Origin of the sequence: Nibrella saemangeumensis, from assembly GCF_039541915.1 — a bacterium.
Classification (GTDB): Bacteria; Bacteroidota; Bacteroidia; order Cytophagales; family Spirosomataceae; genus Nibrella; species Nibrella saemangeumensis.
In genome coordinates, this window is the sequence record NZ_BAABHD010000084.1 from 1 (window position 1) to 57,671 (window position 57,671).

Genomic DNA, 57,671 nt, shown 5'->3' on the forward strand with positions numbered 1-57,671 from the left:
GAATCAGTCAAGTCGGAGGGGTACATCTTTGGTCGGATTAACCCTCAAGATAGGCTGATTTCCGCTTTTTCTAACCCCAGCGCTCCATTTTTAAACACGTTCTAAGTTATTCAACAGTTAAAACTATGTGTTCCATATCTGGCATATCTGGAGCAGTTTCTGTCATCTTATAATTATTTTTTAAGTCTGAATAAGTTGAACCAAGTCTAATATTTCTGTTGGTTTTAAACCTCTAGCCTAAAATTAGAATTCGATTGATTTTGCTCTGAATGTCGTCTTGTATAGTTGGAGTCAGTGTAAGCAAATGTGTTTTATTCTGATCAAATATTGATAGTCATCATAAGAATTTTCATAGTCGTCTTTGTCAGCCACTTTTTTAATTTGGTTTTTGGGGACGATATCCAACACATTTTTGACAGTCATCCCTTTTTAAATACACCAACACTATTCTCTGTCAGTAAAAGTCCGCTTTGTCTGCTGGCTTATTCGCACAAGAAATTGTCAGTATTGTGAGAAAGAGTAAAGTCGGTGTTTTCATTGTTTTGATGATGTTACTTGTCGTCATAGCATTGGGCATAATGTTGGGGGCTTGGCTCAGGTGGGGACGTCCGATGTTCGTCACGCCCCGCTTGCGCCAAGCACGTGTTGTACGCCCATCACACTGGCTTTTGATTGGTGGGCTGTCTTTTGCTGGTTTTAAATGGTAAACAGTTCCACCAGGCGCGTTTGAAGCTCAAAAAATGCTATTTACGTCCTTTGTCGGCATGCTATTCACTGTATCCTTTTCGAAAATGAATGCATTGGCTATCTAGCAGTCTGACTTTTCTGTGCCGATTTTGTGTCCATTTAAGCACACTTTGTTTACGCCATCTAACCCATCTAGTCCACAACAGCCATTCAGCCTGCTCGCATCTGGATGATAAATGCAGCTAAGCAGATCAGAGATGTTTATAATCAGTTTTCCTTCCGAGCCGGTAAAGTACTCGCCATCACTAAGAACATAATATCCTTTCGGAATGAACTCATCACCCTCTGTCTCCTTCAGCAACGAGCTTTCGGGTAGTTCTTGAATGATGTTCGAAACAGGGGTATTACATATTCTGCAAAAAAGCTGCATTTAGTTGGTTTGTATGGCGTACAACTCGCTAATAGATGAAGGTTTTGAACTTATTGTCAAATATATATTTCTGGGTGAATAATCCAAATTTTACCCTGTTATAATTAATAAGCTATTGATTATGAGGGGTGTATAAAAAATGGATTTTGCAAACGCCCCCTCAGCCATACAAAATGCGAACTTCATATTTTGTATGGCTTTGTTGCATAGCTCTCAAAGAGCTGATTTTGAGGGCAAGCTAACTTAGAATTCGACTAATCTAGCACATTTTTTGTGTTCCGTATATCGTGAAACGGCTACTTATGGCATATTTACAGGCTCTTCGGATGCGATTTTACCCACCACTTGGGAGCCATGCAACAAAACCGTTTTGTATTGGCAGCCACTCTCAACAATACAAAATGCGAAGTATAGCTTACAGGGTGTCTAAAGGGCTTTTTACCTTTTTTATGCTTTGGTCACTCACTTGTGTGTAGCGCAGGGTTGTTTTGATGTCATTATGACCTAAAAGCTCTTGAATGAACTTAATATCACTTCCATTCTCAAGCAGGTGGGTGGCGTAACTGTGCCGCAGTGCATGAATCCCGACGGCCTTATTTATTCTGGCTTTCTTTAGAGCCTGCTTAAAGACTAACTGAGCGCTTCTCTTATTGTATTGCTCCCCGTACTGTCCCTCAAACAGGTATTTCTTTGGGCGATAGATTTTATAGTATTCCCGCAGTTGGTCAAGAATAATCTCCGGTAAGTTCACATATCGATCCTTCTTGCCTTTTGCCCGATCTATAGATACCTGCTTGTTCCGGCTGTCAATGTCCGTGATTTTCAGATTTACAATTTCACTGACCCGCAATCCCATAGCAAAGCTTGAGCATTGCATTATGCTTGGTAGTTACGGCGAACGGTTATTTTGGATGAACTCCACCCGTTACCTGCCAATCTCCATCAATCGAATACTCCGCCAGCGTACTTCCATGGGGCGTTCGACTTTGGTGCCGTGGACCTGCAGGGCGATAAAGCCGCTGGCGTCGACGGTATCGCGGATGCTGGCGGTGGGTACGCCGTTGACGGAGACACTCAGCATCGAGCCGTTGGCTTCGATGCGGTATTTGTTCCAACCGTATTTGTTGAAAGCTTTCTGACCGGCGGGGTTTTTGGTTAGGTCGGCCAGCCAGCCGCGCCGGGCTTCGTCGTAGATGCCCCCGCTCCAGGCGCGGGCCGAGGGGTCAATCTCAATCTGGTAACCGTGTACGCGGCCGTTTTTGAAGTCGGGGCGGCTGTGGCTGCGAATTTGGATGCCGGAGTTCATGGCGGTGTCCACTTTTACATCCAGCTCCAGTATAAAATCGCTGTAGTCTTTGTTGGTGCAGAGAAAGGTGTTTTGGGAGCCGGGTTTTGAGACGCCCACAATTTCGCCGTTCTCGATGCGGTAGTCGTTCAGCACTTTTTCGCCCCGGATGGTCCAGCCAGTAAAGTCCTTGCCGTTGAAGATCTTCTGCCACTTTTCTTTCTGGGCTGTGACAAAGGCCGTCAGCAGGCAGAGGGCGGTGAGGAGGGTAAGGGTGAGTTTCATTCAATTGTGGGGTAGCGGTTTTGTGGGTAAAAGTATAGAGCAGGTCACATTTACCTGTTTGGCTTTTTGGTAATGCCGATTTTGTCGGGAGGACAAATTGGCGCTTGTCCAGCGCTCCTTCCCCTTGCCAAATCCCCCGCAAATCGATAGGTTTGTTAACTGACTTTTCCTGACTCTATGCGATACCTAATACTCTTCCTGATTATTCTGATGTACAGCGGGCCGGCCCAATCCCCTCGCCCCCTCTCTGCTGAACACAAAAAGGCGCTGGCGTCTTTTCAACTGATGGAGGGCTTCCGGATTGAGATGGTGGCGGCTGAGCCGCTGGTGGCTGACCCGGTGGCGATGGAGGTGGACGAAAGCGGCCGGATGTACGTCATCGAGATGCCGGGCTACCCGCTCGACCTGGGCAAAAGCGGCAAAGTGAAGCTCCTGAAAGATACCAACGGCGACGGCTACCCGGATAAAAGCGTGGTCTTTGCCGACCAGCTTACCCTGCCCACGGGCGTGATGCGCTGGCAGAAAGGGATTATCGTCACCGATGCGCCCGATGTCTGGTACCTGGAAGATACCAACGGCGACGATAAGGCCGATGTTCGCAAAAAACTGCTCACCGGCTTTGCCCTGTCGAATCCGCAACATAACCTCAATACCCCCGTTTTCGGGCTTGATAACTGGATTTACCTGGCGCACGAAGGCGAAGTAACGCCCTTTGTGTATAAGAAAGAGTTTGGCGACAAAGGCTCCGAAATCCGCTTCCCCGACAATCCCAACGCGCCGGTGCTGGCCCGCAACGCCCACGGCCGCAACGTCCGCTTCCGGCCAGATACCTACGAACTGGAAGAACTCGCCGGCAAAACGCAGTACGGTCAGACATTTGACTCCTGGGGCCATCAACTCGGTACGTCCAATGCCGACCACCTGTTTCATGAGGTGCTGGCGGCCCGCTACATAGCCCGCAACCCGAACCTGCTGGTGCCCGATGCCACCCAGCACATCCCCGATCACGGCAATGCCGCCGAGGTGTACCCCATCACCGAAAACCCCAACGACCAGTTGCTCACCGACCGGGGGGTGATTACCTCCTCGTGCGGAGTAACCTGGTATAACGGCGGGGCCTTTGGCGACCGGTTCAACAACGTCACCTTCGTGGGCGAACCCTCGCATAACCTCGTTCATGCCGATGTAATCACCGACAAGGGAGCCAGTTTTGTGGCCGGCCGGCTGCTGGAGAAGAAGGAGTTTCTGGCGTCGAAAGACAGCTGGTTCCGGCCGGTCAGCTTTTACGTCGGGCCGGAGGGCGCGTTGTACGTCATCGACTACTACCGCCAGAGCATCGAGCATCCCGAGTGGATGTCGGAGGAGATGATTAAATCGGGCACCATGTACAACGGCAAAGACAAAGGCCGTATTTACCGCATTGTACCCGACAAGGGCCTGCCGATGAATTGGCTGGGCAAACTCAAACTCGACCGGATGTCGGGCGACGAGTTGGTGGAGCTGCTGCAAAGCCCGAACGGCTGGTACCGGCGCACGGCCCAGCGGCTGCTCTACCAGCGGCAGGACAAGGCCGTGGTGAAGCCCCTAAAACGACTAACGGAACTCGCCAACCGTCCCGAAGCGAAAGTCCACGCGCTCTGGCTGCTCGACGGGCTGAAGGTTGCGGATACGGAGGTAATTCAGCGCTGCCTGCGGGATAAAGAGCCGGGCGTGCGGGAAAATGCCATTCGGGTGGCGGAACGGCGGCCGTCGCTACGGCGGCCGTCGCTACGGATGCCGTCGTTGGCGACGGATAAGAAGCTGGCGGATGCATTGTTGGCTTTGCAGTCGGACCCGTCGGCCAAGGTGCGGTATCAGTTGCTGTGTACGCTGGGTGACCTGAACGTTGCGGGTACGGACGAGGCTCGGGTGGCTATTCTGAAGCGGGATATTGACGATAAATGGGCGGCCCTGGCGGCACTGACCTCGGCGGCCGGGCGAGAGTGGGAGTTGTACCAGTTGGCGCTGCGGGAGTTTGGCAACGCACCGTCGCCCGAAAAGAAGGAGTTCTTTGCCTACCTCGGCGCGACCATGGCCAATAAAAAAACGGACAGCGAAGTACCCAAACTGCTGGCCAGTCTGACCGAATCGGGGGCTGGCCGGCAGGCGTGGGTACAGTCGGCGGTATTGTCGGGCGTGGCCCGGCTGTGGCAGTCGAAAGGCGTAACCGTACCGCTGGCCGATGCCGACCGGCAGGCGTTGCTGCCCGATTTCAGCCGGTCAACGTCTCCGGAACTGCTGTCAGCTAAAATGGAATTGCTGCGGCTGGTTGGTTTGCCGAAAACGGAGGCTGTACGGGCACAGGTGGAGAAAGCCGCTACGCTGGCGGTGGATGCCGGTCAGTCGGAAGGCGTTCGGTCGGCGGCTGTGCGGTTGCTGGCCCTGTACAACCCACAGGCGTATCAGAAGCTGCTGGAGCGGCTGGTGATTGAACCCAATCCGGAAGGTATCCGGAAGGCCGCTTTTGAATCCATTAGCCAGGTTTCCGGGCCGCAGGCGTGTGCCCTGGCTCTGCGCGACTGGAACAAATTGAGCCCGGACCTCAAACAAACGGCGGTTGGTGTATTCCTGCGCAATGCCGGTCAGATTCACAACCTGCTGGATGCCATTGACCAGCAGAAAGTCGCCCGCACCGACCTTACCTGGCCGCAGATGGTGCGGCTGATGAACTACTACGATGCCGACATCCGCGCTCACGCCCGCAAGGTGCTGGCCGTCGCCGAAGACCGCAAAGCCGTGGTGCAGCGGTACATGACCGCCCTGGACCAGAAAGGCGATGCCGGTCGGGGCAAAGTGGTGTTTCAGCAGGTATGCAGCGCCTGTCACCAGATGGGTGGGCAGAACGGACAGGAGTTCGGACCGGATCTGGCGTCGCTCCGGAACCGCAACCCGCACAGCATCCTAACCGAGATTCTGCACCCCAACAACTCCATCGCCGACGGCTACGACTATTGCACCGTTACGCTAAAGAATGGGAAGCAGACGGCCGGTATTATCGCCAATGAATCGGCCACGGCCGTGACGCTACGAATGGCCGGTGGCAGCGAGTCGGTCATTGCTCGGTCGGATATTGCTACCATCGACAAGGCGCAGACTTCCGCTATGCCGGTAGGGCTGGAAGCCAGCATCGGCGTCGCACAGATGGCCGATTTGCTGGCGTATATCCGGCAGCAGTAGGAGAGGTGCTTATTTGTTATTAGCCTGAAACGCCCCGGCCAGTGCCTGAATCGTTGGGGAGTTATTGGATGTTTTGTAGCAGATAGCGGCTTGTATCGCTACGTCGGTGAAGGGCGTACCGTCGGGTTTAATTAGCTCTTTGCAGACGACGCCCTTGATATTGGAAGCGTCGTAGAAGGTAGGCACCATCGCCACGCCGATACCCAGGCTGACCAGACCGCTGAGCAGTTCGATGGAGGATACTTCCTGCACAATAGCGGCTTCGTGGCTGAATCCGGCCTGCTTACAGATGCGTTCGATATCGTCGTAAACGGTGTGGATGGTGCGCTTAATGTCGACCCACTTTTCGTTCTTCAACTGCTCCACCTGTAAAGCCTCTTCCTGCGCCAGCGGATGGTTCTCCGACAGCATCACTTTCAGATAGCCGGTCTTTAGCGGCACGGCCCGGAGCTGGTCGTATTTCAGGGGCAGCAGGGTTACGCCTAGGTCAATCTCATCGTCGAAAACCGCATCCTGAACCGCAATATGGGTAGGTAGTTCAATCAGCTTAATCTCCAGGTCCGGGAAGAGCCGGGCGCTGATTTCGACCATCTCCAGAATCCGCTCCCGAATCATCATCCGGTAAACGCCCATGTTGATGACACGCTGCTGTAAGCCGGTTCGGCGGGCAGTTTCAATGGCTTTTTCGGCCAGTTGCAAAATACGTTTTGCTTCGACCAGTAAACCCGAACCGGCTTCGGTCAGCTCTACCCTGCGGAGTTGCGTCCGTTTGGCCCGCACAAAGAGTTCAACGCCAATTTCGGCCTCCAATAGCTGAATCTGCTGGCTCAGGGCCGGCTGTGACACAAACAGTTTCTCGGCCGCCCGGCCAAAATGCAATTCCTCCGCAACGCCGACAAAATACCGTAACTGCCGTAGCTCCATCTCAGGACGGGAGAGAAGGCTCTCCAATAAGTTATTCTTATTACAATATTATAAATCACGATTAGATTTTGCTAACAGGATTTTAGATTTTTGCCAGATGTCCTGCCTGCTATGAACCGTATTGTTCTATTAATCGCGATGCTCATGACTGTCGGCCAGCCAGCTTTTGCGCAAAAGCCGGAAAAACCAGAAGCGCCCCAACTCGAATTTGTTTGCGAACTCAGGGTGAAAATCGATAAGGCGTATGTCGTCGGCGAAACCCCGCACGGCCTGCGCCGGATTATCCCCATTGTAGGGGGCACGTTTGCCGGGCCGAAGCTGAAAGGCAATATCCTGAACGGCGGTGCCGACTGGCAGATTGTCCGCAAAGATGGCGTGGCCGAACTGGAAGCGCATTACCAGATGAAAACCGACGATGGCGTCATCATCTATATCAAAAATACCGGTCTGCGCGTTGCTACGCCCGAAGTAGCCGCCCGCATCGGTCGGGGTGAGCCGGTGAGTTCAAGCGAGTATTACTTCCGGGCGGCTCCGAAATTTGAAGCGCCGGCCGGCAAATACGAATGGATGAACAACGCCATTTTTATCTGCACGGCAGAACGTAATCCCGATAGTGTCATCATCAACGTCTGGAAAGTGCTCTAAACGTTTAATGAATTCCCCTATGGTAGATAAATCGACGTTTCTGGAGGTTGACCAGCAGGAAGAGATTCTGTTCATTAAACTCAACCGGCCGGAAAAGCGCAATGCCATCAATGATGCGCTCATTCTGGCGTTGGAAGCGGTATTTTCAACCATACCGGCGGGCGTCAAATGCGCTATTCTGCACGGCGAAGGGCCTCATTTCAGCGCCGGGTTGGACCTTTCGGAGCTACGAGAAAGAAGCGTTGTGGAGGGCCTGCACCATTCGCGCATGTGGCATCGGGCGCTGGACCGCATTCAGTTCGGTACCGTACCGGTGGTGGCCGTGTTGCAGGGAGCCTGTGTAGGCGGAGGGCTGGAAATTGCGGCAGCCTGCCATATCCGCGTGGCCGAGCAGACTACATTTTATGCGTTACCGGAAGGGCAACGCGGCATCTTCGTGGGTGGTGGCGCATCGGTCCGATTACCTAAGCTGATTGGTATGGCGCGGATGGCCGACATGATGTTTACCGGCCGGGTTATTCAGGCCGAAGAAGGTGTACCCATGGGCTTTTCGCAATATCTGGTGGAGGAAGGAGCCGGGCTGGCGAAAGGTATTGAACTGGCCAAACGCATTGCGCAGAACGCCGAGATGACCAATTACGCCCTGATGCACGTCCTGCCCCGCATTGCCGATTTAGGGCAGTCGGAAGGTTTGTTGCTGGAATCGATGATGGCAGCCATTGCGCAATCGTCACCCGAAGCGAAGCAGCGGCTGAGTGATTTTTTAGAGGGCAGGGCGAAAAAAGTGGGGGAGTAGCATCGAAATCCAGCCCACTGCTTTAGCTGTGGGTACTGGCAAACGAACCATAATCCGTTAACCGTTTCAACGGTTTTGAATAGCGTAAACCGTTAAAACGGTTCCGATTTGAATGATAGAAACTGCCTGTCCCACAGCTAAAGCAGTGGGCTGAATAAACGAAACCCGGAAATAACCTGAACAGATGCCTGCTTCCTTCAAACAAACAGCCTTTGGCCCGACCAGAACCCGGAAGGAAGTTTGCCCCGACGGGTCTATTCACCTGCGCCTGGAGCAGCCGTTGGCACCATATCCGGAAAAACTGACGGAAAAGCTGTTGTACTGGGCCGAACAGCAGCCCGATAAAACCTTCCTGGCCCGGCGAAACAGACAGGGTGACTGGGTAACGCTATCCTACCGGCAGACGCTGGACCAGGTCCGTTCTATCGCCCAGTATCTGCTGAATCTGGGGCTGACGGCTGAGGAGACCATCGTCATCTTATCCGAGAACAGCCTGGAACACGCCTTGCTAGCCTTAGCCGCCGTGCATATCGGTATTCCGTATTCTCCAATTTCACCGCCGTACTCGCTGGTGTCAAAGGATTTAGGCCGACTGAAGCACTGCCTGCAACTAATGACGCCCAAAGTCATTTTTGCGCAGAACGGCAGGGTGTACGCCAGAGCGTTGCAGTTAGCCCACTCGCTTTTCCCATCGGCTACCATTATCACGGCCGAAGAAGGTACTGCCGTTGGTTTTTCGGAATTGCTGACCGTGCCGCCGACGAGTGCCGTTGAGGAAGCATTTGCAACCGTGAAACCGGCCAGTGTGGCGAAGGTGTTGTTTACCTCCGGCTCAACCGGCCTGCCCAAGGGCGTGATAAATACGCATCAGATGTGGTGCGCCAACTTGCAGCAGATTACGCAGGTATTTCCGTTCATGGCCGCCGAGCCACCCGTGTTCATCGACTGGTTACCCTGGAATCATACCTTCGGCGGTAATCATAATTTCGGGCTTACACTCTACCATGGCGGTACGTTATACATCGACGACGGCAAACCGACTCCGCAGCACATCGAAACAACCGTACGGAATCTGCGCGAGATTTCCCCAACGGCCTACTTCAACGTGCCAAAAGGTTTTGAGATGCTGATTCCGTATGTCGAGCGGGAGCCGGAACTGCGCCAAACCTTCTTCAAAAAGCTGAGCATTCTTTTTTATGCCGGGGCCAGTCTGGCGCAGCCGGTGTGGAATCGCTGGGAGGAGTTGGCCGTCGAAACCATCGGGGAGCGGATACCCATTATCACCGGTTTGGGCTGTACGGAAGCAGGACCATCGGCGATGTTCGCCAACTGGGGCGGCAGTTTCTCCGGACTGCTGGGCGTACCCGTAGCGGGTATGGACGTAAAACTGGTGCCGAACGGCGATAAACTGGAGGCCCGGTACAAAGCCCCTAATGTAACACCCGGCTACTGGCGCAATGAGGAGGCTACCGGCAATGCCTTTGACGAAGACGGCTATTACAAAACCGGTGATGCAGTGAAATTCCTGGACGACGAAAACCCGGACAAAGGACTGATCTTCGACGGGCGCATTGCCGAAGATTTCAAATTGTCGACCGGAACCTGGGTGAACGTGGGTGTCATGAAGGCTAAAGTCATAGCCGCCGGCTCACCCGTGGTGCAGGATGTGGTCATTGCGGGTCTGGACCGTGAATACGTGGGAGTGATTCTGTTCCTGAACGCCGATGCCTGCCGGAAGCTTTGCAATCTGTCAGCGGACGTTTCAATCCAAGACGCTTTTCAGCACTCTACAGTAAAAGCGTACATCGACCAGCTTCTCATAACGATAAACCAGACCGCCACCGGCAGTGCCACGCGGGTAGAGCGGGCTGTCATTGCCCTCGACCCGCCGTCTATCGACCTGGGCGAAATTACCGACAAAGGTTCGCTGAACCAACGCGCCATCCTGCGGCACCGGGCCAGCCTGGTAGACCAACTCTACCAGCCCGAGCCAACCAGTCAACCAATTAACCATTGAACCAATTAACCATTGAACCAATTAACCCCAGCATACCCTAATGAAAACTCCTCCCTTCAGAGCCGACCATGTCGGTAGTTTATTGAGAACACCCGAGGTAAAAGAAAACCGTCTGAAATGGCGGAAGGGTGAGATTTCCGCCGAAGAGCTGCGGGCCATTGAGGACAACGCCATTGCCGAAACGGTCAAAAAACTGGAATCGACCGGGATGCGCAGCATTACCGATGGTGAGTTCCGCCGGGATTACTTTCACCTTGATTTTCTGAAAGAACTGGAAGGTGTTACCGTAACCGGCGGCATCGATGCAAACCCCCACGCCAAAGTGGCGGAGGACGGTTTTAAGCCCCCGGTACTGAGCGTTACCGGCAAGCTGAAGCACGTGAAGGATATTCAGGTAGACGATTTTAATTACCTCAAATCGGTCACCGCGCAAACGCCGAAAGTGTCGATACCCTCGCCGACGATGATTCACTTCCGGGGTGGTCGCAAATCGATTGATATTCATTCATACCCGGATATGGATGAGTTTTTCCATGATCTGTCCGAGGCTTATAAGGAGGAGATTGACCATCTCTATCAGGCTGGTCTGCGTTACCTGCAACTGGACGATACCAACCTGGCGTACCTCTGCGACCCCAAAATGCGGGCGGCCGCCGTGGAGCGGGGCGAAGACCCGAACGAACTCCCAAGAACCTACGCAGCCCTTATCAACTCAGTTATTGATGACCGTCCCGAGGACCTGACCGTGGGTATCCACCTGTGCCGGGGCAACTACCGCAGCACCTGGTTTGCCGAAGGTGGTTATGAGCCAGTCGCCGAAGTGCTGTTCAACACCATCAATGTGGATGCCTATTTTCTGGAGTACGATGATGAGCGGTCGGGCGATTTTGCCCCGTTGCGTTTCGTGCCCGATAACAAGATGGTTGTGCTGGGTATCATCTCCTCGAAAGTGCGGGACATGGAAGACATGGATGATTTGCGCCGGCGCATCGACGAAGCGGCTCAGTACATGCCGCTGGAGAATATGTGCGTCAGTCCGCAGTGCGGGTTCTCGTCTACCCACCACGGCAACGACCTGACCTACGACGACCAGTGGAAAAAGATCGAACTGGTGGTGGATACGGCTACTAAAGTATGGGGGCAGCCGTGAAAGAATTATTGAATGATAGAGTGATTGAATGAAGGTTATCCGACTTCAACTGATTTATTTGAAGCCTGTTTTCTCATTCAATCACTCTATCATTCAACTTCAATCATTCAATCATTTCCCTTTCAATGATCAAGTACCTACTACTCAGCCTCTGTCTCGCCGGCAGTGCCTTCGCCCAGGGGACTGTCGCCCGGACTGATTCGGGAAGTATAGACGGAGCCCATTACCGTATTCTTTTCCCTGAGAACTGGAAAGGAAAGCTGGTGATGTATGCCCACGGCTATGAGTTTATGGGGGCCAAACCCCGCCAGAGCCAGAACCCTCAGTTTCTGAACAATATGAAGCCCTTCCTGGAACGGGGCTTTGCCGTAGCCGCTTCGGACTACCGGCACCAGGGCTTTGCGATTCCGCAGGGGGTGGATGATACAGAGGCACTGCGCCAGTATTTTCTCAAAACGTACGGTAAGCCGGATACCACGTTCATGGTTGGACATTCAATGGGTGGGGGTGTGGCGCTGGCCACTCTCGAAAACTTCGGCCAGCATTATCTGGGCGGATTGCCGCTTTGTCCGTTTTCAAGCCGCCCGTACCTGCAAACCCGCAAGGAGTTTGATATGTACTCGACCTTCAATGGGCTGTTCCCCGGCATTGCTACCCCGCTGGCTGAGCTATTCGATGTGTCGAAACCGTATCAAGCCCAGCCTATGCAGGCGATGATGCCGAAAGCCATGGCTATCCGGAAAGCGATAGTGGCTAAAGATTCAGCGCTGGCGGTGGCGTTTGCCCGGCGGTTCGATTTACAACTGGATGACCTGCCGATGTCGTTATTTTTCAATGAAAACGTGTTGCGGGACATCGCGCAGAAGGCAAACGGGAATCCGTATGATAATACCAATACTGTCTATAGTGGCTTTCCGAATGATCTGGACGTGAACCGCAAAGCCGAACGACTGGCGGCTACCGTCAACCCAACAGGTCTGTTCGGAAAGTACGACCGCACCGGTAACATCAATAAACCCGTCGTATTGATGCATACCTTGTATGACCAGTTGATACCGCCAACGTATGGCGTAACGAATTTTGAAAACATGGTGCATCAGCAAGGGAAAGACCAGTTCTTTACGGTCAAGTACACCAACGGTAGGGGACATTGCAATTTTACGCCCCAGCAGACCGGTAAGGCGTTTGATGAACTGCGTCGCTGGGTGAAAACAGGCGTAAAGGCGAAAGCCGGATTTGTGGAGTAAGCAATTATGATTGATATAGAAAAAATCACCGCCATCGACGTCCACACGCATGCCGAGGCATCGTGCTGGCAGCCGCATGACGACTTTCGTCCGGAACTGGATGAGGCTTTTGCCAAATACTTCAAATCCGACAAGCGCCCGACCATTCAGGAAACGGCGGACTACTACCGGGAGCGGAACATGGCGTTTGTGATGTTTACCGTCGACTCGGAGTTCAACGTGGGTAAGCGCCGGATTCCGAATGAGGAGGTGGCCGAAGGGGCGCAGAAAAACGCCGATGTCATGATTGCCTTCGCCAGCATCGACCCGCACAAAGGGCGGATGGGTGCCCGCGAAGCCCGCAACCTGATTGAAAACTACGACGTAAAAGGTTTTAAGTTTCACCCGACGGTGCAGGGCTTTTACCCCAACGACCGGATGGCGTATCACCTCTACGAAGTCATTGCCGAGTACCGGTTGCCGATGCTCTTTCATTCGGGCCATTCCGGGTTCGGGTCGGGTGTACGCGGGGGAGGAGGTTTCCGGCTGGAATACTCCAACCCGATTCACCTGGACGATGTAGCGATTGACTTTCCAGACAATCCCATCATCATTGCGCACCCCAGCTGGCCATGGCAGGACGAAGCCCTGTCGGTTGCGATGCACAAACCGAATATCTATATTGACCTGAGTGGCTGGTCGCCCAAGTACTTCCCGAAGCAGTTGGTGCAGTACGCCAATACCATGCTGAAAGACCGGATGCTGTTTGGGACGGATTTTCCGCTGATTACGCCCGACCGTTGGATGAAGGATTTTGACGAAGCCGGGTTTCGGGAGGAAGTCAAGCCCTTAATCCTGAAAGAGAATGCCATCCGAATGTTGGGGCTGAAGTAGCCTTTGCGAGTGCCTAAACCCCTTTAACCCATGGAGGTTAGTTCGAAACCCCTCATAGACCAGCGGCCAATTACACGGCTTCAATACGCTACGGTGCTTATCTGCTTCCTGATGAACATGCTCGACGGCATGGACGTGATGGTTATCTCGTATGCTGCTCCCGCCATCGCCAAAGGCTGGAGCGTCAGTCCTGAAGCCTTGGGTATTGTCTTCAGTTCGGGCTTAGTTGGCATGACCTTCGGGGCGTTGTTCCTGACTCCTTATGCTGATAAAATCGGTCGAAAAGCGATGATTCTGGTTAGCGCGGCCATTATGGGCACCAGTATTTTCCTGACCGCTTATTCTACTTCCGTTGTTGCCCTGATTGGGTTTCGCTTTATCAGCGGGTTAGGTATCGGCTGTATGCTGGCCAGTACGGCCGCGCTGGCTGCCGAGTATACGCCGGATAAGACAAGAGATTTCTGGGTGAGCTTCGTAGTGTCAGGCTATCCCGTAGGCGCAGTTGCGTCGGGCCTGGTAGCCGCAAAAGTTATTCCCCAGTACGGCTGGCCCTCAATATTTCAACTGGCGGGCGTAGCTACGCTGATGGCTTTGCCGCTGGTTTATTTCCTGCTGTCAGAGTCGCTGGAGTTTTACCTGAAATCACAGCCCCGACAGGCGCTGGAAAAGGCGAACGACATTCTGGCCCGGATGGGGGCGGGTCAATTGGATACGCTACCTGCCAAACCAGTTAAGCGGCAGGGTATGCCCATCAATTCAGTATTGGATGGTGAATACAAACTACCAACCATTCAGCTGTGGATTGCCTTGTTTCTGGCGTTTGCTACCCTGTACTTTCTCACGAGCTGGATTCCCAAACTGGCCTCCAACGCCGGGCTGTCGGTCGAACTGGCTATCTACGCCGGAACGGTTTTCAACGTAGGCGCTTTTTTCGGTATCGTGACGCAGGGGTACTTTTCCAGCCGGTATGGCCTTAAACGGACAATTGGTGTTATCCTGATTCTGACGGGTGTGCTGATGGCGGCTTTCCAGCTATTTATCGGTTCAACGGTGCTGCTGTTCGTCTTCGGTCTGCTGGGGTTTGGGATACAGGGGGGCTTTGTCGGATTGTATGCCGTGGCCGCGCGGATGTACCCCACCGAGTTCCGGACTACGGGCGTAGGCTATTCCATTGGCATTGGCCGGCTCGGCGGGATTATTGGCCCTGCAATAGGAGGAGTGTTAATTGGTATGGGTTTATCGATGGTCGCCAACTTTCTGATTTACGCGATTCCGACCGTCTTTGCGGGAATAATGACGATGTATATTTCGTCAAAAAAGATAAGCTGATTTACTTTTATGCTTCAACTGATTCAAAACGCTACTCGTAATGCCGAATTGACAGCCGTTATTTTGGACGGTCAATCGTATACCTATCAGCAACTCCTCGATGCCTCAGCGGCCATAGCGGCTCTTTTACTGGAGGATTCGACGGACCTCACCGAAGCCCGTGTAGCTTTCATGGTAACGCCGGGGTTCGATTACGTACGGGTGCAATGGGGGATCTGGCGGGCCGGTGGCGTTGCGGTTCCGCTGGCGCTGTCGTATCCGCTTCCTTCGCTGCGGTATGTCATTGAAGATACCGGTACCCAGATAGTCGTAGCCGATAAGCCATTTGCAGAATTACTGGCCCCCCTGGTGGAAGAAAAAGGACTGCGGCTGATTGTACTGGGTGAGGAGGACGAGGCAAATCGTTCTAAAGCACTGCCTGATTTGGATGGTAGTCGCCGGGCTATGATTCTGTACACCAGCGGGACCACCAACCTGCCCAAAGGGGTGGTGACTACCCACGCCAACCTGGAAGCGCAGATTTCGACGCTGGTAGATGTCTGGCAGTGGTCATCAATCGACCATGTTCTGTGCGTACTTCCGCTGCACCATGTTCATGGTATCGTCAACGTAGTTTCCTGTGCGCTCTGGTCTGGTGCCACCGTTGAGTTTCTGCCCAACTTCTCGGCCGAAGTGATATTTGGCATATTCCAGCACGGGCAGGTCAATGTGTTTATGGCGGTGCCAACCATTTACTTTAAGCTGATTGCATATTGGGAAGGTCTCACAGCCGATGAGCAGCAGCGGATATCAGCAACGCTGTCCCGCTTCCGCCTGATGGTATCGGGTTCAGCGGCTCTACCGGCTTCGGTGATGGAACGGTGGAAAGCTATCAGCGGCCATACCCTGCTCGAACGCTACGGCATGACGGAAATCGGGATGGGAATCAGCAATCCTTATGATGGTGAGCGTCGGACGGGCTACATTGGTCTGCCGCTGCCAGGTGTCAGTGTTCGATTGATAAACGAGGAGAATGAAGATGTGCCTGATGGACAGCCCGGTGAGATCCAGATAAAGGGGGCCAACGTATTCCTGGAATACTGGAACCGACCCGACGCTACGCAGAAAGCATTTTCAGAAGATGGCTGGTTTCGCACGGGCGACATCGCCGTGGTCGAAGACGGCTACTACCGCATACTAGGCCGAGACTCCATCGACATTATCAAATCGGGCGGGTACAAAATCTCCGCCCTCGAAATTGAAGAAGTCCTGCGCACCCATCCCGCCATCAGCGATTGCAGTGTGGTGGGTATTCCCAACGATGAATGGGGTGAACTGGTATCCGCCGTGCTCATCCTGAAAGACAACGCCGTAACCACTACCGACATTAACACCTGGCTGCGCGAGCGGATGCCCGGCTACAAACTACCCCGGCAGTACCGGCTTGTCGATGACCTGCCCCGCAACGCCATGGGCAAAGTCACCAAGAACGATTTGAAAGCTTTATTCAAGAATGAGTGATAACTTTTAACTCATCACTCATCACTCTTAACTCATAACTCCTTCCCCATGACTATATACGGTGTGGCTATCCTGGCGTTCTGCTACGTGATCGGCCAACTAACGGGTGAACTGCTCGGCCATCTGATTGGCATCGACGCCAACGTGGGCGGGGTTGGCTTTGCCATGCTGCTGCTCATTCTGGTGAACGACTGGTTTACGAAGAAAGGCTACATGGACAAGCTGACCGAAAGCGGCATTCAGTTCTGGAGTCAGCTCTATATTCCGATTGTGGTAGCCATGTCGGCCATTCAGAACGTAAAACTGGCGGTTTCCAGCGGCTTTATTGCCATACTGGCCGGCACAGTACCGGTTGTGCTCTGTGTATCTACTATCCCGCTGCTCACGAAATTGGCTAAGCCTAAATCTACCGACCACCATGGACATTATCACCCGGTTCCTTGAAAAGAACGGCCTTATTGTGGCCTTTCTGGCGGTGGGGCTGATTATGTACAGTTCGGCCATCATTTCCCGTATACTCACCAACCGGAAACTTCCGGGGTCGGCCATCGCCATCTTCGCGGGCCTGGTGCTGGCGTACCTCGGTGGCTTGTATTCCGGGGGTGAAAAAGGGTTGGCTGACCTGAAGCTGTTCTCGGGGTTCAGTTTGCTGGGTGGTTCTATGTTTCGTGACTTCGCTATTGTTTCCACTGCCATGGGGGCCAGTTTTGTGGTGATGAAGCAGACAGGCTGGGTTGGTGCTTTATCGCTGTTTATTGGGATCGTGCTCTCCTTTATCGGCGGGGTGGCCATCGCGCTGCTCTGGGGCTATACCGACGCGGTCAGCCTGACCACCATCGGGGCCGGTGCCTGCACCTACATTGTGGGCCCGGTAACGGGCGCGGCCATCGGAGCCCCTTCAGATGTGATGGCGCTGAGTATAGCCGCTGGTTTGGTGAAGGCTATTTTCGTCACGGTAGCTACGCCCTTTATGGCCCGTTTCGTTGGGCTCGACAATCCGCACACGGCCATGATATTCGGAGGATTAATTGGCACTACCAGTGGCGTGTCGGCTGGTCTGGCAGCCACCGATCCCAAACTGGTGCCCTACGGGGCCCTGACCGCCACGTTCTACACCGGCCTGGGTTGCCTGGTTTGCCCGTCGGTGCTGTTTCTGTTAATGCGTTTAATTATCAACGAATAAGGTCGGACAAGGAACAAGAATAGCGCTGTTATCCGGAGAATATCTTCACCCTGGTTATCACTTATGAAAAAATCGCTAACCTTTGTTTTCGCTTTGGCATCACTGGTTTCAATGGCGCAGAATCGCGAACCTGACTTCGAGAAGATAGCAATCCAATCCGCCAGATACTGGCTGGACATCGACTACGTCGGCGATGGCATTGTCGGGCACCGGCTGGATATTCATTTGCCGAAGAACGGCACCGGCCCCTTTCCAATTGTGGTGTGTGTCTACGGCAGCGCCTGGTTTTCCAACTCATCCAAAGCGGCTACGTTTTCTGCCGGATTAGGTCAGAAGCTGTTGGAGAATGGGTTTGCGGTCGTGAGCATCAACCATCGGTCCAGCAGCGATGCCAAATTTCCCGCTCAGATTCAGGACGTAAAAGCTGCCATCCGCTTTGTTCGGGCCAACGCGTCAACGTTTGGTCTTGATAACTCGTTTATTGGCATCACAGGCTGGTCGTCGGGCGGGCATTTGTCCACAATGGCGGGTACGACCAACGGAGTGAAAAAGGAAACGTTCAAAGGGCTGGATGTCGACATCGAGGGCAGTCTGGGCAAATTCACCGGAACGGGCAGCCAGGTTAATGCCGTAGTCGACTGGTTCGGGCCGACGGATTTCCTGATCATGGATAGCTGCGGCAGTTCCTTTTCACACAACGAAGCGAAGTCGCCGGAGTCCTCGCTGATCGGTGGCCCCATTCAGGAGAATCCGGATAAGGTGGCGCTGGCCAACCCCATCAGTTATGTCCGGAAAGGCAATCCGCCGTTTCTGATTTTTCACGGCAACAAAGACCCGCTGGTGCCGCATTGCCAGAGCGAGAAACTGTATGACAAATTACAGAAGGAGGGTGTCAAAAGTGAACTGGTCATTGTGCCGGAAGGAGGGCACGGTCCAGGCGTAATGATTGATCAATACTACGACCGGGCAATTGCTTTTTTGAAGGCGGAACGGAACGCGGTTGCCGCAAAGCGCTGAAAACCTATTTTACACAAACAACGCATTCAGGTCAAGGGTCAGGCCGGGGAGTACGCCGGAAGTGAGCTGGCCTTCTTCCGTAGACGCGGCACTGAGAAGTTGGTAGCGCCCTTCCTGGAGCGTAACGATTTCAATAAAGCCGTCGGCAGAATCTACCAGCCAGTATTCCTGCACGCCAAAGCGGGCGTATAGTTCCTTTTTGGTAACCCGGTCGCGGTACACCGACGAGGGCGAGATTACCTCCACGACCAGAGCCGGAATGCCCATTACCCCATCGCGGGTGATGATAGAGGCATTGCTCTGCGGCACGAATACCAGGTCGAGCTGCGGAGCTGTGTACTCATCCAGGAACACATCAACGGGGGCAAAAAGGATTTCCCCGAGTTGCTGTTGTTTAACATACGTATGCAGGCTAAACGCCAGTTCACCTAATACGAGCTGATGTTGGGGGGAGGGAGCTTTCTTTCTTACGAGGTCACCGTCAAGCAGTTCGTACAGGTGGGTATCCGCATCGTCGAACTCCATATGGTGGAATTCAGCCACGGTTAATTTTTGGGTCTCAACGTTGGCGTTCATGGCAGCGGCTGGTTTTTAACAAAGATAGAACGATTTGCGGGTCAGGTAGGTGTGCTTCTAACAATAACAGAAAGTTTTGTAGGGCATAGCGTTGGTACCTAATGCCTGCTCCGCCAAAATTAACGCTACGATATTAGCGAAGGAATTTGACACATAGAGGCAGAACCGTAAATTGGCAGCCAATTCCAATCTTACCTATTTCTATGACAACAGCCATTGATTCGTCTACGCAGCAGAAAATAGACCGCTGGTTATCCGGCAACTACGATGCCGACACCAAAGCCGCCATTCAGAACATGATGGATAGCGGCAGCTCCACCGACCTGATCGACTCCTTTTATAAAGACCTTGAATTTGGTACCGGTGGCCTCCGGGGCATTATCGGCGTCGGTTCCAACCGCATGAACCGCTACACCGTCGGAGCGGCCACCCAGGGTCTGGCCAATTACCTGAACGCTGCTTTTCCCCATGAGCAGATCAAAGTAGCCATTGCCCACGACAGTCGCCGGATGAGTCCGGAGTTCGCCCGGATCGTGGCCGATATTTTCTCCGCCAATGGCATGGTTGTATACCTCTTCAAAGAACTACGCCCAACGCCCGAACTGTCGTTTGCCATCCGGCACCTGGGCTGTCATAGTGGGGTGGTCGTGACGGCTTCGCACAATCCCCCGGAATACAATGGCTATAAAGCCTACTGGACCGACGGCGGGCAGGTGGTAGCGCCCCACGACAAAAACATCATCGCCGAGGTGAATAAGATCCAGTCCATCGACGATATTAAGTTCGACGGGGTGCCGGAGCGAATCCACATGATCGGCGAGGAAGTTGATGATGCCTATGTAAAACTTGTTAAAGCTAACTCGATAAACCCCGATGCCATTGCCCGCCAGAGCGGCATGAAGATCGTCTTTACGCCTATTCACGGAACGGGTATTACGCTGGTGCCTCGTGTATTGAAAGAACTGGGCTTTACCAGCGTGCATGTTGTGAAAGAGCAGGCGGTACCCGATGGCAACTTCCCGACGGTATCGTATCCGAATCCCGAAGAGCGCGAAGCCATGCACCTGGCGCTGGAACTGGCCAAGTCCATTGACGCTGATCTGGTGATGGCTACCGACCCGGATGCCGACCGCGTGGGCGCGGGGGCCCGCAACCACCACGGCCAGTTTGAACTGCTGAACGGCAACCAGATGGCCAGCCTGATTATTTACTACCTGCTGAAAGCCTGGAAAGATGCCGGGAAGCTGACCGGTAAGGAATTTGTGGCCAAGACCATCGTGACCACCGACCTCATCGACAAAATGTGCGAGCAGCAGGGGGTAAAATGCTACAACACCCTCACCGGCTTTAAGTACATTGCCGAAGTAATCCGCGAACTGGAAGGCAAAGAGCAGTTTATCGGCGGGGGTGAAGAGAGCTACGGCTACCTCATCGGCGACTTCGTACGGGATAAAGACGCCATTGCTTCCTGCGCCATCATCGCTGAGTTGACGGCTTACGCCAAAGATAACGGCAAGAGTTTGTTTGACCTGCTGATGGAGATGTACATGGAAAGCGGTTTCTATTACGAATCGCTGGTATCGCTGACCAAAAAGGGCAAGGAAGGAGCCGAGCAGATCCAGCAGATGATGGCCGATTTTCGCGCCAATCCGCCCAAGGAGATTGCCGGTGTACCCGTCGTGCGGATGGACGACTACAAGCAACTGAAGCGTACCAACGTGCAGACCGGCGAAACGACTGATATCGAAGCCGGACGCATGGGTATCGAATCCTCCAACGTGCTGCAGTTCTTTACGGCCGATGGGTCCAAGATTTCGGCCCGGCCGTCGGGTACCGAGCCGAAGATCAAGTTCTACGTCAGCGTGACCGAGCCATTGGGCAGCAAAGAAGAATTTGACGCCGTTTATGGACAATTGAAAGAAAAGGTAAAAAGAATCATTGAAGCCTTGAACCTTAAGTAATCATATCCGAAAAAGCTTAGCCAGGCTGTCTTCTTATCCAGAGGGCAGCTTTTTTTATCGTGCGGCCATATTAAAAAGTGATTAATTTATGATTAATCTCATAAAAATTAAAGTTATAAAAGGAGTTCTTAATTACTTTTGAAAAAATCCTAGGGTAATCCCCAGGGATCTATCTTTTTCCTTTTTCTCTAATCATTCTCTCCATGAAACACGCTTACCAAAAGCTGAAGGGAATTCGTGTGCTCCCTTTGCTGGCTTTGAGCTGGCTGCTGTGTGTAGGGGCCATGGCCCAGGACCGGCGTATCACCGGTCGAATTACCGACAGTAACGAGAACACCCCACTGCCCGGAGTTAACGTTGTTGTGAAAGGCACTCAGACGGGTGTAGCAACGGATGCCGATGGAAACTTTACCCTAAATGTGCCAACCGGCCGGGATGTACTGACTATTTCTGCTATCGGGTATCTCACCCAGGACGTAACTATCGGAAACCGAAATTCGCTGGCCATTTCACTCCAGTCCGACACCCGGACCTTATCAGAGGTTATCGTAACGGGTTACGGTACGCAGCGCAAAAAAGATATCACGGGTGCGGTAACGGTGGTAAAAGGGGCTGAACTAACGGCCATTCCGGCCGCCAGCCTGGCCCAGCAGCTACAGGGCCGGGCCGCCGGGGTAACCGTCGGCAACGACAACTCGCCGGGTGGTGGTACCATGGTACGTATACGTGGCTTCGGTACCATCAACAACAACTCTCCGCTGTACATTGTCGACGGTGTACCGACGACGGGTAACCTCAACAACATCAACCCCAATGACATCGAGAGTCTGCAGGTGCTGAAAGATGCGTCGGCGGCTTCCATCTACGGGGCGCGTGCTGCCAACGGGGTGGTGATCATTACCACTAAGAAAGGCAAACCCGGTGAGCCGAAGATTACCTTTGATATGTATACCGGGGTTCAACAGCCCGGTAAGTTTCTGCCTTTGCTGAATTCGGAGGAGTTAGGGCAGCTAATCTGGGAGTCGGAGAAAAACGTAGGCCGTACCCCCAGCCATGGCCAGTACGGAAGCGGTGCAACGCCCCGCATTCCGGACTATATCTATCCATCCGGTGCGATGGAAGGCGATCCCCGGATTCAGCGCGATGCCAGTGGTAAATACCTCAACTACACCTACGATCTGAATGATCCGGCCCTGGGTAGCTCCAAGTTCATGATTACCAAAGCCAACAAGGAGGGTACCGACTGGCAGGATGTAATTTTTGACCCGGCTTCTATTTCCAACTACCAGTTGGGAGCCAGCGGTGGAACCGACAAAGGATCCTACGCGATCTCCATGAATTACTTCAACCAGAACGGTATTCTGCGCTATACCGGCTATAAGCGGTATTCGCTGCGGGCCAACACCGAATTTAAGGTTCGGAACCGGGTTCGTATCGGTGAAAACTTCACGGTATCGTACGATGACCGGATTGGTATTACCAACAACGACGAATCCAACCCGATTGCGTTTGCTGTACGCAGCCATCCGCTCATTCCGGTGTATGACGTCATGGGTAACCTGGCCGGTGCCAAAGGTTTGAACCTGGGTAACGCCCGTAACCCCCTGTCTGACCCATTCCGTTCGAGAGATAACGGTACCAAAGGAGTACACCTGTTTGGTAATGTGTTCGGCGAAGTGGATCTGTTGAAGGGCCTGACCTACCGGTCCAGCTTTGGGGTGGAGTACAACCTGTACAATACCAGCGCCTATACCCCGCGTGACCCGGAGTCTCCGGAGGCCCGGAACGCCAATAGCCTGGTGGTATCCAACAGCTACGATAACTCCTGGACCTGGTATAATACGCTGACGTATAACAAGGCTGTCGGCGTGCATAACTTCAATATCCTGGCCGGTACCGAAGCCATTGCCACGTATTCGTTTGGTTTCAACGCTACCCGCAGTAACTACGCGTTCGACGACCTCGACTACCGGTATCTGAACGCCGGTAGTCCGCTAGGCCTGCAGAACAGTGGTGGTGGTGCCAACCGCACGCGCCTGTTCTCGCTGTTCGGTAAAGTAAACTACTCCTTCAAAGACCTGATCCTGGCCGACTTCACCCTGCGTCGGGATGGTTCATCGCGCTTTGGCTTAGGCAACCGCTACGCGACCTTCCCGGCCGCCAGTGTGGGTATCCGCCTGACCGAACTGGACGCGATGAAGAACATCGGCTTCCTGTCTGATCTGAAACTGCGGGCCGGCTGGGGTAAAACGGGTAACCAGAACATCCCGAACATCTACAATGGTTACACCTTGTATGAGTCACGGCCGGTTGAGAACCATTACGATATCAACGGTGCTAAAACCTCTATCGTGCCTGGCTTCGACCTGGTGCAGTTTGGTAACCCGAACGGTAAGTGGGAAACAACAACGTCTACCAACATTGGTTTCGATGCCAGCTTGCTGAACAACAAACTGGAGGTAGTTTTCGACTGGTATATCCGGAAGACGACCGACATGCTGAACCAGGTTGCCATTCCGCTGACGCAGGGGATCGCTACCGTGCCGTTTACCAACATCGGTAATATGCAGAACAAGGGGATCGACCTGAGCATCAATTACAACGGGAAGGCCATGGGTGGCGAACTGCGCTACTCCATCGGAGGTAATATCTCCGGCTATCGCAACAGAGTATTGAAGATAAATGATGATCCAAACTCCCTTAAATTCGGTTTCGGAACCCGTCTGCCGGCGATGAGTGCCACCAAAGTTGGCTATCCGATCGGGTCGTTTTACGGGTTGGTTGTTGATGGTATCTTCCAGACCGATGAGGCTGCCAAAGCGGCTCCGCAGTTTGGTACCTACAACCGCGCCGGTTCCTTTATCTTCCGCGATGTTGATGGTAACGGGGTTGTTAACTCCTCTGACCGTACCTTCATCGGTAACCCGCACCCGAACTTTACCTACGGTCTGAACGTGAACCTGGGCTACCGGAACTTTGACCTGACCATGTTCGGTCAGGGGGTGCAGGGCAATGACATCTTCAACTACATGAAGTACTGGACCGATTTCCAGGTGTTCCAGGGCAACCGGAGCAAGCGGATGCTCTATGATTCCTGGAGACCGGGTAAGACGGATGCTATCCTGCCGCAGCTGCGCTCGACAGATGCCACCAGCCAGCAGGTATCCTCTTACTTCGTAGAGAAGGGCTCTTACCTCCGGTTAAAGAACATTCAGCTGGGCTACACCCTGCCGGCCGGTTTACAGCGTCGCCTGGGTATCGGTCAGACTCAGATCTATGTGCAGGGACAGAACCTGCTGACGGCTACCAAGTATAGCGGCCTCGATCCGGACGTTAACCTCCGTCGGTCAGGTGACAACAACGCAGATATTCACCTGGGTGTTGATGAAGGCGCGTATCCCGTGGCCAGAACGGTATTGGTGGGCCTTCGCCTGAGTCTCTAATTTATTCCTTTCATTCTGATCTCATTTCTTTGTCATAAAGAGTATGAAAAAAACAGTTATTCTCGCTTCGTTGCTGACGGTGGGGTTTGTCACCTCGTGTAGCGAGTCCTTCTTAGATGTTAGACCTCAGGGCGTGGCTGCCCTGGATCAGCTCACCAACAAAATCGGGGTAAACACCCTGCTGATTGGTACCTACTCCCTGCTGGATGGTATTGGTTCGGGAACGACCGACTGGCATGCAGCCGTATCCAACTGGGTGTACGGTGGGGTTACCTCCGATGATGCCTACAAAGGCACCGACGCTGGTGACCAGCCGGAGATTTCTTTTATGGAGCGTTACGAGGGCCAGGCTAACCTGGCCCACATGACCGGTAAGTGGCGCCACACCTTCGACGCCATTTCGCGGGCGAATGTTGTGTTGCAGGCAGTAGAGCAGGCGAAGGATATGACCGATGCCGAAAAGAAGCTGGTGATTGCGGAGGCTCGTTTTCTGCGCGGCTATTACCACTTTGAGGGAAAGAAGATGTGGAACATGATTCCGTACATCGACGAGAAGACGTACAGTGCTACCGACCCGAATTCAACCAAGATCGCAAACGATAAGAACATCTGGCCCAATATCGAAGCTGATTTTAAAGCGGCTGCCGATGCCCTGCCGGAAACGCAATCGCAGAAAGGACGCGCTACCAAGTTTGCGGCCATGGCGTTCCTGGCCAAAGCGTATCTGTTCCAGAACAAGTTTCTGGAGGCCAAGCCCCTGCTCGATGCCATTGTCAACAGCAATCGCTACAAACTGGTCGATTTTCATGACAACTTCCGGGCGGCTACCAACAACAATGCCGAGTCAATTTTTGAGGTACAGTTTTCGGTGAACGATGGTACCAATGGGAACAACGGTAACGCCGGCGAAACGCTGAACTGGCCGTACTTCTCCGGTGCCCCGGGTGGTGGCTGCTGCGGTTTTTACCAGCCGTCGCTGAACCTGGTCAACGCGTATAAGACCAGTGCCAATGGTTTGCCGTTGCTGGACACTTTCAACGACAGTGACCTGAAAACCGACCAGGGCCTCAAAGCAAACGAGGCTTATACCCCTGACAATACCACTCCGCTGGATCCGCGTCTGGACTGGACCGTTGGCCGCCGGGGTATTCCGTTCCTGGACTGGGGACCGATGCCGGGGGTAACCTGGGTGCGCGACCAGAACTATGGCGGTCCGTATACCGGAAAGAAATGGATGTATTACCGGGGCGAAGAAGGCACAAACACCCACTCGACCAACAAGCGCCGGCTGGCTAACAACTACCGCATGATCCGCCTGTCGCACGTCCTGCTGTGGCTGGCTGAGGCAGAAGTAGAAGTGGGAAGTCTGGATCGGGCGCGTGAACTGGTGAACATGATCCGGAAGCGGGCCAAGGACAGCAAGTATGTTACCAATGCGGATGGCTCGCCGGCGGCTAATTACGTGATCGATCTGTATCCGGCAGGTTCACCGGTGTTTGCCGATAAAGCCTCCGCCCGCAAAGCCGTGCAGTTTGAGCAGCGTCTGGAATTCGCCATGGAAGGCCACCGGTTCTTTGATCTGGTACGCTGGGGCATTGCCGACCAGGTGCTGAACAAATACCTGGAAACGGAATCGAAGAAGCGGACGTATCTGGCCGGTGCGAAATTCACCAAAGGCAAGAATGAATATTTCCCGCTGCCGATTGACGAGATTACCAACAGTTCCAAAAACGGCACACCCACGCTGAAGCAGAATCCGGGGTATTAAGAGTTGGCAGTAGGCAGTTCCAAGTAGGAAGACTGCCGGTTAGGCCACCTTCAGGTAAAAGAGCCGGGCTGTTTAGTAGCCCGGCTCTGCTTTTTCTGCCAATTGAGAACTGCCTACTGCAAACTGCACACTCCCCTCGTCCGGCTGCTCTCCACCGCTAGTTCCATAATCCGGATCGTAGCATACGCCTGTTCGGCGGTGACTTCGGGCCCGCTTTCGCCGACGATGGCGCGGTAAAGATTGTCGTAAAAATGGTGGTAGTTGCCCCGCTGGCTGGGGATGGTCTGCTTGCCCTCCGGGGTAGTAAGGGTGCCATACTGGCTTTGGGGCTCCTGACCCCAGTCGGGCGTGTTGGGCAGGATGTTCTTGCGCTGCGTTTCTTCCTGAATGTCGAGGCCGTGTTTCACAAACGAGCCTTTGGTGCCGTGGATGATGTAGCGGAGGCTGTTATCGGCGGCCATCATGTTGGATTTCAGGATCACGCGCTTATCGGGGTAGTAGAGCCGGATGTCGAAGTAATCGTCCAGCACCCCGCCGGGCCGCACCGTGCGCACTTCGGCAAAGACGGCGTTGGGAACACCGAATAGCACTACAGCCTGATCGATCAGGTGCGGGCCCAGGTTCAGCAAATTGCCGCCCCCTTCGGGGTCCAGTTCTTTCCAGGAGTTCAGCACGTCGGGCCGGTAGCGGTCGAAATGGGCTTCGTATTCGACTATTTCACCAAGCTTTCCCTCACCAAGCAGTTGCTGAATGGTCAGAAAATCGGCGTCGTAGCGCCGGTTCTGGTATGGTATGGCCACCAGTCCCTTTGCGGTTGCCAGGTCGAGCAGTTCCCGCGCCTGTTGTGATGTGTTGGCAAAGGGTTTTTCGATCAGCACATGCTTGCCGGCCTCCAGTGCGGCTTTGGCGTAGGGGTAGTGGGTGTCGTTGGGCGAACCGACAATGACCAGGTCAATGTTGGGGTCGCTCAGCAGGTCGTCGTGGCTGCGGACCGTCTGGATAGACGGGTCAAACAGCTGCGCATCGTTGCGGTGCCGTTCTACCACTTTTGCCAGTCTGAACTGGGGGTTTACCGTGAGAAAGGGCGCGTGAAAGTAGCGCCCCGAGAGGCCAAAGCCGATTAATCCAACCTGAATGGTACGTGACATAAGGTTTTGTCGTAACTTGTAGAGTCTTAACTAGGTGTATCTTCCTTCCATGAAAAAAGAGCAACTGAACCCTGCTTCTACCATTGAACGCCGACAATTTTTGAAAACAACGGCCGGCATTGCCTCCTTTTTTATTGTTCCCCGCTATGTGCTGGGCGGCCGCGGCTATACCGCCCCCAGTGATATGGTCACGCTGGGCTTTATCGGAACCGGCCGGCAGAGTGGCACCCTCCGGCGCAACTTCCTGCAAACCGGCGAGGGGCAGATAGTAGCGGCCTGTGATGTTTACCCCGCCAAATTAACCGCGTTTGTTGATGCGGTGAAAGCCTTTTACACCGAAAAAGGGCAGCAGAACAGCAAAGGAATTGATACCTACCGGGATTTTCGCGAACTGCTCAGCCGCAAAGATATTGATGCCGTGATTATTGCCACGCCCGATCACTGGCATAGCGCCCTGACCGTAAAAGCAGCCGCGGCTGGCAAAGATATTTATTGCGAAAAACCCCTGTCGCTGACCGTAGCCGAAGGGCGGGCGATGGTCGACGCTGTGCGCAAACACAAGCGGGTGTTACAGACCGGCAGCATGCAACGGTCCTGGCCCGAATTCCGGCAGGCGGTCGAACTCGTCCGCAATGGCTACATCGGTGAACTGAAAACAGTCCGGGTCAACGTGGGTGGCCCCCCGAAAGACTGGGATTTGGCGGCTGAACCAACACCGGAAGGCCTCGACTGGAATGCCTGGCTTGGCCCGAACACCATCGAACGGCCATATAACAATCAGCTGGCACCCCCGCTGACGGCTACCTTCTGGCCCAACTGGCGGGGCTATAAAGAATTCGGCGGGGGCGGCATGACCGACTGGGGTGCCCATATGTTCGATATTGCCCAGTGGGGAATGGAAATGGATGGCTCCGGCCCTATCGAGATCATTCCCACCAGTGAAGGCGGTAAACCCGGCCTGACCTACCGCTACGCCAACGGCGTGACCATGCTGCACGCACCGGTCGAGGGCAAGCAGTACTGCCAATTTATCGGGACCGAGGGCGAGGTAAAAGTTGCCCGTGGTGAACTGGTAACTACGCCCGAAACCCTGAAAGAGAAGCCAATGGGCGAGAGCGACAAGCGTGTTTACTTCAGCGACAACCATTACAAAGACTTCTTTAAAGCCATCCGAAACCGGCAGAAGCCGATCTGCGACGTAGAGGTAGGCCACCGTACGGCCTCTGTCTGCAACATCGGCAACATTGCCTATCAGTTGAACCGCCCGCTCCGCTGGAATCCGGAGAAAGAGAAGTTTTCGGGTGATGGTGAGGCCAACCGGTTGCTCAGCCGCCCCATGCGGAAGGTGTAACGTACCCGTACCGGCGGTGGTCCGCCATGGCAGCTTTAGTCCGTAAGTACGTACAAAGCCTAAAAACTTTATCTTTGCGGTTCAAACAACATCGGGTGCATGGGGTTGATGATGCAAAATATCGATGAATTAGATGAGGTAGCCCGCCAGTTGCTCGAAGAAGGCCGGGGTTGTAAGGTGTGGTTGTTTGAGGGCGAAATGGGAGCGGGCAAAACCACCCTGATCAAGGCGTTATGCCGGGCACTGGGGGTAGTGAGTATGGTGCAGAGCCCAACGTTTTCGATCATAAACGAATACACAACGCGTACCGGCGAGTCCGTCTATCATTTTGATTGTTACCGGCTGCGCAACGAAGCCGAAGCACTGGATATCGGCATCGAAGAATATTTTGATTCAGGAAATTTTTGTTTTGTCGAGTGGCCGGAGCGGGTCGAATCGCTGTGGCCGCCCTGTTACTACCGCGTACAAGTAACGGCCGAACCAACCGGCCGGCGAAGCGTCGAAAGGGAGAAAATACTGGCATGACCGGATTTGAAGAATTAGCAAAGCAAACCGTCCTGTACCCGCAGGAAGTACCACTGGCCGTTAAAACCAGCAAAAATGGGTTGGCAATCGGCTTACCCAAAGAAGTATCGTTTCAGGAGAACCGCATTGCGCTTACCCCCGAAGCTGTGGCTATACTGGTGCGAAACGGACATAGTGTGCTCTATGAAAAAGGAGCGGGCGAAGGAGCCAAATTTGCGGACAATGAATACAGCGAAGCCGGCGCCCAGATCGTGTATTCGCCTAAGGAAGTATACGATGCGAACGTTATCCTGAAAATTGAGCCCCTTATTGACGGGGAGTTCGAGCTGATCAAACCCGGCAGCACCCTTATTTCTGCGTTGAACCTGCCGGCTCACGAGCGGGATTATTTCGAACGGCTGAACAGTCGCAACATTACCGGCATCGGCTACGAGTATATCGAAGACGAAGCCGGCGGATTACCCGTGATCCGGACGATGAGCGAGATTGCCGGCTGTACCGTCCTGCTTATTGCCGGTGAATACCTCAGCAGCAGCAGCAACGGCCGGGGGATCATCCTCGGGGGTATTACCGGCGTGCCTCCGACCAAAGTGGTGGTACTGGGAGCCGGTACCGTTGCCGAATATGCGGTCCGCTCAGCCTTGGGTATGGGTGCCGATATTAAAGTGTTCGACAAGCACCTGTTTAAGCTTCAGCGGTTCAAGTATGCCCTTGGGCAGAACATCTATACCTCCATCATCGATTCGGATACGCTGACCGAAGCCATTGAGCGGGCGGATGTGGTAATTGGGGCGATGCGGGCCGAAGATGGGCTGAGTCCAATCGTGGTGACAGAGGAAATGGTGGCCCGTATGAAACCAAATTCGGTTATCATCGATGTGGCGATTGATCAGGGTGGCAATTTCGAGACTTCTAAAATGACGTCGCATAAAGACCCTATTTTCCGCACGCATGAAATCATTCATTATTGCGTGCCGAATATCGCGGCCAGGGTGGCGCATACGGCCAGTATGGCGTTGAGTAATATTTTCCTGCCGTTTCTGCTGCAAACCGGCACCATCGGGGGTATTGAAGAAATGATGTACGCGAACCGTTGGTTTATGAAAGGTGTTTATACCCATAAGGGCACCTTAACCAATGCCTACATCGCCAAGAAGTTCAACATGCGGTACAAAGATCTCGAACTTCTGCTGGCCGCACGGTTCTAAATACACCCATGATTAACCATAGCAACGAAAACACCCTGCTGGACGATGCGAACTCGCCGGAGATCAACAAAAAGCTGATGGGCGAGATTTCGGCTGATTTCGTGCTCGTGGCCGATCACCTGAAAGAAGCATCGTACCAGATCCGGAAGCGCGGCTTCTCGGAACACCCCATCTTTATCCTGGCCAGAACGGACGTGCCGGTCGGGCAGCTCCTGATTGGCAGGAACGAACTGGCCAACCAGTGGCATTATAAAGCTTCGCTGCTGGACGAATTCGTGCAGCTGAAATTCATCGGCCCGGAGTCGGTCGACCTCTTTAAGGAAAACTACAAAAACCCGGAAGAGTATTGCTGTCTGTTCGTGATCCAGGGCGATTTCGCCGGATTCGTTTACGTACCTTACCCGGAGGACTAACCGTCTGGTTCGGCATTTCTCCTACCCGCAACGAGCCTGGCTTTGGATTGTACGTTTGTGAAGGCCTCCCGGATCTGCCTGCCTGAACCGTTTCATCGTTGTCTATGAAGCAAGCACTTGCACTCCTCCTTTTCGGGCTGGTTACCGGCTCCGCGCCGGCGCAGGAGTTTGGGGCCTGGAATACGCCGATACCCGATTTTTCGTCGTGGTGGACTCCTGTACGGCCATTCACTCCCGTAACCGCTGGTGAGCATCCGCGGTTGCTTTTCCGAAAGCAGAACCTCCCCGCCCTGCGCCGTAAAGCTGAAACACCGGAAGGGAAAGCCATGCTGCAGCGCCTGCGCTATCTGCTCGACGGCGGTAACGGCGACGGAATGCCCAGGGCGTTTAACCCGGCACGGCAGGCTTACGCAGCCGGGCAGGGGAAGAGCATCGTAGTCGACACGGCTGGGGTATATACGGTCGGTCATGTGGCCGGTTACGGGCTGCTATACCAACTGACGGGCGATGAAACATACGCCGAACTGGGCCGCCGGTGTTTTGAACTGGCCCTGCAGGGGCAGCGTGATCGCGACGACCGCTACAGCTATGTAAAACCGGGCGGTGCCCTGCGCGCCGGGCCGGTGCTGGGCTGGCTGGCATTAGGGTATGACCTTTGCTACGACGGCTGGGATAAAGCTACCACCGAGCGACTGGGAAAAGCCCTGGCGCAGTACCAGGCGGGTATCACCCAGAAATACGGCAACAAAGCCGTGGACCTCGATGCTCTCGTAAGCGGCACCATGCCTCCCAAGAGCAACCATTACGGTATGCAGGTGGGTGGGGCAGCCCTGGTGCTGCTGGCGCTGCACAAAGAGCCGTGGGTGGATCAGGCGCGGATCGACAGCCTGCTGGAAGTCAGCGGCCGGAGCATGGTCCATGCCGTCACCCAGGGGTTTGGCGACGGCGGGTATTTTGCCGAAGGCGACGGGACCGGTTCCATGGCTTCGCATATCGTGTACCTCACCGCCCTGCAGGCCTGGCGCAACGCGATGGGCATGGATTTTGTCAACACCGGCCGGCCGAATGTGCGCATGACGGCGCTCAAATGGATCTACCTCACGGTGGTGCGCGAGGGCAAACCCGAGGTCTGGCCAATCCGGGGCGGCTACCCTCATAATGTATGGGGCCGTACGCTGTCGGGTGCTGGTTATTTCAGTTCGGCCTTCGGTATACTGCCGTCTGAGGAACAGGCCGCCTTCAGCTGGTTCTACAACCGCTTTTTGCTGAAGCCGGATACCCAGGCCGGCGCTCCGTATGAACCGAGCGTCTATCCTCAATTTGTCGTTAGTGCTTTTGTCAACTGGCCGGTAGGCCTCCCCGAACGAAATCCGGCCGAAGTGCTGCCGCTCTGTTACCGCGATAGTGTCTATGGGTTCTATGCCTGGCGCAACCGCTGGCAGGATGAAAACGATATTGTGATTACCGCCCTCACGAAACCAGCCAGGGGGTACATGGGGGCAAAAGCCGATACCGCCCTGCACATCCTGGCTTACAGTCAGCACCTGACGTGGGGCCGACTCAACAGCGAAGCCCGGGACTGGACGCGATACGCCAAAGGGGAAACCAGTGTTGTCCGCTTTGCCGATGGGACCAGTGTTGGCGTCGATCTGTCGGGCAGGAGTGGGGCGGCCGTGATGCTGGTCAGCTCGGGTGAGGCCCAGGGAGAGAGGGTGCGGGTTGGACAGCATACGCTGACGTTCCGCTTTCTGGGACAGGCACTGCCCCCTACGATCCGGGTCAGAAACCAGCAGGTTTGGGTAGGTAAACAACGGCTGTCGGTTACCGGCGACGGCCGGCTGGTCTTTGAGTAATACGACCGCCGGACCCTAATCGCAATTCATAGGGTTCCGGCTACTCATGTACCCATTTGACCCGCCAGGGGTCGTTGGTTTGCTCCTGGAAGTTTTTTAGCGACGCCAGCAGCGTATCATAAATAGTTTTATAGGCTTTGTTTTGGACCAGATTAGTGCGCTCCTGCGGATCTTTTTCGAGGTCGTACAGTTCAAAGGCCGGCCGACGCATATAGGCTTCTTTGGTGCGCGGCCCGTACTGCGTCTTCCCTGACTTCAGAAAACCCTGCCAGGTGGCCGAACCCCATAAATCAGACGCAAAGGGGAACGGCAGATCATGGGCCACATTCCAGATGAGCTTGTAACGTTTGGTCACCACTGAGCGCATGGGGTAGTACATGGTTACCTCATGAAAAGTGTGCGACAGGAATACCGTGTCGCCTTTGAACGGTGCCTTATTCGGTCCGGCATTGCGGTCGAAATACCCTTTCCAGGACTTGCCGTGGTAGAAGTTGGTGGGGCCGCGTTCGCCGTATTCGCCACCACCCTGCGGCCGGCTGGCGTTGGCCATGACGGGTGGGTTCAGGCCGGCATAGTCCAGCAGCGTTGGGGTAACATCTACCCAGGAGACCAGTTCGTCGCATACCTGATTTTTGCGGTTGGAAAACGGATTGCGAATGATGAGCGGCAGGCGGACCCCCGGTTCGTAGTGCGTGGTTTTGGCACCGGGTACGGGCATGCCGTTATCAGACAGGTAGATAACAATCGTGTTCTCCCAGAGCCCTTTTTCCTTCAACAAGTCAAACAACTTCCCAATACCCTGATCCATTCGGGAAACCGATTGGTAGTACTGGGCAAGTTCAGCTTTGGTCTCGGGCGCATCGGGTAGGAAGTACGGCACCCGCAGTGAGTCCATGCCGTAGACTGTTTCCGTTACCCCATCATGACCGTTCGGTCTGTTGCCGTGCGGATTGGCTCCGTAGGGCAGGTTTTTGTTGCTACCGGCCCGGTGCGGGTCGGTGGGGCAGAAGTACAGAAAAAACGGTCTGGTCTTATTGCTTTCCAGGAAGGTAGCACACTGACCGGCCATTTTTACCGGGTTGGAGCCGTCGTCACTCAGAGCCTCGTCGAATTTGTAGGCGCTGGCCGGCGCTACGTGGTATTTGCCGATGCGGGCGGTGGCGTATCCGGCTTCGCGGAGCAGGGCCGGCAGTGTTTTCAACTCTTCGTGCGAGCGGAAATGGTGGGTGGCGTGGGCGAGCCCGTACTGACCCGTGTTGTGATTATGCCGACCCGATAGCAGGGTCGACCGGCTGGGGCTGCACGACGATGTAGTGGCGTAAGCGCGGGTGAACCGCACTCCCTCTTTGGCCAGATAATCCAGATTAGGCGTTTTGGCCTGGGATCGTCCGCTTAGTGTATTGTAGCAGCCGATAGCGCTCAGGTCGTGGTCATCGCCGACGATCAGCACAACATTAGGGCGTGCAGCAGGATTCTGGGCCAGAACGGCACCAGTCAGTAAGACAAGGAAAAGGGTTAGCCTGGTTAACAACATACGTTTGGACGATTATTTACGGCTGATAGGCGCTCCCGCAACCGGCGGGCTGATCACGCCCAGGTAGCGACCCATCCAGTAGGGCAGCAGCCAGATGTCACCGGCGCTGTGTTCCGATACCCCGTTGCCGCCTTTGCGATCTAAGTTAAACATATTAGCGTTATGCCGCTGGATCGGCCGCTCATCGGGGGGTAATACCTCCCTGGTGGTTTGTCTGCGGAAATTAGGCGCTATCGTCTCAATATCCTTACGGTGGCTGTTGGCGATGCTCCAGTCAATGAGGTCAAGGGGATGCTCCTGTAGATACCAGATGGCTTCGTTCAGGTCAAAATCTTTCACACCGGTCAGGGCGGTGAAGATGTTCCAGGCACCTTCCTTCTCGGGGCGCTCGGCTTCCCAGTGGTCCAGAATGGCTTTCTTATATTTCGCCTTAAGCGTGTCGTTGAAGGCGTAGCGGTACAGGCCCCAGTAGCCGACAAAGTACATCTCGTCGTCGGAGTGATTCCAGCTTTCCGACAGGTTTTTGGCGTGGGCGTCGGCACTGGTTGGCGCTTCGCCGATCTGGCTCATCGGACGCATCAGGTTCTCCAGATAGCCGTGCTGCTGCATCAGTTCAAATGCTTTCTTCCGGTAAATGTCTTTTTTAGTGAAGTGATAGGCCGTTTGCAGCATGCCAATAATGTTGGACGAGTTGAGTTTCCGGTCGCCTACCGACGGGTCAAATCCATTGACGTATTTGGGGTTCCACTTGCCCCATTGGGTCGGTTTGCCGTTGTAGTCGATCAGGTACCAGTCATTTTTGATGATGTGCCCCATCAAGGTGTCGATGAGGCTGATGGACCGGGTTTTCAGGTCTTTGTCGGGGATGAGTTCGGCCATGGCTCCGAAGGCAAAGATATGGCCAATGACTTCGTCGCTGCTGGTGGTCGCTTTCCAATCCCACTCCGGATGGGGTGCATGCTGCCAGCGGTCCGGATCGGCAAGCTGGCTGATGAAGCCGCGCCGTTCAAACGAGCGCGACGGAAATCCCGGAATGGGATTGATGGTGTACAGCCGCTCCATGGCGTCGAGTGATTCGCGGCAGTTTTTCAGGGCTTCTTCGTCTTTGGTCACGGCATAGCGAAAAATCTCCCCGGCGAGGTACATGGAGGTCCACAGACCATCGTTGTCGGAATCGTCCATGTAGCCGGAGGCTACATTGCCTTTCTCCATGCCGCTGATCGAGGCATTGAAACCGTTGCGGATGTGGCGGCTGCGGACCTGCTCATCATAAAACATGGCCTTGTCGTGGAGGGTCATTTCCCTGAAGCAGATTTCACCGAGACCGGCATTGGTCAGTACCAGCACGGCATTATTTTTTCCTTTGGCAATATGCGTAACCTGGTTGCCGGGTAACCAGCGTTCACCGTAGTAATAGTCATACTTACCGTCGGGCCGCTGCGCAAACGCTCCCTGCGAAGTACCGAACCACAGCCGGCCGTTGATGTCGGCGACGGCGGTAATATCCGTAGCCGGCAGTTTTCGGCGAATCTCGCCGATGGGCTTTTTGGTGTTGGCATCCAGTTCAATATAGCCGTCGCGGGTGCCAATGATAACTTTTTTGCCCCCGCTGCTAAGGTCAAACGCGGTGAAGTCCTTGCCGGTATACACGGACGTCAGTTTGTTGGTGGCCGGTGAAAACGTAGCCAGTGACTGCCGGCCGAGAACCCAGAACTGATTGGCCCCTTCCTGAAAGCGCAGGCCGATTACCTCATCATTGGGCAGGCTCCCGTTCCAGAGACTTTTGGAGTCTTTCAGCAGATGCAGCGCCCGGCCGTCGGAGATCAGGAACGTAAAATTACGTCCGCCGGCCAGCAGCCTGGCGTTAGGCAGCGTGTGCTCCGAGTACAGTTTCCCGGCCCAGGCGTTGCTCAGGACCGCTTTGTTGTCCAGCAGTACGTGTTGCTGGTCGTACATTCCGATGGCCGCAATCTTCTTGTTTTTCAGCGTGCGGTACGTACCGTCTGGGCGTAATGTGCCGGGATAGAGAAACTGGCCGCCATAGGGCTGAAGTACCCCTTCTGGTGAAAATATCTTGATACTCCCGTTGCGGTCACAATAAACCTCGGAAAGTTTACTATTAGGTTTGTCGATATAGTATTTGACACTGTAATCCTGCAGGAAGGGTTTGTCTTGGTGCACCGATTGGGCATAGGACGACTGGCTGGTGAGGAGGCCAAGAAGCAAGCCGGAAAAAAGCAAAAAGCTGAGTGTACGCATATGGGTTAAGCGGTATAATGAAAATGTCCTGGTTAAAGGGTAATTCGGGCCGGATCGACCACTACGTATTTGATTGATTTACGGCTGTTCTCCGGATGGTAGGAGTACGTCAGGTGCAGCAGGCCGTCGGGCGTCTGAATGAGCGACGGATACGAGTAGCCGCCTTTGCCGGGCGGGTGATCTTCCAGCCGGATTTTTCGCTTCCAGGTTTTGCCTTCGTCGTCGGACAAACACAGGCTGACCCGGTAGCGTCCATCGTCAATATCATTGCCCAGAAACGCCCATTTGCCGTCGTTCAGTACCAGTAGTTCGACGCTGGCCGTATTGGGGATGTCGGTTTTGACCGCTGCTGTCCAGGTTTCACCCCTGTCTTTGGATTCGCTCACCTGCACCCGGCTGGGGTTATCTCCGCTGTCGCGCAGATAGGCCACCAGCGTACCGTCGCGTTTCCGGGCCAGGGCCGGCTGAATGGGTCCCCGGCCGACCAGCGGCAGGCTGGGTCGCCAGGTGGTACCATCGTCGTCGGAAATCGCCATCAGGCCCATGTTGTAACCATCGGAATAGAGGGGTAATATGATCCGGCCGTTTTCCTGGAGCATGGGTTTAATTCGGGTCATCCAGCCGATGCTGCGCTTGCGTGGGTCTTTGCTGGCTTCGATAATCATGCTGTCGTACGATTGGGCGTACTCCGCCCAGCCGGCTCCGGAGTGGGGTAGTTCCTTAAAGCGGGCGGCTACTTCGGTGGCAAAGCGGTCGTCGGGTTTGAGCAGGATGTTGTCCTGCCAGTTCCAGACGGGCGCACCGGTTTTCAGATAATCCGTGGAGGTCCGGAACCGCAGGATTGACTGTTCCCAGCGATTGGCCTGCACGGCAATCCAGACCAGAAACAGCTTTCCCTGGCTGTTCAGGAACAGTACCGGGTTGCAGTCGGGCAGGTTGGGCGTATCGGCCATCAGGAATGGCTCGCTCCAGCTTTTGTCGCCTTTCTTCAGGCGGGCACCCATAATGCGGACATCATCGGCGGTGCGCTCCCCGCTGCCCTGGAACCACGCCACCAGCATATCGCCGTTGGGCAGGCTCACCAGGCTGCTGCCGTGTACGTGTTGTGGTTGCTGCGGAAAGATCAGCATCTCCCGGATAATGGCAGAGTTTGAGGTGGTTTGGGCAACCGCAACAGCCATTGCACCAATCAGTACAAGCAGGCAGAGATAGTAACGAAGCAGGTTAGGTTTCAGGAGGTAGTGCATACGTGTTTAGCGTTTATCGGATCATACCCAGGTAGCGGCCCATCCAGTAGGGGTGGAGCCAGAACACCGGTTCGCGCTCCCGGTCGGGCGCACCCGCTACCGCCGTCCAGGGGTTCTTATCCCACCGTATGGTGGCCCGGATGCTGGGCGGTTGTAGCCGGTCGACCTGCAGTTCGTCCAGCACCGGGGTTCGCACGATGCGCAGGTCTTCGCGCCGGGTATGGTCAATGGTCCAGTCGACCAGGTCAAGGGGGGTGTCAATCAGGAAATTGACGGAATTGGTCAGTTCCTCTTTTTTGTCGCGGGAATAGCAATAGATGAAGTTAATCAGCGGGTTGTGGTCGTCCCGACGGCGGTCGAACCACTGGTCCATATGCTGCTGGTAGAAGGCCAGCAGCTCCGGATCTTTTTCGCATTTGAGCAGAATAGGATAAACATACGCGGCCAGCATCACATCAAAATAGATAAACCAGGCTGGATTCTGGTTCGGAATGCCGGCCATATTTTTCAGGTAGCCTTCATCGCGGATAAGCCTCAGGTATTCCGATTGGTATTTCTGCTTGCCGGTCATGTGGTAGGCCAACTTCAGAAACGCCAGCAGTTCCATGGAGTTCTGATTCCGGTCGGGCGTCCACTCCGGATCGCGGTTCAGCTTGTCGGGCGACCATACCGCCCAGCGCGTATGCGTGCCGTCGATGTCCACAAAGTTGTAGTTGTGGGCGATGAGGTAATCCATGATTTTACTGACGTGCCGGCGTATAAGCTCCTTCCCGGCTGCATCGGCCACCAATTCGTAGTAGAAAAAGTAGCCCATCATATGGCCGCATAACTCATCGCTGCTGGTGTCGCCTTTCCAGAGCCAGTGGCCATCCTTCGACTTGCGCCAGCGGATTTCCACCGGTTTAAAGCGGGGTTCCTTCACCAGTTCATCGGCACGCTGCCGATCGGTGAAGGTTCGGTTCGGATCGTGAAGTTCGGCTTTCCAATTGGCAGGAACGATGGTGCGGGCAAAGAAACCATCGGTACCGGTTACCTCTTGGAGCAGTTTCAGAAAACGAAAGGCTTTGGCAGCTTTTTCGCGGGCATCCGGGCTTTTCGTGGCCGCGTACCGGAAGCTCTCCATGGTCAGGTAACAGCCGGTATACTCGCCATCGTTATCGTCGTCTTCGGGTTGCCAGGAGCTGACATCCCCCGGCACCGCCAGCCGGCACTGCCCGGCAATCCAGGGGGCGCGGATATGCCGCTTCATCAGCACATCGTAAAAGTAATCCTGCTTCTGGGCCAGACTCATTTCCTGCCTACGGATCGCGCTTACTCCTTTGGGCGTGGCAATCCAGGCATCACCGGCCGGGTCAAACGCAATGGCATTAACGTGGTCGTCGAGCAGCCAGCGTCGGCTAAACAGGAGAGAGCGGTTGCCATCCGGCCGGAACCGGACCACGCCCGCTTCGGAACCGACCCACATGGTACCGTCGGGGGCCTGTTCGACACAGGTAACAAAGGAAGAAGGAATGCCATCCTCCGGTTTGAGTATTCGCCGTTGTTTGTTTGCGGGTAAAATTGTTACACCACCAAGGCCACCCGCCCACAGATTCCCGTCCTTATCCAGCGCCAGTCCTTTGACGTAAGCACTCAGCAGGTCTTCTTTTTTATAGATGTGGCGGGTAGCGCCGGCGGAGGTATGGTACAACCCTACATCACTGGCCGCCCACAGCCCACCCGATCCATCAGAAATGGCTTTGCGGATAGAGCGGGCAATGGGGTAGGGTTTCGGTTCGCAGCCGGTAGCGGTGAGCAGCCAGACGCCATGCGGCCCCAGCGCATAGACGCCCTCGGCGGTCGGACTCAGAACCGAAATAGGGGCTACCGGTCCGGCGACACGTTCAGGCCTGTTATTACTATAGCGGTATAGACCATTCCAGGTACCCAGCCAAACGGTGTTTTGCCGATCCACCGCGACCGCAAACGCCGGTCCTTTATCGGCAGGGGCCATCATGCTCTGCCAGCCGGCCTGACCGCTCGCCTTCCGGAATACGCCCGATGCCGTAGCGATCCAGACATTGGACTGGTTATCGACCGCGATGCTGCGCACATTGTTCTCGTCCGCATCCCGGCTGACCGGATAGGCTTCATGGTACTCCTGCCGGAACGAGGTATCCTGGTAGTACGCCGGCTCAGCACCTATGGCCTGGTGAAGGGCCGGAAGTGTATTGAGCCGGGAGGCCCCCAACACCAATCCACCGCCAACGGTCAGCAGACCGAGTAGCTGAAGAACGGGTATTCCGGGGGGTGATTGCATAGGAGCAGGCCTGATAAGGGTTTAGTAATATACTCCGTAAGCAGGTCGCCGGGCTATTGACTCCAATGACAATTTACAATTGAAACTGTCTCAGTATGCCTCTCATTGAATTTAAAAATAACCTTTCTATTCACTTGAGGGAATAAAAAGGATGCATTAGATGATACTTTTATGCCTGTTCTGTCTGTAAGATGAACGAGGTAAGTAACGATCATTTCACACCTACCTTTTTCGCTCAAATATTTTCTTTTGCTCTGAAATCTGGTCTCGTATGGTATAGCAATCGCCAACAGGGCCACCGATTGTCATCTTAACGGTACAGATCAACGAGCCATCACACCGGTGTAACGTTGCCTCACCGTAATCAGGACCGTAGAAGTAATCCAGCAGAAAAGCAGTTTGTCCTTTATAACGGGCTGAGTATATGGTCACATCGGCGGATACGTTCTTGCTGGCTTCAATCCAGGTTCGTAGCCAACTCAGGTCCCGAAGCGGTCGTTTAACTCCGCAGGTGTTGGGGATAACTTCCTCCCGGTTGCAGGAGAGTATAGCAAGCAAGAGTATAGTGACGGATATCTGTTTCATATGATATGAAGGAAAATAGCTATCCTACCGGCCGAAGAACAAATTGAAGCCAATAGTTAGCGAAGCGTTTCGGTAAATAGTAGTGAATTTGTTTTCCGATAATCCATCCGCTTTACTAGTCATCCTGGAGCGAACCCAATGGTAGCCTACCTGGGTATCTAAGGACACGTTTCTGGTCAGGAAATAAGCGACCCCTGCCGAAGGTGTAAATTGCATGGAATTTCCCCGGTTTACAGTCCTTTGCGGTGAGTTGATCAGGTTGGTATATCGACCATAACTCGTTGCTATCGAATACGAAACGCCGAGATAGGGTTTTACATTTGATTGACCCACGTAATATCGGACATAAGGCGAAATACCCAGGCTATTGGATGAGCCTCTGAGAAGAATAGTAGGATTACCTTGCCGCTGAGTCGAGTAACTTAGTGGAAGTCCTACCCCGACCAGAAAGTTATCGACTATAAAATAACCCGTAGATGGATTGACAGAGCCCGAAAAACTGGATACATTTTCAGTTAACTGAAAGGTGAAGGAACCGACATCAACTCCAACAGTCCAGCGTCCTTTTTCAGTAGGTGATTGAGCAGTGGTTAGTTGAGCTGCTGCTATCAGCAGAAGCAGGGGAGAAAGTTTCCTGAGCATACAGAAGTGTGGTTTGTTAATGTGTTAATTACACAAAAAATGTCATTCCGGGAACTACAGACAATATCAGTATATAGTTTGCTGTGCTCCTGTGTTCGCCCGCGATTGCATCGCGTGGCGGGCGAGGTTCGCGTTTGTAACGCGTATGGAATCGTATACTTTTTAAAGACGCGTTACAAACGCGAACCTCGCCCGTCGCTCGACACAGTCGAGGACGAACGACGGGTAAATTGCCTTGACGTATAACCTGAGAAGTGAGAAAGTTATACGTTTAATAAAGATTGCGCAGATTGAGGATAGATTTACGTAATCTGCGCTATAGAGTTGATTCTAATTGCTTACCTTTAGTTAGGATACATATCCGACGCCTACGCTTTGTTGCCACTGACCTTTTCCAGAACCATACGTTTGACTTAATGGGCTTCCTAAACCATGGCTACTATGAACCAACATATCCTCACCAGAGTCGTACAGGGCGATCAGGCCGCTTTTGCGGACCTTTATATTACATACCGGACTCCGGCGCTACGTTTCTGCATCTCGCTTCTGAAAGATGAAGAAGAGGCCGAGAACATGGTCCACGAGGTATTTCTGAAAATCTGGGACCGGCGCCATCAAATCAATCCGGAACTCAACTTCCATTCGTACCTGTTTACCTGCCTGCGCAACATGGTCTTTGACCATCTGAAGAAAATGGAGAAGGATCAGCTGCTCCGGGAGCGGTACTGGCAGCGGATGCAGAACATACGGGAAGAGGAAGGCGAAGAGGAGGAAAGGCGAATGGAGTTGCTGGAGGATGCTGTGAACAGCTTATCGACGAAGCGGAAACTAGTGTTGAAACTTAATGTCGAGCAGGGTAAGTCGTACCAGGAAATTGCCGAACTGCTGCGCATATCAAAAAACACCGTAAAAAATCAGCTGGTGAAGGCCCGGCAGCTTTTACGGGAGAAACTGGATTTTGCAGCTCTGTAACCAACAGGCCGGGAAATGGCCTTCTCATTTTGTATGATATGTAGTAGTCGAAGCAGCGTCAGTATGGGCGCTGCTTTTTTTTGGGCCGGCGTTGGTTACCCACTTCATTAAAAGTCCGTAAAGATATGCGGTAAGCGAGTAGTCCTTTCGGGGGGTGGTGCCGTACTATAGGCAAACTAAACTCAGGGGTAATATGCCAGGGTCCCGCGCCGAGTTTTTAATTGAACAGCTTTTGGCAAATCGGCTCACCGGGGCGGAGTTCGATGAGTTTCTGGCCGGTTTGGGTAACGACACCCGACTGGCCGAATACACCCAATACCTTGAACAGTATTTTATGGGATTGGTCCGGCAGGATGAGGAGGAAAAGCGGTTGGGCCTGACAAGTTGGAAGAGGAGTAATGGTTCAGAGTAAAGGAAATTACCATCAGTAGTGAATGCCGTAAACCTTTTGATATGAACAGATTGATCAACTACTTAACGAAAACGCTATGGACGCTACCGCTACCATCCCACGAGTGCTAAGGCGGCTATCAGCCGCGCTGCTTCTGGCCGTGCTTTGCTGCTCGCTGGCTTTGGCCCAATCCACAAGAACCATTTCCGGTAAGGTCACCGGATCACGCGATGGCGTACCTATGCCGGGGGTAAACGTTATTCTGAAGGGTACCCAGATGGGAAGTACCACCGATATTTCCGGCGACTACACCGTGGAGGTACGGGGTGATAATCCGGTGCTGGTATTTTCCTACATCGGCTTTACCTCCCAGGAGGTAGCCGTTGGTAACCGTAATACAGTCAATGTTTCACTGGAAGAAAGCGTATCCACGCTGCAGGAGGCCGTCGTAACCGCCCTCGGTATCAAGCGTGAGAAACGGGCCCTGGGCTACGCCGTCAGTGAGGTGCAGGGGAAAGATATTGTCAACGTTGCCCAGGAGAACGTGCTGAACGCCCTGTCGGCCCGCGTGCCGGGGGTAACCATCAACCAGACCAGCGGGGTGGGCTCGTCGGTTAGCGTCATTATCCGGGGGGCTACCTCACTCACTACGGATAACCAGCCGTTGTTTGTCATCGACGGGGTGCCCGTGGCCAACAGCCTGAACAACCTGCGGCAGATGGGTGACCGTAACAACGTCGACTACGGTAACGCGATCTCCGACCTGAACCCGGAGGACATCGAAACCATTTCGGTACTGAAAGGCCCCAGCGCAGCGGCCCTGTACGGTTCACGGGCCGGTAACGGAGTAATCCTGATTACCACCAAGAAAGGTAAAAAAGGGAGAGGCCCCGGCCTGTCGTTCTCAACCAGTAACGTATTTGAGGAGCCGTACCGCTACCTGAATTTCCACTACCGTTATGCATCTGGTAACCGCAACGCCCGGCTCGATGAAAGCTCGGCCTATTGGGCGGGTCCGGAACTGGATGCCGGAATAAAGGCTGTACAGTGGAACAGCCCGACCGATGCCAGCGGGACCAAAACACCGACGGAACTTCGGTCGTACCGCGATAACATGAAGAACTTCCTGCAGACTGGTATCACGTCGACCAATAACCTGGCGTTTGCCGGTTCGGGCGACCGTACCACTTACCGGGTGTCGTTTAATAATATGTTGAATAAAGGTTTGATTCCTAATTCGGACCTGTACCGCAATGGCTTATCGTCCGCGCTAACCTTCGACCTCAGCAAGAATTTTAAACTGAACACCGACCTGAACTTTGTGCGGTCGAATTCCAACAACCGCCCGTCAACCGCTAACCGGGGAGCTAACCCGTTGGAAGCCATTTATATCTGGCCGCATGTTAATGTCGATGAACTGAAAGATTACTGGCTACCGGGCAGCGAGCATATTCAGCAACGGGCACCGTCGACCAATGGAGATAACCCGTACTTTCTGGCATACGGCATCAACAATGGCTTTGTACGAGACCGCATCTACGGTAACGTAAAGCTGGATTGGACAATTACTCCGGAGCTTACGGCCTTTGCCCGGATTGCCCGTGACCAGTTTGTCGAAAACCGTGAGACCAAAATTCCCTGGAGCTACACCCGGGCTCGCAACGGGGGCTACCACCTGCAGGATATTGCCCGCCATGAGACCAATACTGACTTCCTGGTGACGTATCGGAAGCAGATCAGCAACCTTGATGTGAGTGTATCCGGTGGTGGTAACTACATGAGCCAGAACTACCGCGAATCGTTCATGAGCGGTACACAGTTGACCATTCCTGGTCTTTACCGCATCGGCAACGTACCGAACTCGGCCATGAGTGTTGGCAATTCGACGTTCCAGAAGTCTATCTACAGCCTCTACGGAATGGCGTCGCTGGGCTACAGGAACATGCTGTATCTGGATCTGACGGCCCGCAACGACTGGTCGAGCACCCTGCCGGCCGCTAACCGCTCGTACTTCTACCCATCGGCCTCCCTGAGCTGGCTGGCGAATTACGCTTTCCGCATGCCACAGAACGTATCACTGCTGAAGTTCCGGGCCGGCTGGGCGCAGGTTGGTAACGATGCCGCTCCGTATCAGTTGGTGCCGGCGCTGGGAACAGGTGCCTGGGGCTCACTCATTACGACCAATGTACCGGGTACGCTGCTCAACCCGCAGCTGAAGCCTGAGATCGCTACCTCAACCGAATTTGGGGTTGATCTGGGCCTGTTCAATAACCGGCTGCGGTTTGAAGGGACCTACTATTACGTAGAGAACAAAAACCAGATCCTGAGTATCACCACGCCGACCTCATCCGGTTTTAACAGCAAGCTGATCAATGCCGGTATGCTGGCCAGCCGGGGTTGGGAACTGAGCCTGGGCGGCAGTCCGCTCCGGAATCCGGAAGGCTGGAGTCTGGATCTGAACGTCAATTTCACCCGCAATCGCACGACCATCAAAGAACTGGCACCGGGCATCGACTTCTACCAGTTATGGGACGATAACAACGGCGGAGCCTTTACCTATGTTGGCGAAGAGATCGGAAACATCTACAGCCGGGGCTATGCAACGGTAAAAGACGCGGCTTCACCCTATTTCGGCTGGCCGATTCTGGACCGCAATGGCGGCTGGATTCCCGTCAATGACCGCTCGGCGCGGGAGAAAGTCGGCAACTTCAACCCTCGTTTTATCATGGGTGGGCAGGCTTCGTTGTCCTACAAGCGCTTCACCCTGAACGCCAGCTTCGATTGGCGGAATGGCGGTAACTTCCAGTCCTACACGTATCGCTACGGCGAATCTGACTGGAAGTCGCAGCGGCAGGTCAACAACCTGATCCAGGGTGGTCTGATGTCGCCGACCGAACTGGCCGCCATGCTGAAGTCGAATCCCCAGGAGTACATTATTCCGGTAAACGGCAACTTCCCGCGGGTAGGGGGGTATACGCAGGCTACCGGCGGTATGGCGCACGATTCCAACAACGACGGTATCATGGAATACGACGGCGGGTTTGTTCCGGGTGTGATTCAGAACGCCGACGGATCGTTCACGGAACATCTGGGCGGTCCCGGTACCAATGTCCATCCGATTACCAACCTATACCCGTGGAGCTACAACAAGCAGATTACGTTTGATGCTTCCTTCGTCAAACTGCGGGAGATCTCGCTGGGCTACGACATACCGAAGCTGTTCGGATTGCGGAACGCCAATGTATCGGTATTCAGCCGGAACCTGATCCTGTGGACGGCTGCCAACATCGGTATCGATCCGGAGCGGGCTTTCCAGGCCGACGGTGGTCGTTTCCGCCAGGGTATCGAACTCCAGAACGTGATGCCGTGGACGGTTCCGGTGGGCTTTAAGTTAGGTTTCAGCCTTTAATTCCTGTTTAGCTATGAAAATCCTGAACTTATTTTCTAAATCTCTTCTCGTTCTGGCCGTGGTGCTGTTGGGATCGTGTGAGAAGCACCTGACGGAACTGAATGAAAACCCGAATGTGGTAGACCCGTCGACGGCCAACCCTAATATGCTGATGCCTACGGTCATGACCGGCGCGGCTATGGGGTATCTGGAACTCGGCTATAACGATATTGCCGGGGTGGTCCAGCACACGCAGAAAGACGGCTGGTTCAGCGGCCACAACCATTATGACTGGGGCCCGCAGGACTGGAGCAGCTGGTATAACCTGCTGCGGAACAATGACTTCCTGCACCAACGCGCTGTGGAGTCCGGCTTTAAGTTTCACCAGGGCGTGGCGCTGACGATGAAGTCGTTCATCTTCGGGCTCATCACCGACTTATGGGGCGATGCGCCTTATACAAATGCGGTGAAAGGGGGCGTCTCCAATGACTTTCTCCAGCCGGCCTACGATAGCCAGGAGGTTATTTACAAGGGTATTATCGAGGATCTGAAGGCTGCCTCGGCGCTGTTTGCCTCCGGCGACAACACTGGCTACCGGACCGGCTACGATGTCTATTACAACGGCGATATGAGCAAATGGCAGAAACTGGCCAACTCATTGCTGCTGCGTTATTACATGCGCGTGTCGGCCAAGATGCCCGAGGTGGCGAAAGCGGGTATTGAAGCCATTTACACCTCCGGGGTGTACATGAAGACGCCCGCCGACGATGCAACGATGAATTACATCGGAGCCACGGCGGCCAACTCCTGGCCGGGTGCGGTTGCGTTCCAGGCAGACCCGTCGGAATACCGCCGACGCAAGCCGGCGCAGACGCTGATGGATAATTTGCTGAGCAATAACGATCCGCGACTAACGGTCTGGTTTGCACCCGTGTACGTTCGCTGGGTAGAAGATCCCACGCTGGACGTAGCGGTAGATCCCTTTATCCGGAAGAACGGCGTTATTCAGCAGGGTGTCGTATCGCTCACCGATGCCAAATACCTGACGGAGGTGAAGGCCGGAGCCAAGTTTACCCGCCACTATAATCCGGATAAGTTTGGCCGTAAACTGGACACCCGGGAGTACGTAGGGGTGCCGCCCGGTCTGATCGATCCAAGTTCGTATAACTACAATCCGACACCGGGTCAGGTAGTTGAAAACCAGCACGTTTCCCAACTGGCGGAAGCGTACCGGGGCAGCAGCGGGGGGCTCCTGAAAGCCCGTCTGATCTCGGCCGCGGAGGTAAGCTTTATCCTGGCCGAAGCCGCCCTGAAAGGCTGGGCCGTGGGTACGGCCGAAACGCACTACAACGCCGGTATCAAAAATTCACTGGATACCTGGGGCGTCGGTAACAAGTATGAGGCCTACATCGCCCAGAAGAACGTCGCCTTTAACAAAACGCTGGAGCAGGTACTGGAGCAGAAGTGGATTGCCAGCTGGACGGCCGCCACCGAAGCCTGGTTTGATTACCGCCGGACGGGTTTTCCCACCATGAAAGCGGGTCCGGCGTCGCCGGCTCCGGTACTGCCGCTGCGCTTCAACTATGGCGACAATGAAATGAACTTCAACGCTAAAAACGCCGACGGTGCTATGGGCCGGCTGGAGGTGACCCCGCACTCCGGTCAGCGCGGGAAAAATAGCCCGTGGTCAAGACCCTGGATTGTTCAGGGAACCGGGAAGCCCTGGTGATTTTCGTATGGTTAGCGGAAAGGGTGGAATGCTGGACGTTCCACCCTTTTTACCGTAAAGTATGAGCTGGCCCGCTTTTCTGAATACGCATTTTCCTAATCCCATAACCATTTTTATGTACTACACGTCTACATCCAAGACTACGCTCTGGCGTTTTCTGTCGCTAATGAGCTTTGCGCTGCTGTGGCTATCGGTGGCCTGGGCTACCGGACGTCCTTACGGTCCTCCCGGCCAGGATAGAACGGCGAATCCGCTTCAGGACCGGGTCGTCTCCGGTCAGGTTACCACCAAACTGGCGGGGGCATCCATGCCGGGTGTTAACGTGGTTATCAAAGGTACGCAGATGGGGACCACCACCGACGCGAACGGGCGTTACACCCTGACCGTCAGCGGCAGCAACCGGGTGCTGGTCTTCTCATACATTGGTTTCGTAACGGAGGAGGTGCCGGTGGGTAACAGAAATGTTATTGACCTGGCGATGACCGAAAGCGCTGAGACCCTGCAGGAGGCCGTTGTGACGGCTCTGGGTATCAAGCGCGAAGAACGGTCGCTGGGTTATTCGGTTGGCAAGGTAGAAGGCAAAGAACTGAACCGGGTGGTGCAGGAAAACGTCTTGAACTCCTTAGCGGGTAAGGTAGCTGGTGTTACCATCAGTTCGACCGGTGGAACGGGTTCGTCGGTGAGCATGGTCATCCGGGGTGCCACTTCGCTCAGCAGCGACAACCAGCCGCTGTTTGTCATCGACGGCGTACCCATTGCCAACACGCTGAACAACATCAGTCAGGTGGGCAACGACAACCGAGTCGATTTTGGCAACGCCATCTCCGGCCTGAACCCCGACGATATTGAAAATATTTCTATTCTGAAAGGGCCGAGCGCAGCTGCCCTGTACGGCTCGCGGGCGGGTAATGGCGTGGTGCTGATCACAACAAAAAGCGGGTCTAAAACTAAGAAGGTAACCGTAACCATCAACTCCAGCACTGTTTTCGACAAACCCTTCAAGTTTCTGAAGTGGCAGACGCAGTTTGGCTCCGGACAATATTCCGCCATCCCGGCCAGTATTAGCGGCACACCGTTCAGCAATCCGTTCGGTAAGCTCGTGCAGGAGGAAGTGGGCGCTACCTACGGGGCAGCCCTGGACAAAGGCTATTCGGAGGTGCAGTGGAACAGCCCGCTGGACGCCAACGGCAAACCCATTGCGATGCCGCTGGTTTCCCACCCGGATAATGTAAAGAACTTTGTGCAGACCGGGGTTACAACGACCAACGGGGTTTCGGTGGCCAATAATACCGACCAGATTACCTACCGGCTGTCCTACTCCAATATGTCGCATAAGGGAATCATCCCAAACTCCGATCTGTTCAGAAACACCTTCAATCTCAATTCGAGCCTGCGGGTGAGCGATAAGGTTCGCGTGAGCACCAACCTGGACATCAGCCGCAACAACGCCAACAACCGACCGGCTGGTAACCGGGGTACCAATCCCCTGCAGTGGGCCTATAATGTGTCTCCGCATACCGATATTCTGGCCTTGAAAGACTACTGGCTGCCGGGGCAGGAAGGACTTCAGCAGCGGTCGCAATTCAAGGGCATTTTCAACAATCCGTATTTTCTGGCGTACGAAGTCAACAACAGTTTCGTGCGCGACCGGGTGTATGGTAACCTGAAAGCCGACTGGCAGATTACCCCCGAACTGAGCCTGATGGGCCGCTACGCCCTGGATACGTATAAGGAGCAGCGTGAGATGAAGATCGCCAATAGCTACACCAACGATCCGCGGGGGGCCTACGGTATTATCGACCTCAGCAATCTGGAAACCAATGCCGACTTCCTGGCTACCTACCGCAAAGACGTTAAAGGCTTTGGCGTCTCGGTATCCGGCGGGGGAAATGCCCGCTACCAGAAAGGCGGAAACGTGTCGAATGCCTCGCGGAACGGTACCGGCCTGATTGTGCCGGGCGTGTACACGATCCAGAACATCCTGCCCGAGAACCTGGACTTTAGCAGTAACCGGTTCCAGCGGGCCATCTACAGCGTGTACGGTATGGCCAACCTGAGCTACAAAGACATGATCTACCTGGACCTGACCGCCCGCAACGACTGGTCGAGTACCTTGCCCGCCAACAACCGCTCGTATTTCTACCCGTCGGCGTCGCTGAGCATGCTGGTAAACGAGATGCTGTTTCCCACTTTCGATGCCATCAGCCTGTTGAAGCTTCGGGGCGGTTACGCGCAGGTAGGTAACGATGCGAACCCGTATATGCTGCTCAGCACGCTGAACAACGCCGGAACCTGGGCGGGTGTTCCGCGTTTGTCGGTGCCGGGGACGTTGCTGCTGTCGGATCTGAAACCCGAGATCGCTACTTCGTACGAAGCCGGCGTCGACCTGAATCTGTTCCGCAACCGGCTGCGGCTGGGAGCAACCATTTACCAGGTAGAGAACCGCAACCAGATCCTGAGCACCAAACTGCCGCCTTCGTCGGGGTATACGTCCAAGAACATCAATGCCGGATTGCTGGTCAGCAAGGGAATTGAACTATCGCTGGGCGGCACGGTGCTGCAAAACAACGGCTGGCGGCTGGATGTCAATACCAACCTGACCCGCAACCGTACCAGCATCAAAGCCCTGTCGGACGATCTGCCCTACTATACCCTCTGGACCGATGCCAAGGGCGGGGCGTGGACGTACGTGGGCGAAGAGATCGGCGATATTTACGATGCGCAGATTGTGACGGTTACCGACAAATCGTCGCCATATTATGGTTATCCATTGCTGGACAAAACGGGTAAGTGGCAGTCGATTGATGCCATTAACACCCGTAACAAGATCGGGAACTTCAATCCAAAATTCATCATGGGTGCGCAGACCTCGCTCTCGTACAGGGGCTTCAGCCTGAACATGTCTTTCGACTGGCGCAACGGGGGCGACTTTGTTTCCCAGACCTACCGCTACGGCGAAGAAGACGGGCGGTCGCAGTTGTTTCTGGACAAGCTCATCAACCCGAACGGCCTGACCGGCGATGCGCTGCGCAATTACCTGGTCGCCAATCAGGAGGAGTTGATCAAGATTCATGGTAACTACTTCCCGCTGGTAGGCGGACCCACGCCCGATTATGGTGGGTATCCGTTTAAATACGGACCGTACACCCTGCCCCATGGCGGTACGTTTATTCCGGGCGTCATCGCCACCGGCTACGACGCCAGTGGTAATCCGACGGGTTATCAGGAAAACCTGGGTGGTCCCGGTACGCAGATCCTGCCGTTTGCCGGCAGCACGGCCTGGTCGTTTACGCGGGCGTTCCTCTACGATGCGTCGTACCTGAAGCTGCGCGAGGTATCCATGGGCTATGACTTACCGGTGAGCCTGATCCGGAAGATCGGGATGCAGAACGCCAATGTCTCCGTCTATAGCCGGAACATCATTCTGTGGACGGCCGCCAAGATCAACATCGACCCCGAAATGGCGTTCCAGCAGGAAGCGGGTTTGCAGGGAGGGGGCAGCCAGTTCAAACAAGGCATTGAGCGGTACAACGTCACGCCCTGGGTGATTCCGGTCGGCTTTAAACTCAACTTAACTTTCTAAGCCCACACGAACCGACGAAAACCATGAAAAGTTTCAACTATAAACTACTGCTGACGGTCGCCCTGTTTTCGGTCTTTTCCTGCAAAGACCTGACCGAACTGAACAAGAATCCGAACGGGGTAGACCCGACCAAAGCGAACCCCAACCTGGTACTGTCGACGGTGCTGACCGAAACCGGTAAAGCGTTTGTCGACCTGGGTTACCAGGATATTGCCGGGGTGATGCAGCACACCCAGAAAGACGGCTGGGTGGGTAGCCACAATGAATACGACTGGGGCGGCAGCCAGAGCTGGAGTCGTTACTACGACATTCTGCGCGACAACCAGTTTGTGTATGACCGCTCGGTGCAGCTGGGTTTTGAGCTGCAGCAGGGCATTGCGCTGGTGATGAAGTCGATGGTGTTTGGGCTGATTACCGACCTGTGGGGCGATGCCCCGTACACCAACGCCCTGAAAGGGGCCGACGGGGGAGGGGCCAATACCTTCCCGGTGTTCGATCCCCAGGAAACGATCTACATGGGCATTCTGGCTGATCTGGAAAAAGCCAATACGCTGTTGTCTAAACCGCGGGCCGATTACACCAGCACGGTCGATGCTGCCGATGTCTATTACAACGGTGACCCGGCCAAATGGCGGAAACTGGCCAACTCGCTGGCGCTCCGTTACCTGATGCGGATTTCCAGCAAGAAGCCGGATGTGGCCAAAGCGGGTATTGAAAAGATCGTGGCCACCCCCGCGCAATACCCGTTGATTCTGGCAGCCGCCGATGATGCCGCCATGCCGTTTGCAGGTAACAGCAACAACGACTCCTGGCCGGCCAACACTACCTACGATGCCAGCGCCAGCAACTACCGGCGGCTGAAAATGGCGGCCACGTTCGTTGACGCCTTAAAGGCGCTGAACGACCCGCGACTAGGCGTTTGGGCCAACAAAGTGCAGATACCGCTGGTGGTAGACCCGAGCCTGCCCGCCGGCACCGACAAAATAGAAGGGGGCAAGCGGCTGCTGTCGCCGGATAAGGTAGCCGGTAAGGAAGTCAATACCGATCCCAATTATGTCGGTTTGCCAATCGCCATTATCGGTGGTCCCACGTACAACCTGAGCCCTACGGCCGAACAGGGAGCGAACAATCCGCATGTATCGTGGCTGAACGACATCTATAAGCAGGCAAAAGGACCGCTGCTGAAAGCCCGGCTGGTATCGGCGGCTGAGGTGCGGTTTATTCTGGCCGAAGCCGCGCTGAAAGGCTGGGCCGCCGGCGATGCCAAAGCCCACTATGATGCCGGGGTGAAAGCCTCGCTGGATGCCTGGGGGCTGAGCAGTGCATATAACGCCTATATCGCGCAGAAAAGCGTTGCCTATGCCGGTACGCTTCAGCAGATCATCGAGCAGAAGTGGATCGCCAGCTGGACGGCCGCCACCGAAGCCTGGTTTGATTACCGCCGGACGGGTTTTCCGGACCTGAAAGCCGGTCCGCAGGCTAAGCGGAAGGTATTGCCGGTCCGGTTCTACTATATGCTCGACGAGCGGAATCTGAACAAGGCGAACACCGAAGCGGCCATGAACCGCCTGGAGCAGACGACCTATTCAGAAGCCGACGGCAAAAATAGTCCATGGTCGAAGCCCTGGCTCTTGCAGGGGACGGGTAAACCTTGGTAACTTACTGCTTGAAGGACTACCGCTCGCACCGCTCGCCCGCGATTATATCGCGTGGCGGGCGAGGTGCGCGTCTGTGACGCGATTTTGATTCAGATGAATATTTTCTAATCGCGTCACAGACGCGCACCTCGCCCGTCGCTCGACACAGTCGAGGACGAACAAGAGTCGCTGGCAAGCGGTGCCCAACCCTTAATGGTAATTATGAAAAAGACTTTTGTTATAGTTGCGCTGCTCCTCATCGTAGGCAGCAGCGTTGCCCAATCGCTCCGGGTGGGTGCCGCCATGCGCGTGATCACGCCCAATCCGCTGCTGCCGGTTTCGGGCGGGGTCGGTACGCCGAAAAAGGCGACAGAGAAGAAAGGTGATCTGTTTGCCAGGGCGCTGGTGCTGGAGCAGGGACAAACGCGGATCGCTATCGTCAGCGTGGACAATATCGGCTGGCCGTCGGCGCTGGGCAACAGATCGCGGGCGCTGATCAAAAGTATTCCGCCGGAGAATGTGCTGATCGGGGCTACGCACACCCACAGTGCGCCGGATGCCTACGGCTTTCCCGACCAGAACGGCAACTCGCTGGCTGATCTGGCGTACCTGGACAACTGCGTGAAACTCATTGCCGATGCTGTGAATGAGGCCGTTGGGAAACTGGAACCGGCTTCGCTGAAAATTGCGGTAGGGGAGGCCAAAGGGAAGATCGCTTACAACTACTACGCCGACCAGCTCTACGACCCCCGCTGCGGAGTCATCCAGGCCATCGGTACCGCTGGGAAGAACAAAGGGAAAGCCATCGCCACACTTGTCAATTACGCTATCCATCCGGAGGTACTGGGTTCCGGCAAAGGCATTCTGAGTCCGGATCTGTGCGGCCCCCTGTACGACCGCATCGAAGCCAAAGCCGGTGGTATGGCTATTTTCATGAACGGAGCCCAGGGCGGTATGGTCACGGCCGATGTCCGGCGGGAAAATGGTCAGGAGGCCAATACATGGGAAGAGTGCATCCGGATTGGTGAACTGCTGGCCGACGAAGCCCTGCGGATTGTCAGCACGGCCGAAGTGCTGGAAAATCCGGCGCTCTCCTGTGCGGCCCGTACCGTTGAGTTTCCGGTGGATTCGGAGATGATGCGGTACATCATCAAAAAGTCACCGCTGAAGTTTGAGCTGAGTTCGACCGGTAAAGTGGCCGCGCAGATCAACCTGCTGACCATTGGTCAGGCGCAGGTACTCACCATTCCCGGAGAAGCACTGCCCAACATCGGGTACTACGTCAAGCGACATATGCCGACGAAATATCCGTTCCTGTTCGGTTTAACCAACGATGCTTTTGGGTATATCCTGACCAAAGTAGATTTCAACAGCTTTAAACGTTACGATTACATCAGTCGCACCAGCCTGGGTGAAATGACCGGGGAGATTTATATGGACGCCGTGCTGAAATGGCTGGCCGAAAGCCCCAAACCCGTCACAGCCGCCAAATAGCCCCAAATCGTTAAACTCTTTTTTCCTGTAAACCCTAAATTCCATGACCAGAAGAGTTCTTATGCTAACCGTTCTTTGCACGACGCTGTTCTTTTTCGGATTTGATGCGACGCACCGTGAAGACACCAATCCGGCCAATGCGCTGGAGCATTATCTCAACAACGGTGATAAATCCTTTCAGTGGGAGGTGAAAGATTCGTTTGATGTCGGCGACATCAGGGCGTACAACCTGCTGCTGACCTCGCAGAAATGGCGGGAGCATACCTGGCGGCATCAACTGACCGTGCTGGTGCCAAAAGAGAACAACCACGACGGAGCGTTACTGTTTATCACTGGCGGTTCCAACAAAAGCGAACAGCCCAACTGGAGCACCAACAAGGGCGATGCCATTGCTTTCGGGGCTGTTGCGGCCAAAAACAAAGCCATTGTGGCTGTGCTGCGGCAAACGCCCAACCAGCCGTTCTACGACAACCTGACCGAGGACGCCTTAATTTCGTATACGCTCCACAACTTCCGGAAAGACAATGATTACACCTGGCCGCTGCTGTTCCCGATGGTGAAAAGCGCCGTGCGCGGCATGGACGCCGTGCAGGAGTTTGCGAAACAAAACCTGAACCATACCGTCAACCGCTTTGTGGTATCCGGCGCGTCCAAGCGCGGCTGGACCACCTGGCTGACGGGTGCCATGGACAGCCGCGCGGTGGCTATTGCCCCGATGGTGATCGACATCCTGAACATGCCCAAAAACCTGAAGTATCAGATCGACTCCTGGAACAAGTACAGTGAGCAGATTCAGGATTACGTGGCGCTGGGTCTGACCGAGGCCATGACCTCACCGGGCGGTCGCGCCATTAACCAGATGATCGATCCGTATTCGTACCGGAAGAAGCTGACCCAGCCGAAGATGATCTTTATGGGAACCAACGATGAGTACTGGACGGTGGATGCCATCAAGCACTACTACGACGATATACCGGGTCAGAACCTGATTCATTACGTACCGAACGCGGGCCACGGCCTGGGCGATAAGCGGCAGGCGCTCGAAGGCCTCAGTGCGTTTTTCGGAACGACCATGCTGAAGCAGAATTATCCGGTGTGTCAATGGAATGCCAGCCAGACTAAAGAAGGCGTAAAGCTGTCGGTGAAGACAACGCCCGACCTGTTGGAAGAAGCTATTGTCTGGTCGGCCGATTCAGACGACAAAATATTTCAGGACGAGAAGTGGGAAAGCCGTAGCCTCGGTGCCAGGAACCAGCCGAAAGTGGAGTTTGTGGAACCCTATCCTACATCCGGCTACAAGGCGTTTTATGTCGATCTAAAGTACAAGGCACCCAATGGCGGCACCTATACCGAAAGCACCCGGATGTTTCTGACGGACAATGACGAGGTGTTTTTGAAGTGAGACGTTGGATTTTGGACGTTGGACGTTAGACAAAAAAATATCCAAGTCTAATATCCAGCGTCCAAAATCCAACGTCTTGTGTTACTCAAACCTCCGCTGCGCACCCGTCATCTCCTCGTGGGAATTGATCAGGATCATGGCGAGAATGGCGATGAAGATGACCACAATGGCTAGGCCAGTCGCCCACTTACCCGCTTTGATGCCATGGGGAGAAAAGCCGTGCCGGGCTTTCCCAATCAGCAACCCGATAATGAGCAGGTTCACCAGGTAAATGTACTGCTCCGGCCGGTAGGGGCTCAGAAACGCTCCGGTTATCAGCAGGCTCAGGAGTGTATAGAGGCTAAAATGGCTCAGAAAAAAAAGCCGGATGCCGGTGTAGCTTAGGGAGGCTTGCTCAGCGTAGTATTTCCTGATCCAGATGCCCGCCGTAACTAGGACCAGCGCCATCACCAAAAGTTGCACCGTTTGGGACACGGGCCCGGCATCGCTGCTCAGTAAGGGAGTGAAGGTCTCCATCAGTCGCTTTCGTTCAAATGACTGCTCCCAGACGACGAAGGGGATGACTAACGCCAGCATCAACAGCGGAAAGAGGATGCTGTTTCGTTTTACCTGGTCGGTTGTGGCTGTCGGCCAAAGGGACGTAAAGGTACCGTAGGCCATGCCGACACCGCCGAAGAAGCCAATGGAATATTCCATTACGTTCCAGAAGTTGAAGGGAATGGCGGCTGCATTACCCAACACCTGCAGGAAGTTGCCGAAAGCAAAGCCAAAGCCACCGCCGAGTCCGCCGAAGATCGCGACCCGAAACGCCGAGGATTGATTATGGCGGGCCATGTACCAGCTAAGCGCCAGCGCCATACCCAGACAGGCCGCCCACAACTCAGACCGGGGGGGCGTCATCAGCCAGCCCCACTGCTCAACCAGGAAAAAGTACAGCAGCAAGGCCCCTACCACCAGTTCGATGATGAGCTGGTGCCATTTTACCCGCCTGGCCGGGGAGTCGGAGAGGGCGAGGCCGAAGAGACCACCGCCGAGAAAACCGTGCAGACCACCGACGACAAACAGCATCATCAGCCCGTAATACACATTTCCGAAATCGGTAGCGCGGCCGAATCCAACAATCTTTCCGTAACTCATGATGCCGCCAATGCCCCAGCCCAGCGCAGCGGCCAGCGTGACCTTAAACGCCTTGTTATACCAGTCGGCCCGTTTCGCGATCAGCACGACACTCAGCGCCCCGATGGAGCCCGCCCAGGCCGCACCCTGTTCGTGCCCGAACTGCCCCCGGATGGCCCAGGCCGTTCCTAACGACATACCGGCCAGGAGCAGGCCGGGTAATAGGCGCTTACCGGGCGAGCCTGATTGAACGACTCCCGGATGCGTGCTGGTGATCAGATCATTGGTGTCCATCGCCTATAATACTGAAGATAGGAGCAAAAAGGCTATTTTGGGAGAAACCAACGTGTGTCAATAGTCTATCAGCCGCACACCAGCGTACTACTCACAGCAATACCCAGGTAACCAATGGAACAGAACGTGATCGACTCCTTAGCCATAAACGGTGGTGCAAAGACCATTATCCGAAGCTTTCCCTGGCCGGTCTACGACGAAAGCGACGTGCAGGCCGTGGCCGATATTGTCCGCAGCGGCAAATGGGGTGACCCCGACTGCGCCGACCG

General features: G+C 54.6%; 41 protein-coding genes (1 of these 41 running past the window's edge). 29 read left to right on the plus strand and 12 right to left on the minus strand.

The window, feature by feature from the left end; all coding sequences use genetic code 11:
• Window positions 1–1,532 precede the first annotated feature (1,532 nt).
• Both ABD949_RS27770 and ABD949_RS27775 read right to left on the minus strand, forming a co-directional pair.
• On the minus strand, window positions 1,533–1,994 hold the full coding sequence (locus ABD949_RS27770; protein WP_345249276.1) for a tyrosine-type recombinase/integrase: 462 nt from the start codon (window positions 1,992–1,994) through the stop codon (window positions 1,533–1,535).
• A 48-nt stretch (window positions 1,995–2,042) separates the two neighbouring features.
• Window positions 2,043–2,687 carry a 3-keto-disaccharide hydrolase gene (locus ABD949_RS27775; RefSeq protein WP_345249278.1) on the minus strand — a complete coding sequence of 215 codons (645 nt, stop codon included), beginning with the start codon at window positions 2,685–2,687 and terminating at the stop codon, window positions 2,043–2,045.
• 177 nt (window positions 2,688–2,864) lie between these two features.
• On the opposite strand from ABD949_RS27775, the gene ABD949_RS27780 reads away from it, so the two are divergent.
• The gene (locus tag ABD949_RS27780; protein ID WP_345249280.1) at window positions 2,865–5,903 is read left to right on the plus strand and encodes a PVC-type heme-binding CxxCH protein; all 3,039 of its coding nucleotides are present in this window, start codon (window positions 2,865–2,867) and stop codon (window positions 5,901–5,903) included.
• A gap of 9 nt (window positions 5,904–5,912) precedes the next feature.
• Here the strand turns inward: ABD949_RS27780 and ABD949_RS27785 are convergent, their stop codons facing one another.
• Window positions 5,913–6,854: a LysR family transcriptional regulator gene (locus ABD949_RS27785; RefSeq protein ID WP_345249282.1), complete on the minus strand. Its 942-nt coding sequence runs from the start codon at window positions 6,852–6,854 to the stop codon at window positions 5,913–5,915.
• 84 nt (window positions 6,855–6,938) lie between these two features.
• On the opposite strand from ABD949_RS27785, the gene ABD949_RS27790 reads away from it, so the two are divergent.
• From ABD949_RS27790 to ABD949_RS27840, 11 genes are all read left to right on the plus strand, one after another.
• The gene (locus ABD949_RS27790) at window positions 6,939–7,472 is read left to right on the plus strand and encodes a DUF3237 domain-containing protein (RefSeq protein WP_345249284.1); all 534 of its coding nucleotides are present in this window, start codon (window positions 6,939–6,941) and stop codon (window positions 7,470–7,472) included.
• A gap of 7 nt (window positions 7,473–7,479) precedes the next feature.
• Complete coding sequence (locus ABD949_RS27795) at window positions 7,480–8,268, plus strand: crotonase/enoyl-CoA hydratase family protein (RefSeq protein WP_345249286.1); 789 nt, start codon at window positions 7,480–7,482, stop codon at window positions 8,266–8,268.
• A gap of 184 nt (window positions 8,269–8,452) precedes the next feature.
• Window positions 8,453–10,285 (plus strand): feruloyl-CoA synthase, encoded by a 1,833-nt coding sequence (locus tag ABD949_RS27800; RefSeq protein WP_345249288.1) that lies wholly within the window; start codon window positions 8,453–8,455, stop codon window positions 10,283–10,285.
• A 40-nt stretch (window positions 10,286–10,325) separates the two neighbouring features.
• On the plus strand, window positions 10,326–11,435 hold the full coding sequence (locus ABD949_RS27805) for a 5-methyltetrahydropteroyltriglutamate--homocysteine S-methyltransferase (RefSeq protein WP_345249290.1): 1,110 nt from the start codon (window positions 10,326–10,328) through the stop codon (window positions 11,433–11,435).
• Window positions 11,436–11,560: 125 nt separating this feature from the next.
• Window positions 11,561–12,682, plus strand: coding sequence for an alpha/beta hydrolase (locus ABD949_RS27810; RefSeq protein ID WP_345249292.1), 1,122 nt, complete (start codon window positions 11,561–11,563; stop codon window positions 12,680–12,682).
• Window positions 12,683–12,688: 6 nt separating this feature from the next.
• Entirely contained in the window at window positions 12,689–13,555 is an 867-nt protein-coding gene (locus ABD949_RS27815; protein WP_345249294.1) for an amidohydrolase family protein, read from the plus strand.
• Between the two features lie 30 nt (window positions 13,556–13,585).
• Complete coding sequence (locus tag ABD949_RS27820; protein WP_345249296.1) at window positions 13,586–14,884, plus strand: MFS transporter; 1,299 nt, start codon at window positions 13,586–13,588, stop codon at window positions 14,882–14,884.
• Window positions 14,885–14,893: 9 nt separating this feature from the next.
• Window positions 14,894–16,384: an acyl-CoA synthetase gene (locus ABD949_RS27825; protein ID WP_345249298.1), complete on the plus strand. Its 1,491-nt coding sequence runs from the start codon at window positions 14,894–14,896 to the stop codon at window positions 16,382–16,384.
• Between the two features lie 48 nt (window positions 16,385–16,432).
• Window positions 16,433–16,828 carry a malonate transporter subunit MadL gene (madL, locus tag ABD949_RS27830; RefSeq protein WP_345249300.1) on the plus strand — a complete coding sequence of 132 codons (396 nt, stop codon included), beginning with the start codon at window positions 16,433–16,435 and terminating at the stop codon, window positions 16,826–16,828.
• Window positions 16,803–17,567: a malonate transporter subunit MadM gene (gene madM / locus ABD949_RS27835; RefSeq protein WP_345249302.1), complete on the plus strand. Its 765-nt coding sequence runs from the start codon at window positions 16,803–16,805 to the stop codon at window positions 17,565–17,567. The genes madL and madM overlap by 26 nt, the downstream gene beginning before the upstream one ends.
• Window positions 17,568–17,630: 63 nt before the next feature.
• Window positions 17,631–18,584 carry a prolyl oligopeptidase family serine peptidase gene (locus tag ABD949_RS27840; RefSeq protein WP_345249304.1) on the plus strand — a complete coding sequence of 318 codons (954 nt, stop codon included), beginning with the start codon at window positions 17,631–17,633 and terminating at the stop codon, window positions 18,582–18,584.
• A 9-nt stretch (window positions 18,585–18,593) separates the two neighbouring features.
• On the opposite strand, the gene ABD949_RS27845 is transcribed toward ABD949_RS27840, so the two are convergent.
• Window positions 18,594–19,160 carry a Uma2 family endonuclease gene (locus tag ABD949_RS27845; protein ID WP_345249306.1) on the minus strand — a complete coding sequence of 189 codons (567 nt, stop codon included), beginning with the start codon at window positions 19,158–19,160 and terminating at the stop codon, window positions 18,594–18,596.
• Between the two features lie 203 nt (window positions 19,161–19,363).
• Here ABD949_RS27845 and ABD949_RS27850 point away from each other — a divergent pair, with 203 nt between their 5' ends.
• The 3 genes from ABD949_RS27850 (at window position 19,364) to ABD949_RS27860 (ending at window position 26,332) form a co-directional block, all read left to right on the plus strand.
• On the plus strand, window positions 19,364–21,121 hold the full coding sequence (locus tag ABD949_RS27850; RefSeq protein ID WP_345249308.1) for a phospho-sugar mutase: 1,758 nt from the start codon (window positions 19,364–19,366) through the stop codon (window positions 21,119–21,121).
• Between the two features lie 203 nt (window positions 21,122–21,324).
• Complete coding sequence (locus ABD949_RS27855) at window positions 21,325–24,564, plus strand: SusC/RagA family TonB-linked outer membrane protein (protein ID WP_345249310.1); 3,240 nt, start codon at window positions 21,325–21,327, stop codon at window positions 24,562–24,564.
• A gap of 43 nt (window positions 24,565–24,607) precedes the next feature.
• On the plus strand, window positions 24,608–26,332 hold the full coding sequence (locus ABD949_RS27860; protein WP_345249312.1) for a RagB/SusD family nutrient uptake outer membrane protein: 1,725 nt from the start codon (window positions 24,608–24,610) through the stop codon (window positions 26,330–26,332).
• Window positions 26,333–26,445: 113 nt separating this feature from the next.
• Here ABD949_RS27860 and ABD949_RS27865 read toward each other — a convergent pair whose 3' ends face one another.
• A complete protein-coding gene (locus ABD949_RS27865) occupies window positions 26,446–27,480 on the minus strand; it encodes an oxidoreductase (RefSeq protein WP_345249314.1) in 1,035 nt (344 codons plus the stop codon).
• Window positions 27,481–27,529: 49 nt separating this feature from the next.
• On the opposite strand from ABD949_RS27865, the gene ABD949_RS27870 reads away from it, so the two are divergent.
• From ABD949_RS27870 to ABD949_RS27890, 5 genes are all read left to right on the plus strand, one after another.
• Window positions 27,530–28,831: a Gfo/Idh/MocA family protein gene (locus ABD949_RS27870; RefSeq protein WP_345249316.1), complete on the plus strand. Its 1,302-nt coding sequence runs from the start codon at window positions 27,530–27,532 to the stop codon at window positions 28,829–28,831.
• 99 nt (window positions 28,832–28,930) lie between these two features.
• Window positions 28,931–29,356: a tRNA (adenosine(37)-N6)-threonylcarbamoyltransferase complex ATPase subunit type 1 TsaE gene (tsaE, locus tag ABD949_RS27875; protein WP_345249318.1), complete on the plus strand. Its 426-nt coding sequence runs from the start codon at window positions 28,931–28,933 to the stop codon at window positions 29,354–29,356.
• Entirely contained in the window at window positions 29,353–30,564 is a 1,212-nt protein-coding gene (locus ABD949_RS27880) for an alanine dehydrogenase (protein ID WP_345249320.1), read from the plus strand. The genes tsaE and ABD949_RS27880 overlap by 4 nt, the downstream gene beginning before the upstream one ends.
• Window positions 30,565–30,572: 8 nt before the next feature.
• Window positions 30,573–30,977, plus strand: a complete 405-nt coding sequence (locus tag ABD949_RS27885) for a hypothetical protein (RefSeq protein WP_345249322.1) — start codon at window positions 30,573–30,575, stop codon at window positions 30,975–30,977.
• Between the two features lie 104 nt (window positions 30,978–31,081).
• Window positions 31,082–32,830, plus strand: a complete 1,749-nt coding sequence (locus tag ABD949_RS27890; RefSeq protein ID WP_345249324.1) for a hypothetical protein — start codon at window positions 31,082–31,084, stop codon at window positions 32,828–32,830.
• Window positions 32,831–32,870: 40 nt separating this feature from the next.
• Here ABD949_RS27890 and ABD949_RS27895 read toward each other — a convergent pair whose 3' ends face one another.
• The 6 genes from ABD949_RS27895 to ABD949_RS27920 all read right to left on the minus strand — a co-directional run bounded on the left by ABD949_RS27895 (window position 32,871) and on the right by ABD949_RS27920 (window position 41,396).
• The gene (locus ABD949_RS27895) at window positions 32,871–34,364 is read right to left on the minus strand and encodes a sulfatase family protein (RefSeq protein WP_345249326.1); all 1,494 of its coding nucleotides are present in this window, start codon (window positions 34,362–34,364) and stop codon (window positions 32,871–32,873) included.
• 12 nt (window positions 34,365–34,376) lie between these two features.
• A complete protein-coding gene (locus ABD949_RS27900; protein WP_345249328.1) occupies window positions 34,377–36,623 on the minus strand; it encodes a ligand-binding sensor domain-containing protein in 2,247 nt (748 codons plus the stop codon).
• Window positions 36,624–36,655: 32 nt separating this feature from the next.
• Window positions 36,656–37,804: a sialidase family protein gene (locus ABD949_RS27905; RefSeq protein ID WP_345250425.1), complete on the minus strand. Its 1,149-nt coding sequence runs from the start codon at window positions 37,802–37,804 to the stop codon at window positions 36,656–36,658.
• Window positions 37,805–37,883: 79 nt separating this feature from the next.
• Window positions 37,884–40,169, minus strand: coding sequence for a ligand-binding sensor domain-containing protein (locus tag ABD949_RS27910; protein WP_345249330.1), 2,286 nt, complete (start codon window positions 40,167–40,169; stop codon window positions 37,884–37,886).
• Between the two features lie 222 nt (window positions 40,170–40,391).
• Window positions 40,392–40,754 (minus strand): hypothetical protein, encoded by a 363-nt coding sequence (locus ABD949_RS27915; protein ID WP_345249332.1) that lies wholly within the window; start codon window positions 40,752–40,754, stop codon window positions 40,392–40,394.
• A gap of 24 nt (window positions 40,755–40,778) precedes the next feature.
• On the minus strand, window positions 40,779–41,396 hold the full coding sequence (locus ABD949_RS27920; protein ID WP_345249334.1) for an outer membrane beta-barrel protein: 618 nt from the start codon (window positions 41,394–41,396) through the stop codon (window positions 40,779–40,781).
• Between the two features lie 441 nt (window positions 41,397–41,837).
• Here ABD949_RS27920 and ABD949_RS27925 point away from each other — a divergent pair, with 441 nt between their 5' ends.
• From ABD949_RS27925 to ABD949_RS27960, 8 genes are all read left to right on the plus strand, one after another.
• Window positions 41,838–42,368 (plus strand): RNA polymerase sigma factor, encoded by a 531-nt coding sequence (locus ABD949_RS27925; RefSeq protein WP_345249336.1) that lies wholly within the window; start codon window positions 41,838–41,840, stop codon window positions 42,366–42,368.
• A 193-nt stretch (window positions 42,369–42,561) separates the two neighbouring features.
• The gene (locus ABD949_RS27930; RefSeq protein WP_345249338.1) at window positions 42,562–42,780 is read left to right on the plus strand and encodes a hypothetical protein; all 219 of its coding nucleotides are present in this window, start codon (window positions 42,562–42,564) and stop codon (window positions 42,778–42,780) included.
• A 76-nt stretch (window positions 42,781–42,856) separates the two neighbouring features.
• Window positions 42,857–46,168: a SusC/RagA family TonB-linked outer membrane protein gene (locus ABD949_RS27935; protein WP_345249340.1), complete on the plus strand. Its 3,312-nt coding sequence runs from the start codon at window positions 42,857–42,859 to the stop codon at window positions 46,166–46,168.
• 13 nt (window positions 46,169–46,181) lie between these two features.
• Complete coding sequence (locus ABD949_RS27940) at window positions 46,182–47,876, plus strand: SusD/RagB family nutrient-binding outer membrane lipoprotein (RefSeq protein WP_345249342.1); 1,695 nt, start codon at window positions 46,182–46,184, stop codon at window positions 47,874–47,876.
• Between the two features lie 61 nt (window positions 47,877–47,937).
• Window positions 47,938–51,459, plus strand: a complete 3,522-nt coding sequence (locus ABD949_RS27945; RefSeq protein WP_345249344.1) for a SusC/RagA family TonB-linked outer membrane protein — start codon at window positions 47,938–47,940, stop codon at window positions 51,457–51,459.
• Between the two features lie 23 nt (window positions 51,460–51,482).
• A complete protein-coding gene (locus ABD949_RS27950) occupies window positions 51,483–53,117 on the plus strand; it encodes a SusD/RagB family nutrient-binding outer membrane lipoprotein (RefSeq protein WP_345249346.1) in 1,635 nt (544 codons plus the stop codon).
• Window positions 53,118–53,318: 201 nt separating this feature from the next.
• Window positions 53,319–54,590, plus strand: coding sequence for a hypothetical protein (locus ABD949_RS27955; protein WP_345249348.1), 1,272 nt, complete (start codon window positions 53,319–53,321; stop codon window positions 54,588–54,590).
• A gap of 43 nt (window positions 54,591–54,633) precedes the next feature.
• On the plus strand, window positions 54,634–55,992 hold the full coding sequence (locus ABD949_RS27960; protein WP_345249350.1) for a PhoPQ-activated pathogenicity-related family protein: 1,359 nt from the start codon (window positions 54,634–54,636) through the stop codon (window positions 55,990–55,992).
• A gap of 81 nt (window positions 55,993–56,073) precedes the next feature.
• Here ABD949_RS27960 and ABD949_RS27965 read toward each other — a convergent pair whose 3' ends face one another.
• On the minus strand, window positions 56,074–57,402 hold the full coding sequence (locus tag ABD949_RS27965; protein ID WP_345249352.1) for a hypothetical protein: 1,329 nt from the start codon (window positions 57,400–57,402) through the stop codon (window positions 56,074–56,076).
• Window positions 57,403–57,516: 114 nt separating this feature from the next.
• Between ABD949_RS27965 and ABD949_RS27970 the strand changes: the two genes are divergently transcribed.
• Window positions 57,517–57,671 carry the 5' end (the start) of a DegT/DnrJ/EryC1/StrS family aminotransferase gene (locus tag ABD949_RS27970; protein WP_345249354.1) on the plus strand. Its footprint extends 1,072 nt past the window's final position, so only the first 155 of its 1,227 coding nucleotides appear in the window; it begins with the start codon at window positions 57,517–57,519; its stop codon lies beyond the right edge, outside the window.

Coding starts and splice junctions, on each gene's coding strand:
- ABD949_RS27965 (WP_345249352.1), bottom strand. CDS start 57,402: ATGGACACCAATGATCTGATCACCAGCACGCATCCGGGAGTCGTTCAA.
- ABD949_RS27865 (WP_345249314.1), bottom strand. CDS start 27,480: ATGTCACGTACCATTCAGGTTGGATTAATCGGCTTTGGCCTCTCGGGG.
- ABD949_RS27805 (WP_345249290.1), top strand. CDS start 10,326: ATGAAAACTCCTCCCTTCAGAGCCGACCATGTCGGTAGTTTATTGAGA.
- ABD949_RS27770 (WP_345249276.1), bottom strand. CDS start 1,994: ATGCAATGCTCAAGCTTTGCTATGGGATTGCGGGTCAGTGAAATTGTA.
- ABD949_RS27915 (WP_345249332.1), bottom strand. CDS start 40,754: ATGAAACAGATATCCGTCACTATACTCTTGCTTGCTATACTCTCCTGC.
- ABD949_RS27950 (WP_345249346.1), top strand. CDS start 51,483: ATGAAAAGTTTCAACTATAAACTACTGCTGACGGTCGCCCTGTTTTCG.
- ABD949_RS27775 (WP_345249278.1), bottom strand. CDS start 2,687: ATGAAACTCACCCTTACCCTCCTCACCGCCCTCTGCCTGCTGACGGCC.
- ABD949_RS27880 (WP_345249320.1), top strand. CDS start 29,353: ATGACCGGATTTGAAGAATTAGCAAAGCAAACCGTCCTGTACCCGCAG.
- ABD949_RS27925 (WP_345249336.1), top strand. CDS start 41,838: ATGAACCAACATATCCTCACCAGAGTCGTACAGGGCGATCAGGCCGCT.
- madM (WP_345249302.1), top strand. CDS start 16,803: ATGGACATTATCACCCGGTTCCTTGAAAAGAACGGCCTTATTGTGGCC.
- ABD949_RS27825 (WP_345249298.1), top strand. CDS start 14,894: ATGCTTCAACTGATTCAAAACGCTACTCGTAATGCCGAATTGACAGCC.
- ABD949_RS27860 (WP_345249312.1), top strand. CDS start 24,608: ATGAAAAAAACAGTTATTCTCGCTTCGTTGCTGACGGTGGGGTTTGTC.
- ABD949_RS27900 (WP_345249328.1), bottom strand. CDS start 36,623: ATGCGTACACTCAGCTTTTTGCTTTTTTCCGGCTTGCTTCTTGGCCTC.
- ABD949_RS27930 (WP_345249338.1), top strand. CDS start 42,562: ATGCCAGGGTCCCGCGCCGAGTTTTTAATTGAACAGCTTTTGGCAAAT.
- ABD949_RS27815 (WP_345249294.1), top strand. CDS start 12,689: ATGATTGATATAGAAAAAATCACCGCCATCGACGTCCACACGCATGCC.
- ABD949_RS27955 (WP_345249348.1), top strand. CDS start 53,319: ATGAAAAAGACTTTTGTTATAGTTGCGCTGCTCCTCATCGTAGGCAGC.
- ABD949_RS27780 (WP_345249280.1), top strand. CDS start 2,865: ATGCGATACCTAATACTCTTCCTGATTATTCTGATGTACAGCGGGCCG.
- ABD949_RS27795 (WP_345249286.1), top strand. CDS start 7,480: ATGAATTCCCCTATGGTAGATAAATCGACGTTTCTGGAGGTTGACCAG.
- ABD949_RS27945 (WP_345249344.1), top strand. CDS start 47,938: ATGAGCTGGCCCGCTTTTCTGAATACGCATTTTCCTAATCCCATAACC.
- ABD949_RS27850 (WP_345249308.1), top strand. CDS start 19,364: ATGACAACAGCCATTGATTCGTCTACGCAGCAGAAAATAGACCGCTGG.
- ABD949_RS27820 (WP_345249296.1), top strand. CDS start 13,586: ATGGAGGTTAGTTCGAAACCCCTCATAGACCAGCGGCCAATTACACGG.
- ABD949_RS27910 (WP_345249330.1), bottom strand. CDS start 40,169: ATGCAATCACCCCCCGGAATACCCGTTCTTCAGCTACTCGGTCTGCTG.
- madL (WP_345249300.1), top strand. CDS start 16,433: ATGACTATATACGGTGTGGCTATCCTGGCGTTCTGCTACGTGATCGGC.
- ABD949_RS27960 (WP_345249350.1), top strand. CDS start 54,634: ATGACCAGAAGAGTTCTTATGCTAACCGTTCTTTGCACGACGCTGTTC.
- ABD949_RS27920 (WP_345249334.1), bottom strand. CDS start 41,396: ATGCTCAGGAAACTTTCTCCCCTGCTTCTGCTGATAGCAGCAGCTCAA.
- ABD949_RS27810 (WP_345249292.1), top strand. CDS start 11,561: ATGATCAAGTACCTACTACTCAGCCTCTGTCTCGCCGGCAGTGCCTTC.
- ABD949_RS27870 (WP_345249316.1), top strand. CDS start 27,530: ATGAAAAAAGAGCAACTGAACCCTGCTTCTACCATTGAACGCCGACAA.
- ABD949_RS27895 (WP_345249326.1), bottom strand. CDS start 34,364: ATGTTGTTAACCAGGCTAACCCTTTTCCTTGTCTTACTGACTGGTGCC.
- ABD949_RS27800 (WP_345249288.1), top strand. CDS start 8,453: ATGCCTGCTTCCTTCAAACAAACAGCCTTTGGCCCGACCAGAACCCGG.
- ABD949_RS27885 (WP_345249322.1), top strand. CDS start 30,573: ATGATTAACCATAGCAACGAAAACACCCTGCTGGACGATGCGAACTCG.
- ABD949_RS27840 (WP_345249304.1), top strand. CDS start 17,631: ATGAAAAAATCGCTAACCTTTGTTTTCGCTTTGGCATCACTGGTTTCA.
- tsaE (WP_345249318.1), top strand. CDS start 28,931: ATGGGGTTGATGATGCAAAATATCGATGAATTAGATGAGGTAGCCCGC.
- ABD949_RS27940 (WP_345249342.1), top strand. CDS start 46,182: ATGAAAATCCTGAACTTATTTTCTAAATCTCTTCTCGTTCTGGCCGTG.
- ABD949_RS27790 (WP_345249284.1), top strand. CDS start 6,939: ATGAACCGTATTGTTCTATTAATCGCGATGCTCATGACTGTCGGCCAG.
- ABD949_RS27890 (WP_345249324.1), top strand. CDS start 31,082: ATGAAGCAAGCACTTGCACTCCTCCTTTTCGGGCTGGTTACCGGCTCC.
- ABD949_RS27845 (WP_345249306.1), bottom strand. CDS start 19,160: ATGAACGCCAACGTTGAGACCCAAAAATTAACCGTGGCTGAATTCCAC.
- ABD949_RS27905 (WP_345250425.1), bottom strand. CDS start 37,804: ATGGCTGTTGCGGTTGCCCAAACCACCTCAAACTCTGCCATTATCCGG.
- ABD949_RS27935 (WP_345249340.1), top strand. CDS start 42,857: ATGGACGCTACCGCTACCATCCCACGAGTGCTAAGGCGGCTATCAGCC.
- ABD949_RS27855 (WP_345249310.1), top strand. CDS start 21,325: ATGAAACACGCTTACCAAAAGCTGAAGGGAATTCGTGTGCTCCCTTTG.